The organism is Rhizobacter sp. P2_D12, from assembly GCF_056404395.1.
In genome coordinates this window covers 1-54232 of sequence record NZ_JBFUEB010000024.1, presented here as the reverse complement: position 1 = coordinate 54232, position 54232 = coordinate 1, and the positions used below count along the sequence as shown (strand labels likewise).

The window sequence follows — 54232 nt, the reverse complement described above, 5'->3', positions numbered from 1 at the left end:
AGCTTCTTCATGAACAGCACCCCCAAGCATGCCCAGGTTCTCATTCTTGGCTCCGGCCCGGCCGGCTACACCGCGGCGATCTACGCAGCCCGGGCCAACCTGAAGCCGATGCTGGTGACGGGCATCGCGCAAGGCGGCCAGCTGATGACGACGACCGAGGTCGACAACTGGCCGGCCGACGTGATGGGCGTGCAAGGACCGGACCTGATGCAGCGCTTCCTGCAGCATGCCGAGCGCTTCAACACCGAGATCGTGTTCGACCACATCAACCAGGTCGATTTCTCGAAGCGTCCGTTCACGCTGAAGGGCGACTCCGGCACCTACACCTGCGATGCGCTGATCATCTGCACCGGCGCGTCGGCCAAGTACATCGGCCTGCCGTCCGAAGAAGCCTTCATGGGCCGCGGCGTCAGCGGCTGCGCCACCTGCGACGGCTTCTTCTACCGCGACCAGGACGTCTGCGTGGTCGGTGGCGGCAACACCGCGGTCGAGGAGGCGCTGTACCTGTCGAACATCGCGCGCAAGGTGCACCTGATCCACCGCCGAGACAAGTTCCGCGCCGAAGCCATCCTGGTCGACAAGGTGGCGGAGAAGGTCAAGGCCGGCAAGATGGAGCTGCACCTGTGGCAGACGCTGGACGAGGTGCTGGGCGACAGCTCCGGCGTCACCGGCGTGCGCCTGCGCAGCACGCAGGGCGGCGGCACCACCGAGCTGACGCTGAAGGGTTGCTTCATCGCGATCGGCCACCAGCCCAACACCGACATCTTCAAGGGCCAGCTCGAGATGAAGGACGGCTACATCGTGACGCGCAGCGGCCTGGGCGGCTTCGCGACCATGACCACCGTGCCGGGCGTGTTCGCCGCCGGCGACGTGCAGGACCACGTCTACCGCCAGGCCATCACGAGCGCCGGCACCGGCTGCATGGCGGCGCTGGATGCCCAGCGCTTCCTGGAGCAGGGCGTCGCCTGAACTGGCGCCTGTCCAAAAAGCTGGCTATAATCGCGGTCTTTGCCGAAAGCGGCAGGCCATTGAATGGATGGCTTGCCAGAGAGCTTTCGAAGGGGCATCTACCCAAGCGAACGCACCCAAGCGAACGCCTGCTCTGGATGCCACTCCTGAAACGAGATTCAAGTGGAGAAGCGTCATGGCACGCGTCTGTCAAGTCACGGGTAAGGGCCCGATGGTGGGAAACAATGTTTCCCACGCCAACAACCGGACCAAGCGCCGTTTCCTGCCTAACCTGCAGTACCGTCGCTTCTGGCTGGAAACCGAAAACCGCTGGGTCCGCCTGCGCATCACGAACGCCGCGCTGCGTCTGATCGACAAGGTCGGCATCGAGCAAGTCGTTGCGGACCTGCGCGCCCGCGGCGAACTCTGATTTAGGAGCTGATCATGGCAAAAGGTGGACGCGAAAAGATCAAGCTGGAATCGTCAGCCGGCACCGGTCACTTCTACACGACCGACAAGAACAAGAAGACGACGCCCGAGAAGATCGAGATCATGAAGTTCGATCCGAAGGCTCGCAAGCACGTGATGTACAAGGAAACGAAGCTGAAGTAATTCGGCTCCCGGTTCACCAGAAACCCGCTCGGCGCAGGCCCGGCGGGTTTTTTGTTGCCGAAACGTTGGGCCCTGGATTGGCATCCGGGCCACGGACCTCCGGGGATCGCCGCCCACAAAAAAGCCCGCTCGAAGCGGGCTCTTCATCAGGCAGGGGACGCACTGTCAGGCGTGCGCGGCCCGCAGTTTGACCGCAAATTCCTGCAGCGCGGCGATGCCGCTCTCCTCGGCCTTCTTGCACCAGGCCTGCAGGTCGATCACCAGCTGCTCGGCAGACACATTGGTGCGGGTCCACAGCTGGCGCAGCTCTTCGCGCATCGTCACGAGCTTCGACAGCGCCGGGCTGTCGGCACACACGCTCGCGACCTGGGCCTTCACGTGGTGCGGGATCTTGTCCTCGTCGCGGTGCAGCCAGCGGCGAGCCAGGCGCATGTTGGCCAGCTTCGCGCTGCCCGCCACGCCCTCGGCCTTCAACCGCTTCACCTCGGCACGGCATGCATCGCGCAGGCCGCCGGCGTACTTGGCCATCACCTCGTAACGGTTGGCGATGATCGCCTCCAGCGTCTTCGAGTCGGCCACCGGGCGCACGTCGCCCAGCTTCAGCATCGGCGGCGTCTTGCGGACCTTGGCCAGGCCCAGCATCTCCAGGCCGCGGATGTAGGCCCAGCCGATGTCGAACTCGTACTTCTTGACCGACAGCTTGGCCGAGGTCGGGTAGGTGTGGTGGTTGTTGTGCAACTCCTCGCCACCGATGATCACGCCCCACGGCGAGATGTTGGTGCTGGCGTCGGCCGCCTCGAAATTGCGATAGCCCCACCAGTGGCCCAGGCCGTTGATGATGCCGGCCGCGGTGACCGGGATCCACGCCATCTGCACCGCCCACACCGTGGCACCGATCGCGCCGAACAGCATCAGGTCGATGATCAGCATCACGCCGACGCCTTGCCAGCTGTAGCGGGTGTAGAGGTTGCGCTCGATCCAGTCGTCCGGCGTGTTGTGGCCGTACTTGGCGAGCGTCTCCTGGTTCTTGGCTTCCGCGCGGTACAGCTCGCTGCCGGTGAACAGGACGGTCTTGATGCCATGGGCGACCGGGCTGTGCGGGTCTTCCTGCGTTTCACACTTCGCGTGGTGCTTGCGGTGGATCGCGACCCACTCCTTGGTCACCATGCCGGTGGTCAGCCACAGCCACAGCCGGAAGAAATGCGACGGCGCGGCATGCAGGTCGAGCGAGCGGTGCGCTTGCGAGCGGTGCAGGAAGATCGTGACAGATGCAATCGTGATGTGGGTCAGAACCAGCATGATGACAATGATTTGCCACCACGTCGTTTCGACCAGGCCGTTCGCCAGCCAGTTCACGAGACCATCCCAGACCGTCATCAATAGATTCATCAAAGCGCCTTTGCACCGTCACACAAGAAACGGGTCCCGCATTGTAGGGGACCCCCTCCAGGAACAACCCGCAGAAAGAACAGGGTTTGCACCCTGCAGTTCCTGAGTTGGCAGCGTTTTGACGGAATTCAAGCGCGAGCTTGTTTGCGCTCACTCACTCCGGAGATCTATTTGCGCTCCCAGACGGCGGCGAAAAATCCGTCGGTGGCATGCCGGTTCGGCCACAGGCGCACGAAACCATTGCTGACAAGCTCGCCCGGCGAGCCGGCGTGCGCCTTTTCGAGCGCGACCGCGGCGTCGAGCGGCGCGAACTCGCGCTGGTGCGCTTCGGTGAAGGCCTGGGCGATGCCCTCGTTCTCGGCCTCCAGCAGGCTGCAGGTGGCGTAGACCAGCCGGCCACCCGGCTTCAGCAGCCGCGCCGCGCTGTCGAGGATGGCGGTCTGCTTGGCCTTCAGCTCCTCCACCGACTCGGGCGACTGGCGCCATTTCAGGTCGGGATTGCGGCGCAGCGTGCCCAGCCCCGAACACGGCGCGTCGACCAGCACGCGGTCGATCTTGCCGGCCAGCCGCTTGATGCGCTCGTCGCGCTCGTGCGCGATCTGCACCGGGTAGACGTTCGACAGCCCGCTGCGCGCAAGCCGCGGCTTCAGCGCCGCCAGCCGGTGGCCGGAGGTGTCGAAGGCGTACAGCCGCCCGGTGTTGCGCATCGCCGCGCCCAGCGCCAGCGTCTTGCCGCCGGCCCCGGCGCAGAAATCGACCACCATCTCGCCGCGCTTCGCATCGGTGATCAGCGACAGCAGCTGGCTGCCCTCGTCCTGCACCTCCACGTCGCCGGCGGTGAACACCTCCAGCTTGTTCACGGCCGGCTTGCCCTGGATGCGCAGCCCCCAGGGCGAGTAAGGCGTCGGCTGGGCGTCGATGCCCTTGGCGGCCAGCGCCGCCTGCACGTCTTCGCGCTTGGCCTTGAAGGTGTTGACCCTCAGGTCCAACGCCGCGCTGTCGTTCAGGCTGTTCACCAGCGGCCAGAACTCGTCGCCCAGCGCGGCCTGCAGGCGCTCGGCCAGCCACTCGGGCAGGTTGTGGCGCAGCTTGTCGGGCAGCGCGGCCGTGTCGACCGCCTGCACCTTGGGCAGCCAGTGCTGCTCGAAGTCGTTCATCGCGGCGCGCAGGAAACCTTCGTTGCCCTGCCAGCCCAGCAGCGCAAGGCGCCGCTCCATCTCGCCCTTGCCCGACTGCGCGAGGTGCTGGAACAGCAGGCGCTTGCGCAGCACGGTGTAGGTGGTCTCGGCCAGCGTGTGGCGCTCGCGCGCACCGAGCACGCGGTGCTCCTTGAAGAAGGCCGACACGACGCTGTCGGCGGGGGTGTCGAATCGCAGCACGCGGTGCAACAGTTCAGTGGCGAGTTCGAGCAAGGCGTTCGGATGCATCCCGCGATTATCCTTGCCGGGATGGACGAACCCGATCTGCCGCCGCTTCCGACCCTGCCTTTCGGCCGCTACCGGCACTACAAGGGCGGCGACTACGAGGTGATCGGCGTCGCGCGCCACAGCGAGACGCTGGCCGCGATGGTGGTCTACCGCCCGCTCTACAACGACACCGGCTGGTGGGTGCGGCCGTTCGAGATGTTCGTCGAGACGGTGCAGGTCGACGGCGTCGTGCGCCCGCGCTTCGAGCGCCTCGCCGAACCATGAAAACGCTGCTGGCGCAGGTCCGCGCGCGCCCGCACCTGCTGATCTCGGTGGCCGCCGGGGCGGTGGTCGCAGCGCTCGCGCCGGCCGGGGATCGCGGCATGACCCACCTGCTGCTGGGCTGGAACACCGCCGTGTGGCTCTACCTTTTGCAGGTGTTCTGGATCATGGCGCGCGCCGACCACCAGCACCTGCACCGCACCGCGGTCGCGCAGGCCGAGGGCCACGCCGTCGTGCTGGGCATCGCGATCGTGGCCGTCATCGCGAGCGTCGCGGCGATCGGCTTCGAGCTGAGCGGCGCCAAAGGCGCGTCGCCGCGCGATGCCTGGGCCCACGTCGCGTTCGCGCTGGCGACGGTGACCGGCTGCTGGCTGCTGCTGCCGACGCTGTTCGCACTCAGCTACGCAAGCACGTATTTCACCCACGAGGCCAACGGCGGCCTCGGCTTCCCGGGCGATGCGAAGGCGCCGCGCCGCTACGGCGACTTCCTGTACTTCTCGTTCACGATCGCGGTGGCATCCCAGACCTCCGACATCGTGGTCACGACGACCTCGATGCGGCGCGTCGTGATCGTGCAATCGCTGCTGTCCTTCGGGTTCAACACCGCGATCCTCGCGATGGCGGTCAACACCGCGGCCAGCCTGTTCTGAGCGCCGCCCCCCGTCTACAGCAGCTGCGATTCGCCGCCGGTGTGCGTGACGACGTCGCCGTCGACCCGCAGCAGGTCCTGCACCAGCCAGCGCACGGCGCGCGGGTACATCAGGTGCTCGCGTTCGAGCACGCGCGCGGCGAGCGTGGCCTCGCTGTCGCCCGGCAGCACCGGCACGACGGCCTGCGCGATGATCGGCCCGTGGTCCAGCGCCGGGGTCACGAAATGCACGGTCGCACCGGCCGCCTTGCAGCCCGCCTCGATCGCGCGCCGGTGCGTGTGCAGGCCGGTGAAGGCCGGCAGCAGCGACGGATGCACGTTGACCATGCGCCCCGCGAAGCGCTGCACGAAGCCGTCGCCCAGGATGCGCATGAAGCCGGCCAGCACCAGCACGTCGGGGCGGAAGCCGTCGATCGCGGCGGCCAGCGCGGCGTCGAAGGCCTCGCGCTGCAGGAACAGCTTGTGATCGACCGCCACGGTCGCGATGCCGCGCTCGCGCGCGAAGGCCAGGCCGGCCGCATCGGGCCGGTTGCTGATCACCGCCGCCACGCGTGCCGGCCAGCCTTCGGCGGCGCAGGCCTGCACGATGGCCTCCATGTTGGTGCCGCGGCCGGAGATCAGGATCACGATGCGTTTCATCGGCCGGCAGTGTAGTGGCGGCGCGGCGACAGGGCCCGAGAGGCCCCACCTACAATGCACGCCACCATGACGCAACGCGTGCTCACCGGCATCACCACGACCGGCACCCCCCACCTCGGCAACTACGTCGGCGCGATCCGCCCGGCCATCGCGGCCAGCCGCGAACCCGGCGTCGAAAGCTTCCTCTTCCTGGCGGACTACCACGCGCTGATCAAGTGCGACGAGCCCGACCGCATCGAGCGCTCGCGCCTGGAGATCGCCGCCACCTGGCTGGCCGCCGGGCTCGACCCGCAGCGCGTCACGTTCTACCGCCAGAGCGACATCCCCGAGACGTCCGAGCTCACCTGGCTGCTGACCTGCGTGACGGCCAAGGGGCAGATGAACCGCGCCCACGCCTACAAGGCCGCGACCGATGCCAACGAAGCCCTGGGCGAAGACCTGGATGCCGGCATCACGATGGGGCTGTACAGCTACCCGATCCTGATGGCGGCCGACATCCTGCTGTTCAACGCGCACCGCGTGCCGGTCGGGCGCGACCAGGTCCAGCACCTGGAGATGACGCGCGACGTCGCGCAGCGCTTCAACCACCTGTTCGGCCAGGGCCGCGACCTGTTCGTGCTGCCGCAGGCCCAGGTCGACGAGGACGTCGCGATGCTGCCCGGGCTGGACGGCCGCAAGATGTCGAAGAGCTACGACAACACGATCCCGCTGTTCGAGGGCGGCGCCAAGGGCCTGAAGGAAGCGATCGCGCGCATCGTGACCGATTCGCGCCTGCCGGGCGAGCCCAAGGATCCGGACGGTGCACCGCTGGTGACGCTGTACGACGCGTTCGCGACCACGGAGCAGCGCAAGGCCTTCCGCGACGAGCTGCGCGCCGGCCTGGGCTGGGGCGATGCGAAGCAGCGGCTGGTCGAGCTGATCGAGGCGCACGTCGGCCCGATGCGCGCGCACTATGCCGATCTGATGGCACACCCCGAGCGCATCGAAGAGGCGCTGCTGGTCGGTGCCCGCAAGGCGCGCGCGGTGGCGACGCCGTTCCTGGCCGAGCTGCGCAAGGCGGTCGGCCTGCGTCCGATGACTGCACTGGCGACCCGGGCCGGCCACGCGGATTCACCGACCACCGGCAAGCCCGCCCTGCCCGTCTTCAAGCAGTACCGCGAAGCCGACGGCCTGTTCTATTTCAAGCTCAGCGCATCCGACAACAGCGTGCTGCTGCAAAGCCGCGGCATCGCCGAAGGTCGCGAGGCCGGCAGCTGGGTCAAGCGGCTGAAGACCGAAGGCGCGGCCGCGTTGGCCGGCGCGCCGGTGGACCTGACGGCCGAGCGCGCCGTCGTCGAAGCCGCGCTGGCGGCCCTGGCGGCAGCGCAGGACTAGCGAGCCGCGCTATGCTCTGCCCCCCGCAGAGCATGTCCATGGCCGCCATCCACATCACCGACATCGAGTCCGCCATCAACTGGTGGCGCGATCGAAGCCCGTCGCCCGACGGCATCACCGCCTGCCCGCAGGTGCTGGCGCTGGCCGAGGTGTACGCGCTGCTGGTGTATTACCACGAGAGCGAGTGCGACGAGGCCTCGATGCCGGCCAAGGCCCGCGACGCCTGGCTGGACTGGTATGCCAGCACGCCCGATGCACCGTGCATCGCGATCTGCTCGACCAGCCAGGGCGACGACGTCTGCAAGGGCTGCGGCCGCACCTTCGACGAGGTGCAGCTGTGGACCGAGATGACGCCGGCCGAGAAGCGCATCACCTGGCGACGCATCACGATGGAAGGCACGGCCTGGCGCTTCAACCGCTACGCCGAACGCGTGCTGCATCCACCGCAACCCACGCAGCCGGCCGGCGGCGAGACCCCCGCGTGAGCGGCCACGGCCTGTGGGGCAGCGCCGGCCGCATCGGGCGCCTGGCCTGGCCGGTGTTCGTCGGCCAGCTCGCGGTGCTGGCCTTCAGCACGGCCGACACCGTGATGGTGGCGCGCCACACCGCGCTCGACCTGGCGGCACTGGCCATCGGCGGCGCCACCTACATCACGATCTTCGTCGGCCTGATGGGCATCGTGCTGGCGATCGGGCCGGTGGCCGGCCAGCTGTTCGGCGCGCGCGACCTGCCCGGCGCCGGCCGGCAGTTCCAGCAGGCGGTGTGGCTGTCGCTGCTGCTGGCCATCCCCGGCTGTGCGCTGCTGCTGATGCCGCAGCCCTTCCTGGCGCTGGCGCATGCCTCGCCCGAGGTGGCCGAGCGCGTGCGCGGCTACCTGGGCGCGCTCGCGTTCGCGCTGCCGCCGGCCCTGATGTTCACCGCGTTCCGCGGCTTCAACACCGCGATCTCGCGCCCCGCCACCGTGATGCTGCTGCAGCTGGGCGCGCTGATGGCGAAGCTGCCGCTGAATGCGGCGCTGATCTTCGGCTTCACGCTCGGTCCGGTGGAGGTGCCGGCGCTGGGCGCGGCCGGCTGCGGCGTCGCGACGGCGATCGTGATGTGGCTGCAGCTCGCGGCCGGCTGGCAGGTGCTCAGGCGCGACCGCTTCTATGCCGACTTCGGCCTGCGCGGCCATCCGTTCCCGCCGCCCGACCGCGCGAGCCTGGCCGCGCTGCTGCGCCTGGGCATCCCGATGGGCGGCTCGATCCTGATCGAGGTGACCGGCTTCACCTTCATGGCCTTCTTCATCTCGCGCATCGGCAGCACCGCGGTGGCCGGCCACCAGCTGGCGGCCAACCTGATCTCGCTGATGTTCATGCTGCCGCTGGCACTGGCCAATGCCGCCGGCACGCTGGTGGCGCAACGCATCGGCGCGCACGACGCGGCGGACGCGCGCCGCATCGGCTGGCACAGCCTGCTGATCGGCATGGCGATCGCGGCGGTGYTGGGCTCGGCGGTGTACCTGGCGCGCGAGGCAGTGCTGGGGGCGTACACGCGCGATGCGACCATCATCGCCGCGGCGATGCCGCTGCTGGCCTGGGTGGCGGTGTTCCACGTCGCCGATGCGGCGCAGACGATCGCGTCCTTCGTGCTGCGGGCCTACCGGCTTGCGACCGTGCCGATGCTGATCTACGCGTTCGCGATCTGGGGCATCGGGCTCGGCGGCGGCTACGTCGTCGCGTTCAACACGCTGGGCACGACGCCGGTGGCACTGCAGGGCGCGGTCGGCTTCTGGTCGGCGTGTACCGCAGGGCTGGTGTCGGCCGCGGTCGGGCTGAGTGCCTTCCTGATCTGGCTGTGGCGCCAGAAATCGGTGTGAGGCAGGCCGCCTGATCAGGCCATCGGCAGGCTGAGCTCGAAGCAGCTGCCGCCGCCCTCGCGCGCTTCGCAGCGCACGCTGCCACCGTGCCGCTCGGCGATCTGCTTGACCAGGCTCAGCCCGAGGCCCACGCCACCGGCCTGCTCGGCATGGCCGGGCAGGCGGTAGAAGGATTCGAAGATGCGCTCGCGCGAGCCCTCGGGCACGCCGGGGCCGCGGTCGCACACCTTCACGACGGCGCGGCCGGATGCGCCATGCACCTCGATCGTGATGTCGTCACCGCCGTAGCGGCGGGCGTTTTCCAGCAGGTTGCGCAAGGCGCGGCGGATCAGCCGTTCATCGCCCGCCACGGTGACGGTGGCGCCGTCGGCGACGGCCCCGAAGCGCGAGCCTTCGACGGCGGCCAGCGCCAGCAGCTCGACCGGCTCGCGCTTGTCGAGCTGCTTCTGGGCATCGAGCCGGCTGGCGAGCAGCACCTCTTCGACCAGTGCGTCCAGCTCGCCGACGTTGGTGTCGATCTCGCGCCGCAGCCGTTGCCGTTGATCGGGCGTCGCGTCTTCCAGCATCGACACCGCCATGCGCAGCCGGGCCAGCGGCGAGCGCAGCTCGTGGCTCGCGTTGGCCAGCAGCGACTGGTGCGAGCGCACCAGCGCCTCGATGCGCTCGGCGGCGAGGTTGAAGCTGGTGGCCACCGCGGCCACCTCGTCGCGGCCGGAGACCTCGACGCGGTGGTGCAGCTCGCCGGCCCCGAACTGCTCGACGCCGCGCTTGAGCGCCTGCAGCCGGCGCGTCAGCCGCCGCACCACCGGCCAGGCGCCGGCGGCCACCGCGACGAACAGCAGCACCAGCACGACGATGGTGCCGACGCCGCGCTGCCAGCTCGGCGGCACGAACGGGAGGTTGGGCGGCAGCGGCGCGAAATCGGGCCGCCCGTCGGGCGGCGGGCGGCGCAGGCCGGGCCGCAGCACCCACAGCGTGCGGCCGTCCTCGAGGTGGATCTGAAAGCTGCGCGTCTGGCCTTCGCCCTGGCGCAGCACGAAGGAGTCGGAGGCCGAGATGCGGTCGCCGTGCGGATCGTCGAGCGCGAGCGGCAGGCGCAAGCGCTGCGACCATTCGCGCAAGGCCTGGGCCTGGTCCTCGGGCGGCGACTCGGCGCCCGGCAGCGAGCGCTGGATCAGGTCGCCCCAGGCGGCCATGCGTTCGGACAGCACGTTGTCGGCACGCACGCGCTCGTCCTCGATGTGACGCTGGAACAGCCAGGCCGAGCCGGAGGCGAACAGCAGCAGCACCGTGACCACGGTGAGGTAGATCCGCAGCGTCAGCGTGCGCATGGTCTCAGCCCTCCCGGCTCATCAGTCGGCGCCCTCCGCGTCCTGCTTCTTCGCGAACACGTAGCCGGCGCCGCGCACCGTCAGCACGCGGCGCGGGTTCTTCGGATCGTCCTCGATCACGGCGCGGATGCGCGAGATGTGCACGTCGATGGACCGGTCGAAGGCCTCCAGCGGGTGGCCTTTCAGCAAGTCCATGATCTGGTCGCGCGACAGCACGCGGCCCGAGCTTTGCGCGAGCACGACCAGCAGGTCGAACTGGTGGCTGGTGAGGTCGCAGGTGGCGCCACCCAGGCGGGCGACGCGTTCGCCGAGGTCGATCTCGAGCCGGCCGAAGCGCAGCACCTCGTCGGCCACCGCGGGCGGCGTGGCGCGCCGCAGCAGCGCCTTGACGCGCGCCAGCAGCTCGCGCGGTTCGAAGGGCTTGGGCAGGTAGTCGTCGGCGCCGAGCTCGAGGCCGACGATGCGGTCCATCGGTTCGCCGCGCGCGGTCAGCATCAGCAGCGGCAGCTGGCGGGTGCGCGGGTTGGCGCGCAGTTCGCGGCACAGGTCGAGGCCGTCGCCGTCGGGCAGCATCAGGTCGAGCACCAGCGCGTCGTAGGGGCTGCCGGCGAGGCGTTCGCGGCCGGCGGCCAGCGAGCCGGCGGTTTCGACCTCGAAGCCGGAGCCTCGCAGGTAGTCGCCCACCATGGCCGACAGGCGGGCATCGTCATCGATCAACAACACGCGGGACGTCATGGATGGCGCAGCCTCTGCAAAAGCCGAAGGGCCCGCGGCCTGGGGCCGCGAGCCGGAGAGATGGAAAGGTCTGAATGAGATCACAAGTTTCGCACCGGGATGGAACGGCCGTCACTTGCGCGGCGGATGCTCCTTCTGCATGCGCTGCATGCGGTCGCGGCGTTCGTCTTCGCGCAGCTTCATGCGCTGGGCCAGCTTGGCACGCTGCTCGGGCGTCAGCACCTTGGCGACGTCGATCAGGCCTTGCGTGACGCGGCGGCTGGCCTGGTCGTGCTGGGCTTCGGTCTGCTGGCGCAGCGATTCGACGGCGGCTGCATCGATGGTGGGGGCGGAGAGCAGCTGCAGGCCCTTTTCGTGCAGGCCGCGAGCGGCCTCGTGCTGGGTCTTCAGGTCGGCTGCGGCGGCCTGCACGATCTGCTTGATCTGCGTGCGCTGGGCCTCGCTGGTGCCCAGGCCGTCCAGCATGCGGTCGACCATGCGGTTCATCTGCTCGGGCCGGCCCATGAACATGCCGGGGCCGCCCATCGCGGCGTGGTGCATGCGGGCGCCGCCGCCGTAGCCGGGGTGCGGAGGTTCGTTCTGGGCCCAGGCCGACAAGGCCAGCGTGCCGGCCACGGCCAGCAGCATGCCGCCCAGCAGGCGCTTGATGCCGCGCGGCTTTTCACGGCTCAGCGCGTCGAGTGTGGTCACGTTGCTCATCGTCGTTCTCCAACAAGGTCCGGGGGTTCGGGCCGATGGAATGAATGATCGCGAGCAGGGGTGAAGCGGGATTGGCTGGGGGGTAAAGATCTGTGAATGGTCTGCATCAAGAGAACTGTTGTTTCATACAGTATGATGGCGAAGCAGTTGCCACTTTGATCCCGCCAGCGGCCCGGTGCCGCTGGCTTTTTTTTGCCCGCTCAAGTTGCCCGCTCAAGAGGCGAGCGCCTTGCCGACCAGCACCGGATCGGCACGCCAGGCTTCGGGGAACAGGCGCTTCAGGTCGTCGAGCTTGGGCAGGTCGTTGAAGACGATGTACGGATGGCGCGGGTTGCGGGCCAGGAAATCCTGGTGGTAGGCCTCGGCCGGGAAGAAGCGGCGACCGGGCTCGACGCGCGTGACCAGGGCCGACTTGAAGGTACGCGCCTGGTCGAGCTGGGCGATGTAGGCCTTCGCGACGCGCGCCTGGTCGTCGTTGAGCGGGAAGACGGCCGAGCGGTACTGCGTGCCGGTGTCCGGGCCCTGGCGGTTCAGCTGCGTCGGATCGTGCGCGACCGAGAAATAGATCTGCAGGATGCGGGCATAGCTGACCACCTTGGGGTCGTAGCTGACCTGCACCGCCTCGGCATGGCCGGTGGAACCGGTGCCGACGGCTTCGTAGACGGCCGTGTCGGCCTCGCCGCCGGCATAGCCGGAGACGGCGCCGGTGACGCCCTTGACGTGCTGGAAGACGGCCTGCACGCCCCAGAAGCAGCCGCCGGCGAGGACGGCGGTTTCGGTCGTCGCGGTGGAAGCGGGCTGGGCAGTGGACAGGGGCGGGACGATGCGAGCGGCGTTGTCGCCGCCGGCGAAGGCGGACAGCGCGACGACGGCGCCGGCACTGGCCAGCAAGGTGGCGGCGGCCAGCATGCGGCGGCGGGATGGGATGGAAACGGGCTTCACGGCAGCACTCCTGTGAACTTTCGGGTCGGCAGCGCGTAGGTCGGGTTGCCGCGATCGGACCTTACACGCGGAGGCCATACACCGCTTCGGCATGCTAATCTGGTCAGACAGACCAGATTCTCAAAATCGACACCATGAACAAGATCTCGAACTCGAAGGGACGGTCCTCAGCACTGCCGGGACATTGGGTGTTGCAGGACGCCAAGGCGCGGTTCAGCGAACTGGTGCGCCGTGTGCACAGCGAAGGCCCGCAGCACGTCACGATTCACGGACGCGACGAAGTGGTCGTCATTGCCGCCGATGACTTCCGACGCCTGCAGGGCGCTCGCACAGGGCGCGCCCTGATCGATGCGCTGCAGTCGTCTCCCTCTCCCGAGACCGACCTCGAATCGACCCGTCGTGCACCCATGCCGGTCAGGGATGTGAAGCTGTGAGCGGGTGGTTGCTCGACACGAACATCCTGTCGGAGCTGCGACGCCCAAAACCAAACCGCAAGGTGATCGCATTCATCGAAAAGCAACCGCTGGAAAGCCTGTTCGTCAGCGCCGTGTCGCTCGCAGAGATTCGTTTCGGCATTGAACTGGTCGCTGATGCGCACCGGCGCGCGGACCTGCACGACTGGTTGACCCACAAGTTGCGGCCCATGTTCGAAAACCGAGTCCTTCCGATCAGCGAAGACATCATGCTCAAGTGGCGGCTGCTCGTGGAGGAAGGGCGCAAAGTCGGGCACACCTTTTCGCAACCCGACTTGATCATCGCTGCATCAGCACTCCATCACGCGCTGACGGTGGTGACTCGCGACATCGACGACTACGAAAAGGCGCATGTAGCGCTGCGCAATCCTTGGCTGGACTGACCCGCGCTTCCGCTCTCGTCAACGCTGCGCGCCGCGCTGCCCATCAGCGCGAGCGATCGTAAAAATGAAAAACCTCCGACCACGACAGCCGGAGGCTTCTTCGGGAGGGCGTCATCCACACCCTCCAAAGGCCAAGGTTCAGGCTACTTCCATTCCCAGAGCTGTCCCTTGGTGTTGCCTTGCGCATCGACCTCGAACTCGAAGACCCCCACGATGCCGTTCAGCCGCGCCCACGCCGGTGCTGCACTCTGGTAGTAGCACGCGCCGCGGTAGCTGATCGCGCCGTCCTTCTTCAGCGTGCCGATGCCCTGGCCGGTCCAGGTGGCCGCTTCGCCGCCCTTGCCCATCAACACGCCCTGGCCTTCGCCGTACAGCGTGCCATCGGGCCGCATCGTGGCCACGTAGGTCCCCGTGTCGCTCGCCCCCACGCCGTAGATCGATCCGGCGGCGTGGAACGAGGTCTCCATCCTCGGCGCTCCGTTGGCGGCCGGGAGCACCCGTTGCGAGGTGACCTTGCCGGTATCTTCGCCTATGCGTTCGCCCAGCATTTGATACTCCTTTCCAACCGCGCAGGTTGTTTGCTGACCTCGATCGCGCGAGCACCGTGTCTCGATCCGAGCCGCGGCGCATTCGCGCCACTGCATGGCCCGGCAGCGCCGGCGCCATGTCGGACAAACATAGTTCCGGCGAACGCAAACCGCAATCGGCGAAACAAGAAAGAGACCCGGCACACCCGGATCGGCAGGCCACCCCATCAGGCAAAATCCCGCCGATGCAAGAGGCCCCGCTCACCCCCGACGCCGCCGACGTCGTCCAGTTCGAAGACCTCTTCCGCGACCCCGCCTACCCGCAAGAACATGCGCTGTCCTTCGTGCTCGGCCAGAAGCAGCCGGCCATCGACGCGTTGCGCGGCCTGTTCAGCGGCAGCCCGGCGCTCGTCAAGCTGCGCCTGTGGTGCTTTCTCGAACTGGCGGCGCAACCGCAGGGCCGGCTCTCGCGCGACGACGTGAACCAGCTGTTCCACGCCGTGCTGCCCGACCCGCTCGATGCCGCGCTGAAGCGCCTGCGCGATCTCGACCTGCTGGTGTGGGACGCCACGGCACAGGACTATCACCTCTCGCCGCTGGCCCACCAGACCCAGGCCCTGCTGGCACCGCTGGCCGCCGCGCCGCGCGACGACGAACTCTCCGGCCTGCTGGCCCAGGTGGCGGGCTCGCAGCAGCTGGGCGTGGTCGACGCCAGCCAGCTGCAGCACCTGCACGCGCAGCTGGCACGCCTGCACGACGACTTCGCCGAGGCCATCGCCAGCGGCTCCGAAGCCCGCCTGCGGCTGGCCCAGCCGCGCTTCGACCGCGCACTGAGCCTGGTCGACAAGGCCGGCCAGGCGCTGTCGGCCATCATCCAGGACCACAACGACAGCCCGCGCCTCGAACGGGCCGCCCGCGCGCTGGGCCAGGACCAGGCGCGCCTGCTGTCGATGGCCAGCCAGTTCACGCGCGCGCTGCAGCAGGCCGACCGCCAGCGCGTCACGCTCGGCAGCAACGGCCTCACGTCGTCCGACGTGCGCAGCTGGCTGCAGCACCACCACGACCTGCCGGGCCTGATCGGCGAGGCACTGTCCATCGGCGTGCGGCCGATCTTCGTCACGCAGCACGACCTGCTCGACGTGGCCGAAGGCGAGTTCGACCGCGACCGGCCCGATCCGCAACGCAGCAGCAGCCTGCCGCCGCCGACGATGGCCGACGCCGGCACGCTCGACATCCTGAGCCTGCCGCCGGAGCTGGGGCAACTGATCGGGCTGCTCGGCCGCTGGGCCACCCCCGAGGCCCCTGCCGACCACCCGTTGAGCGAAGCCATCCTCGGCGGCCGCTTCGCCCACGCCGCCTACCGCCTGCAACTGATGCCCTTGCTCGGTGACGCGCAGGCCCAGGCCCTCCAGAGCCCCACCGGCGAACTGGCCCGCGCCCCCTGGCGCATGGCGCTCACGCCGGCGCTGCTGGCTGCGCAGGATGCCGAGGTGTCGCTGATCAGCGATGGCAGCCTGACCCGCCTTGAACCCACCGGATCCGCAACCGAATGAAGACCCCTCTCGACGACGCGGCCCTGCTGGCGGCCGAGCTGCTGGCGCGCCGCTGGCTGCCGCGGCAGCACCCGACGGTCAAGCGCGCGCTGATCGACGCCGACCTGTGGCTGGCCGTGCAAGACCGCCTGGCCCAGGTCGGCCTGCGCCTGGTCGACAACATCTACGCCGACCACGTCACCGTGGCGCTGCTGCGCCCGGCCGAGAGCGCGGTGTTCGGCGAGGCCGGGCTGGACAGCCACAACAACATCGACCTGCCGCGCGACGCGGTCTCGCTGCTGATCGTGCTGTGGTCGCTGATCGTGCTGCCCAAGCGCGAGCGCCAGGCCGCGCGCGCCAGCAGCCCCGAGTCCGACGGGCAGAACGAGATGTTCAACACCGCGCGGCCGCTGCCCAGCGCCGCCAGCGTCAGCCCGGTGGTGTCGTACAAGTCGCTGCTGGCCGACTTCGGCGTGCAGCTGGGCAAGAAGACCCGGCTCGACGGCAACCTGAAGCGGCTGGCCAACCACGGCTTCATCGTGCACCGCGGCGACGAGATCGCCGAAGGACCGTTGCTCGACCTGCTGCTCGACTACGACGTGCTCGCCCCCCGCATCCTCGAAGGCACGTTGCATGACGTGCTCGGACGCACCCGCGATGCAGCCGCCCCCGGCCCCGAAGGCACCTGATCGATGTTTCACCTGCAAAGCCTCGAACTGCTGCACTGGGATTACTGCCAGCGCCTGACCCTGCCGCTGGACGGCGCCATCGTCACCGTCGCCGGCCCCAACGGCTCGGGCAAGACCACGCTGCTCGATGCGATGCGCACGCTGCTGGGCCTGGACTGCTCGGGCGGCCGCAACTACAAGACCTATGCCCGCCATGCCAACGCCGACAGCGCCTGGCTGCGCGCCACCGTAGACAACCGGCCGCGCACGCGGCAGGCCTCGAACCGCCCCTTCGCGCGCTGCCTGCTGTATGCCGACACCGTCACGCTGGCCTGCCGCATCGAGCGCAACGGCGGCGACTGGCAGCGCCGCTACATCATGGTCGACGGCGACGTCGCCATCGAGTCGCTGATCGAGCGCGCCGACAAGGAGTGGCTCGGCATCGAGCACTGGCGCCGCCGCCTCGAAGGTGCCGGCCTGAGCCGCGCCATCGCCCGCGTGCTGGCGCTGGAGCAGGGCCAGACCGACCGGCTCTGCGAGTACTCGCCCAAGGAGCTGCTGCGCCTGGTGTTCGACGTCTTCGGCGACCAGGATGTGCTCGATCGCTATGAAGACGCACGCAACCACCAGCACCAGCTGGCCCAGGAGGTCGAGGCCGCCGAGCGCGAACTGGCGCATGGCCGCGCGCAGCGTGCCGAGCTGGAAGCCCGCGTCAACCTCTACCAGCAATACCAGCTGAAGCTGCGCGAGCGCGAGCAGCTGAACACCGAGGTGATCCCGGTGCTGGCGTGGGCCGAGGAGCGCGAGCAGCTCGCCGGCAAGCTGCGCGAGCTGCACCGGCACCGGCTGCAGATGGCGCAGGACGGCCGCCAGCGCGCCGAGCTGAAGGCGCAGCTGCTGGCGCTGCTCGAAGCGCAGGCCGCGGACGCCGAGCGGGTGAATCGGCTCGAGCACGACCGCGACACCGCCAAGCTGGCCTTCGAGTCGGCCCGCGAGGCCGAGCGGCCGCTGGAAGCCATCGTCAAGCATGCCAAGGAGCTGGAAGGACTCGCCGCCATCGAGGGCGACGCCGCGCAGCTGGGCGAACGGGTGCAGCAACTCGAGACCCGCAAGCAGGCCCTCGCCACCGACTGGCAGCGCCTGGGCGACCAGCGCGAAGAAGCCGCGCGCGCGATGGCCGAACTGCAAGGCCAGCGCCAATCGCCGCGGCCGACGGACGTGGCGCGTTTCCAGAGAACGCTGAACGACGCCGGCATCGCGCATCACGTGCTCGCCGACGTCATCGAGATCACCGACGGGCACTGGCGCGACGCCGCCGAGGGCGTGCTGCGCGGTGCGCGCTGGGTGGTCGTGCTGCAGCGCGCGGCCGATGAAGCGCAGGCGCTCGCGCTGGCGGAGCGCGAGCGCTATCGGCACTACGTGGTCGCCGAGGCCGAGGCCGCACCGGACAAGCCGGCCGCCGGCAGCCTGCTCGGCGTGCTGAAGTTCAGCGCCGCGGCGCCCGGCTGGCTGTTGCGGCAGCTGGCGCACATCCAGCGTGTCGACAGCACGGCGCAGGGCGTCAAGCAAGGCGGCGAGTGGATCACGCCGCAGGCCTACCACCGCGACAGCCGCGGCGGCCGAAGCGTCTGGGTCGATCCGGGCGAGCACCAGTTCGGCGCTGCAGCGCTGGCCTCGCGCCGGCAGTCGATCGACCGGCGGCTGTCGCAGCTCGACGAGCAGCTCACGCGCATCGCGCAGGAGCAGCAGGCGGTGCAGCGACAGCTCAAGGATGCGCAGCACGCTGCCGAGGGCCACCAGGCCGTGCAGGAGCTGGCGCGGCGCAGCGAGGAATTCGCGCAGGCTCGCAACGCCCTGCCGGAGTTGACGCGCGTGCGGGCCGCGGCAAGCCAGCGCTGGCAAGACCTGGACCGCCAGCACACCGAGGCGGTCGGGGCGCAGCGCACCACCCTGCACCACTACGAGCAGGCGCAGAAGCGGCTGCAGGACAGCGAGTGGCGCAGCGCGCAGCAGCAGCGCGACTGGAGCGAGCGCCACGACGGCCTGCGCAGCCGCACCGCGGCATCGCGGCAGGACAGGGCGAGGTTCCCGGCACGCTGGATCGCCGCCGCACAGATCGCCGCGCTGCGCAAGCGCTACGGCAACGCCACGCAGGCGCGGCTGCGCAACGAATCGATCGAGGCCGAACTGGCGCAGGGCCATTGGGAGACCGATGCCAGCGTCGAGGAAAAGCTGACGCTGATGAGCGCCGCCGTCGCCCTGCAGGATGAGCAGCTCGGCCAGCGCAAGGCCAGCAACGAGGCCGCGCGCGTGGCCGTCGACAACGCCCGCGCGCGCTACATCGACGTGCTGCGCGCCACCGTGCGTCGCTACCGCAAGAACATCACCGAGCTGGGCGAACTGGCCGGGGTGGACGTGAGCGCCGAACTGCCGCACCTGGACAACGACGACGCGGTGCTGCGCCAGGCCGAGCTGAAGGTGCACTTCAACTTCGACGGCAAGGGCAGCATCGGGCTGAACGACGGCGAGGCCTCGGGCGGGCAGCAGGTGATCAAGTCGCTGATCCTGCTGGTCGGCCTGATGAAGGACGACGAGACGCCGGGTGGCTTCGTCTTCATCGACGAGCCGTTTGCCCACCTCGACGTGCGCAACATCCAGCTGGTCGGGCACTTCCTCAAGTCGACCCGGGCGCAGTACGTGCTGACCACGCCGATCACGCACAACGTCGAGGTCTTCGAGCCGGCGGACATCACGCTGGTGACGTCGAAGAAGGCCAAGGGCGCGCGCTGGGCGCCGCCGATCGGCGTGCTGCAGCGGCGCGCGCCGGCCGACGCCCGGCCATGAGCGAAGCGGCCGAGCCGGTCATCACCTACCTCGGCGCGAAGCTGCGCGAGCGCCGGGTGCCGGGATCGGTTGCGCCATCCGCCCTGCCCTTGATGACGCTGCCGCAGCGCGAGATGCTGACGCGCTGGGCGCGCTCCGACAGCCAGACGCGCCAATGGCTGCCGTTGTTGAAGTCGGAGGAATCGCGGGCCACGATCGAGGAGGTCGAGGACCTGGCTTCGCTGCTGTTGAAGCAGGGCTGGATCGCCATCACCGACCGGCTGGGCAAGCACAGCTGGCTGCGGCAATCGATCACCTGGCTGCACCTGGCCGAATTGAAGCGCCTGCTGGGGCTGGGTACGCTCGCGTCGCGTCGCGATGAGCGCGCCGAGATGCTGCAGACCCTGGCCGGCTGGGTGCTGCCCCATGACGCGCTGCACGCCGCCGCGGCGGGGCTGGCCGAGGCGGGCGCGGCATTGAACCTCGCCACGCTCGCCAAACGGATCGAGCTGCTGCAGGCGCTGGCGCGCTGGCAGGACGGGCAGCACACCGGCACGCGGCGCGACTTCGAGCTGCAGGCGCGTGGCAAGACCAAGTCGCTGGCGCTCGCCGAGTGGCAATGGCTCGACGCGCACGTCGACTTGCCGGCGCTGGGCATCGAGCGTTTCGCGCAGCAGGTGTGGCTGGCCGGTGCGATCAGCCTGAGCTGGGCATCGGAGCGCCGTTGCGATCTGCAGGCGCTGCATTGCGTCGGGCTGGCTGCGCGCGACCTGTTGAAGCTGACGCAAGCCAGCCCGCCTGCGCACTACTGGCTGATCGAGAACCGCGCGAGTTTCGAGCGCCAGGCGGCGCAGCGCGAGGGCGACGCCTGCCTGGTGTGGTTGCCCGGGCGTCCGCCGGGCGAGTGGCTGTCGGCGATGGAAGCGCTGCTGAAATTGGCGCCGGCCCCCGCGCGCATCAGTGCCGATCCGGACCCGGCGGGCGTCGAGATCGCATTGACGGCGGGCAGCCTGTGGGAGCAGCGCGGCCTGCCCTGGGAACCCTGGCTGATGGGGGTCGAGCAGCTCGAGGCGACCCGCCAGACCTTGCCGCTGGACGAGCACCACGACCCGGCCACGCTGGCACGGCTGCGAGCGCGGCCTGGGCTGCCCGACACGCTTCGACTGCTGTGCGAGCACATGGGGCGGGAGAAAGTCAAGGCGGAGCAGGAAGGCTGGCTTTGAACGCCTGCGATGGCGCAGACAATTGCAACGCAACTTAACATTGGGAAGTCCAAGCCATGCGTTTCAGGATCGAGTTCGAGGCGAGTCTGGCAGCGGCTTTCAAGCGCGGGTTCATTCGCGGCCTTGCTTCACCCTTCACGCTGTTCATGCACAACGAAGCGCCACCGCTGCCTCGCGTTCAACTCGTCGAGCCACCAGCAGCTGGGAGAGATATCGCACGAGCTCTGGCATCCGACTGGGTAGGCATCGGGCATTCGATGCGACGTGCGGTTCAGCTGCATGAGCAAGATCAGCAAGCCTCGTCAGACACACCTCGCGCAGGCCGCGGGTAAGGTTCTGGGGCCGGGTCTCGTCCAGTCCGAACAGAAGCTCGTCATTCAGCAGAGCGAGTACGCCGGGCACATCCCGCACCCGGACATCCTCAAGCAGTTCGACCAACTGATTCCAGGCCCGGTGCCAAGCTCATCCTCTGGGCAGAGCAAGAACAGGATCATCGTCGTTCAATGGAACGGAACGCGATGCAGGCAAACATCGCTGCGCAGCAGGCGCAGAGCGCGACGAACGCATACACCGCTCGGGCGATCTTCCGCAGCGACATGGTCGGCCAGGTTTGCGGATTCCTGGTCTGCCTCGTCTGCGTCGCAGGCGCCATCTGGATGGGCACGATAGGGCAACCGTGGGTGGCAGCAGCGCTCGCTGCGATCCCTACCGCCGCCGTCGTTCAAGCTCTCCGCGGCAGCATCTTCGAGCGCAAGCAGCAACCTGGAGATCTGAAGTCGTCCACGTAGCGTCTCCCGTCACTGCGCCAGCGTCTTGATCAGCCGATACATGAACTCGCGTCCGTCGTACAGCTGCTGCACGCCGATGTGCTCGTTCAAGCCGTGCACGCCGGTGTCGAGCGGGTCGGCGAACAGGCCGGACACGCCATACATCGGGATGCCCACTTCCCGGAAGTGACGGCTGTCGGTGGTGGACACGCCCATCGTCGGGATCACCGGAACACCGGGCCACAGCTCGGCGCTCACCGCTTCGATGGGGCCGATCACGTCGGGGCGCAGCGGCGAGGCCGGCGCCGTCTCGCCCTCGCGCATCAGCGTCACCTTGAGTTTCGGGCCGGCGATCTCGGCGAGCTTGCGGCTGACCCCGGCGTAGTCCTCGTCCGGCAGCAGCCGGCAGTTGACGCTGGCCTTGGCGCTCTGCGCCAGCGCGTTGGGCGCATGGCCGGCGTTGAGCATCGTGGCCACGCAGGTCGTGCGCATCAGCCCGACGATGCTCGACACCTTCGACAGGCGGTCGATGGCCGCCGGGTCGGGGCTGGCCTGGGCCATTTGCCGCATGTCGTCGGCGACCTGGCCGGACTGCAGCGGGGCGCTGCGCGCGAAGTAGACGCGCGCCGCGTCGTTGAGCCTCACCGGGAACTGGTACTGGCGCAGCCGTGTCAAGGCCTCCGCCAGGTCGTAGATGGTGTTGTCGACCGTCGGCCGCGCACTGTGTCCGCCGGGGCCGGTCGCCTCGAACTCGGCCTGCACATAGGTCTTCTCCGCGATCTGGACGATGTGCGAGAGCGGCTTGCCGTTTTTCAGCTCGCCGCGTCCGCCCTCGTTGATGCCGAACTCGGCCTCGACGAGCGCCCGCCGGTTCTTCAGCAGCCAGCTGGCCCCGTTCGCCGGGGAGTCGCCCTTCTCCTCGTCGGCCGTGAGCGCGAGGACGATGTCGCGGTTGGGCGTGAAACCCTCCTTCTTCAGCTGGCCCAGCACCGACACGAAGATCGATGCCATCGCCTTGTCGTCGATGCTGCCGCGGGCGGTGAAGGTGCCGTCCTTTTCCTGCAGCTTGAACGGGTCGGTCTTCCAGTCGCCGCGCTTGGCCTCGACCACGTCGATGTGGGCCAGCAGCAGCATGGGTTTCTTCGCACCGCTGCCCTTGTAGCGCGCCACCAGGTTGCCCTTGCGCGGGAAGGGCGAGATGACCTCGACCTCGGCGGCCTTGAACCCCGCGTCGAGCAGCCGCTTGTGCATCGCCTGTGCCGCCACGGTGGTGTCGCCTTCCGAGTCCGTGGTGTTGATCTCGACCAGCTCCTGGTAGATGGCGCGGAACAGCTGTTGCTGCGCCGTCGGTTCCGCCGCCGTCGCCCGAACGGCGAACAGCGCGAGTGCTGCGGCGAATGGCAGGGCGGCCCGCTTCATCCGGATGGCATGTCTGTGCATTCGATTGGCTCCTTTGCGGGCGCATTGTTCGGCACGAATGCGAAAAGATAAACTTCAAGTCACTTTAGGATCCATAAAGAATCTCTTCAGCATTCCGGATGAGCACCCTGCGCCTGCTCCAGACCTTCGTCGCGGCGGCCCGCGGCGGCTCGTTCACCGCGGCAGCCGACCGCATGGCGCTCACCCAGGCGGCCGTGGGCCAGCAGATGCGTGCGCTCGAGGCCGAGATGAAGCGCAAGCTGTTCGAGAAGACCGGCCGCAACATGGTGCTGAGCCCCGCCGGCCACCTGTTGCTGCCGCGCGCCGAGCAGTTGCTGGCGCAGTACGAATCGATGCGGCGCGACCTGCAGGACCAGCGGCAGGTGGCCGGCAGCATCAAGCTCGGCTCGGTGATCACGGCCGTGGGCCTGCTGTCCAGCACGCTGGCCGACCTGAAGCTTCTGCATCCCGGCCTCGAGATCGTGCTGCGGGTGCGCGAGCAAACCCAGCTCGTGCAGGACGTGAAGAGCGGAGAGCTCGATGCGGCGGTGGTCGTCGAGAACAAGTGGCCCCAGGCGCACGGCCTGACGTGGACGTTCTGCTACGAGGAGCCGCTCTCGGTCATCGCCCATTCGAGCATTGCCACCCCCGACACCAGCATCGCGAGCCTGTTCGCGAACCATCGGTTCATTCGATTCGATCGGCGCACGCAAACGGGCGCGCGCGTCGACCGCCTGCTGCGGCGGCTTCACCTGGTGCCCCGGGAACTGCTGGAACTGAATTCGCTGCTGGCCATTGCCGAGCTGGTGCGCAGGAACGTCGGCTTCACCGTCGCGCCGCTGCTGAAGAACTTCAACTGGGAGAACGACCCCGCGCTGCGCGTGCTGCAACTCCCCGGGCGCCCGATGGCCCGCCGGCTCGGCCTGTTGGAGAAGGGCCAGCGCAACCACATCACGGACGTCGTTCGCGACGAGATGCTGTCGCAGCTGGCTGACAAGGAGGCGAGGGGCCGGCACCGTCTCGGACGGGAGTCCATCCCATGACCGGCAGCCGTGTCGGTGCCATCGACTGACCGCATCGCATCGGGCTCACGCGTAAGGCGTGCCCGCCATGGCTGCTTTGACGCCCACGGTCCCCTGCTCGACGCTCGCCAGAAAGCTGGCCTTCGCCTGCTCGACTTCCTGGCTTTGCCGAAAGACCCGATGCGCCTGGATGAAGGCCACGGTCCACGTGGCCAGCAGCAGGTTCGCCGCGAGATGGGCGTCGGGATCGGCAGCGTCCCGCCCTGCGCATTCGGCCAGCGCCAGCGTCACGACATCGGCAAGCTCGTCGCGTATCGCCCGGGCCCGCGCCTTCAGGGTTTCGCTGCCCGCGATCGTGTCGAGGAAGCTCTGACCGGCCGGCGTGAAGCTCAGGTACGGGCTGCGTTGCGCCACCAGCCGATGCGCCAGCAGGCGCAAGGCCTCGACCGGCGAGACGCCGGGATCGCGCTGCCRCAAGGCCTCGCGCAAGGTCTCGCGGCCCTCTTCCTCGCGGTCGAAGAACAGGTCCTCCTTGCGGGGGAAATGGTTGAACACCGTCATCCGCCCCACGTCGGCGGCAGCGGCGATCTCGTCCACCGTCACCCGATCGAAGCCGCGTTCCCAGAACAGCCGCGTGGCGGCGTCCGAGATGCTTTGACGCGTGGCGAGGCGCTTGCGGGAGCGGCGGTCGGCAGGCATTGACATGCGCTCATTGTACCGAGTACAATTTATGTACTTGGTACAAGTTTTGATCGAATACACCCCATGAATCGCCCGCTCGTCGTCATCTTCACCACCATCGTCCTGGATGCCGTCGGCATCGGTCTCATCTTTCCGATCCTGCCTGCGCTGCTGCGCGACGTCACGCACGCCGACAACGTGGCGCCCTACCTGGGCCTGACGATGGCCCTGTACGCGGCGCTGCAGTTCGTCTTCGCGCCGGTGCTCGGCGCGCTGAGCGACCGGCTCGGCAGGCGCCCGGTGCTGCTTGTCTCGCTCGCCGGTGCGGCCGTCAACTACCTGTTCCTCGCGCTTGCGTCGGATCTGTGGATGCTGCTGCTCGGCCGCGCCATTGCCGGGCTGACGAGTGCCAACACCTCGGTGGCGGCCGCCTGCATCACCGACATGTCGCCCGAGGACAAGCGCGCCCGCCGCTTCGGCCTCTTGAACGCGATGTTCGGCATCGGCTTCATCGTCGGACCCGTCCTCGGCGGTGCGCTCGGCGACCACGGGCTGAGGCTGCCCTTTGCCGCGGCGGCCGTGTTGAACGGCTGCAACCTGCTGCTGGCGTTCTTCATGCTGCCGGAGTCACGCGAGCCGACCCGCGAGAAGATCGACCTGGCGGCGCTGAACCCCCTGCGGCCGCTGCGCTGGGTGTTCCGAGCGAAGAGCCTGCTGCCCATCACCCTCGTCTTCTTCATCTTCAGTGCCGCCGGCGAGGTCTATGGCACCTGCTGGGCGCTCTGGGGCAGCGACACCTTCCACTGGAACGGGCTGTGGATCGGCCTGTCGCTCGGCAGCTACGGTGTCTGCCAGGCGCTGGCCCAGGCCTTTCTTCCCGGGCCTGCCGTGAAGCTGCTCGGCGAGCGCGCGACCGTGCTGACCGGCATCGCCAGCGCCTGCATTGCGCTGCTCGCCATGGCCTTCGCCACCCAGGGCTGGATGATCTTCGCGATCATGCCGGTGTTCGCCCTCGGCGGCATCGGCGCGCCGGCCCTGCAGTCGCTGGCGACGCGGCAGGTCGACGCGAGCGAGCAGGGCCAGTTCCAGGGCGTGCTCGCATCGGCCGTGAGCCTGGCCTCGGTCATCTGCCCGCTGGCGTTCTCGAGCTTCTACTTCGCCGTCCGGGCGCACTGGCCCGGCGCGATCTGGCTGTCGGCCCTTGTCGCGTACGCGGCCATGGTGCCCCTCGTGCTCGCCCTGCGGTTCGCGAGGCCGGCAACGGTGCCCACGGCGTAGTAGCCTTGCCGACGACGACAGGCCACACCCATTTCAGGAGAGTTCATGTTTGACCACGTCAAGTTCGGAGTCAGCGACTATGCAGCGAGCAAGGCATTCTTCGTCAAGGCGCTCGAACCGCTCGGCGTAGCGGTTGCCTCCGAGGGCGTGCCGACCTACGGCGTCGAGCTGGTCAGCCCGAAGAGCATTGCTTCGCTGTGCCTGTTCCAGACCGACGAGAAGCCGGCGCATCTTCACGTGGCGTTCGCGGCCGAGAGCCGCCGGCAGGTCGATGCGTTCCATCGCGCGGCCCTGGAGGCCGGGGGCAAGGACAATGGTGCGCCGGGCCTGCGCCCGCACTACCACGCGAACTACTACGCCGCCTTCGTCATCGGTCCGGACGGACACAACATCGAAGCGGTTTGCCACGCACCMGAGGCCTGACCCATGAGCACCCGAACCGCTTCCTGCAGTTGCGGCCAGTTGCAGGCCGTCGTCACGTCGGATCCGATCCGGGTCTCCGTCTGTCACTGTCTCGCCTGCCAAAAGCGAACCGGCAGTGTCTTCGCCGCCCAGGCGCGCTTCCGTGCCGATTCGGTCAGCCTCTCCGGGCGCAGCACCGAATTCGTTCGCGTCGGCGATGAAGGAAGCGCGGCCAGGTTCCGCTTCTGCCCCGGGTGCGGCGCCACTGTCTACTACACGATGCAGGGCCAGGACGACCTCATCGCCATCCCGGTGGGAGCTTTCGCCGATCCGACGTTCCCAGGCCCGAGCTTCTCGGTCTACGAGGAGCGCATGCACTCCTGGGTCTCGATGCCGACGGACATCGAGCACATGGCGTAGGCCCCATGAAAAAAGCCCCAGACCGGATCGATCGGGGGCTTCTTCAACTTGGCGGAGAGGGTGGGATTCGAACCCACGGTACCTTGCGGTACGCCTGATTTCGAGTCAGGTACATTCGACCACTCTGCCACCTCTCCTGAAACTGGGGCTTCGGCGGGTCTTTTGGGCCGAGTCGAGCATTCTAGCCCAGGAAACCGTCCCGTTCGGACCCTCCCTCAGGCTTTCAGCACGGCCTGCCCGCCCAGGTAGGGCTGCAGCGCCTCGGGGATGCTCACCGAGCCGTCCGCGTTCTGGTGGTTCTCCAGCACCGCCACCAGCGTGCGGCCCACCGCCAGGCCCGAGCCGTTCAGCGTGTGCACCAGCTCGTTCTTGCCCTGCGCGTTCTTGAAGCGCGCCGGCATGCGCCGCGCCTGGAAGGCCTCGCAGTTCGAGCACGAGCTGATCTCGCGGTAGGTGTTCTGCGCCGGCAGCCACACCTCCAGGTCGTAGGTCTTGGTCGAGCCGAAGCCCAGATCGCCGCCGCACAGCGCCACCACGCGGTACGGCAGGTCCAGCTTCTTCAGCACCGCCTCGGCATGCCCCACCATCTCTTCCAGCGCCTGGTAGCTCTTCTCCGGGTGCGTGATCTGCACCATCTCGACCTTGTCGAACTGGTGCTGGCGGATCATGCCGCGCGTGTCGCGCCCGGCACTGCCGGCCTCCGAGCGGAAGCACGGGCTGTGCGCCGTCAGCTTGATCGGCAGCACGGCCTCGGCCAGCACCTGCTCGCGCACGCTGTTCGTCAGCGAGATCTCCGAGGTCGAGATCAGGTACTGCTCGGCCTGCGTCTCGTCGCCGCCGCGGCTCACCCAGAACATGTCGTCCTTGAACTTCGGCAGTTGCCCCGTGCCTTCGAGCACCTCGCGGTTGACGATGTACGGCGTGTAGCACTCGGTGTAGCCGTGCTCCTGCGTCTGCACGTCCAGCATGAACTGCGCCAGTGCCCGGTGCAGCCGCGCGATCGGCCCGCGCAGGAAGGTGAAGCGCGAACCCGACAGCTTGGCACCGGTGTCGAAATCCAGCCCCAGCGGCGCGCCGACGTCCACGTGGTCCTTCACGCTGAAGTCGAAGCTGCGCGGCGAGCCCCAGCGCCGCACCTCCAGGTTGGCCGATTCGTCGGCGCCCGGCGGCACGCTCTCGTGCGGCAGGTTGGGCACGCTCATCAGCATCGCCGACAGCTCGGCCTGGATCGCCTCCAGCCGCTCGCCCGAGGCCTTCAGCTCGTCGGCCAGGCCCGCCACCTCGGCCATCAGCGCCGACGTGTCCCCGCCCTTGCCCTTGAGCTGGCCGATCTGCTTCGACAGGCTGTTGCGCTGGGCCTGCAGGTCTTCGGTGCGGGTCTGCAGCGTCTTGCGCTCGCTCTCGAGCGACTGGAATTGCGCGACGTCCAGGTACGGTTGGGGCGACTTGCGCTTCTCGAGCAAGGCGACGACGCTGGCCAGGTCTTTGCGCAGCAGGGTGATGTCGAGCATGGGACTCTCTGGGTAAGGAAAAGGGATCAGGCCTCGGCCATGGACTTGTCGCCCAGGCCCTTGGGCAGCGGGAAGTGCGTGGTCTCGACCACGCCGGGCATCTTGCGCACCGACACCGCGCCCAGCATGCGCAGCCGCTCGATGACCTGCTGCACCAGGATGTCCGGCGCCGAAGCCCCCGCGGTCAGGCCGACGCGGCGCTTGCCCTCGAACCATTCGGCCTTCAGGTCTGCGGGCTGGTCGACCATGTACGCATCGGCGCCCAGGCGCTCGCCCAGTTCGCGCAGCCGGTTGCTGTTCGAGCTGGTCGGGCTGCCCACGACGATCAGCACGTCGACCTGCGGCGCCAGCACCTTGATCGCATCCTGCCGGTTCTGCGTCGCGTAGCAGATGTCCTGCTGCTTGGGCTCGCGCACCGCCGGGAAGCGCCGCTTCACCGCCGCCAGGATCTCGGCCGCGTCGTCCACCGACAGCGTGGTCTGCGTCACCACCGCCAGCCGCTCGGCCTGCGCCACCTGCACCCGCTCGACGTCGGCCACGTCCTCGACCAGGTAGATGCCTTCGTTCAGCTGCCCCATCGTGCCCTCGACCTCGGGGTGCCCCTTGTGGCCGATCATGATGAAGTCGTAGCCTTCCTTGTGCAGCTTGGCCACCTCGACGTGCACCTTGGTCACCAGCGGGCAGGTCGCGTCGAAGACGCTGAAGCCGCGCTGTGCCGCCTCCTTGCGCACCGCCTGCGACACGCCGTGCGCGCTGAACACCAGCGTCGCCCCGGGCGGCACGTCGGCCAGCTCCTCGATGAAGATCGCGCCCTTGGCCTTCAGGTCGTTGACGACGTAGGTGTTGTGCACGATCTCGTGGCGCACGTAGATCGGCGCGCCGAACTTCTTCAGCGCCCGCTCGACGATCTCGATCGCCCGGTCGACCCCGGCGCAGAAGCCGCGCGGCTCGGCCAGCAGCACCTCGTCCAGCGTGTGTTGTTCAGCCATCACAGCACCCCGATCAGTTGCACTTCGAACGTCACCGGCTGGCCCGCCAGCGGGTGGTTGAAGTCGAACAGCAGCCAGTCGCTGCCCACCTCGCGCACCACGCCCGCATACGAAGCCTGGCCGTCCGGCGTCGGGAACTGCACCACGTCGCCCGCGTGATATTCCTCGTCCGGATCGCCCAGCTCGTGCAGCAGCGCCAGCTTCACGCGCTGCAGCATCTCGGGGTTGCGTTCGCCGAAAGCCTCGCCCGCGGCCAGCTCGAACGAGGTGCGCGTGCCCTCGGCCAGCCCCATCAGCCGCGCCTCCATCGCCGGCGACAGCTCGCCGCTGCCGAGCGACAGCGTGGCCGGCTTGTCGGCGAAGGTGTTGATGATGTCGACCCCGTCGGGGCCGGCGAGGCGGTAGTGCAGGGTCAGGAACGATCCCTGTTGAACGTGGGTCAAGACAAATCCTGGTTCGATAGACTGGACGCAATTTTAGGTGCGGCGCCCCGCCCCGGTCGCCCGACATGCCCATGCTGCTCAAAGACCTGCCCGTCCACACCCGTCCGCGCGAAAAACTGCTGGCGCGCGGCCCGCAGGCATTGGCCGATGCCGAACTGGTCGCGCTGCTGCTGCGCACCGGCGTCAAGGGCGCCTCGGTGCTGAGCCTGGCGCAGCGCCTGCTCGACGATTTCGGCGGCCTCACCGGCCTGCTGCGCGCCGACCCGAACGAGCTGACGCGCATCAAGGGCCTGGGCCCGGCCAAGCGCGCGCAGGTGAGCGCCGTGCTCGAACTGGCCCGCCGCTCGCTCGGCCAGCAGATGGCCGAGCGGCCGCTGCTCGATTCGGTGACCACCGTGAAGGACTACCTGCGACTGCAGCTGGGCGGCCTCGGCCACGAGGTGTTCGCGGTGCTGTTCATCGACGCGCAGGGCCGGCTGGTGCGCATGGAAGAGATGTTCCGCGGCTCGCTGACGCAGGCGAGCGTCTACCCGCGCGAGATCGTCAAGCGCGCGCTCGAGCTGCACGCCGCCGGCGTGATCCTGGCGCACAACCACCCGTCGGGCTCGCCGCAGCCGTCGCGCTCCGACCAGGCGCTGACGCAGACGCTGAAGGCCGCGCTCGCGTTGGTCGACGTGCGCGTGCTCGACCACCTGGTGGTCGGCGACACCGACGTGGTGTCGTTCGCGGAGCGGGGCCTGCTGTGACACTGCGCAGCCTGCAGGACCTGGGCGACCTGCGCGCCGCGCTGCAGCGTGCGCAGCGCGAGGCCGCCGAGCGCGAAGCCCGGCAACGCGAGGAAGAAGCCCGCCGGCTGCGCGAACACAACCTGTTCTCCACGAGCGTCGGCCGCGTGCAGGCCGTGGCGCCCAGCGGCCGCCGCCACGCGGTGCCCACGCCGCCGCCGCCCGAACCGCTGCAGCGCCAGCTCGACGAACAGGCGGCACTGCGCTCCACCATCTCGGACGAGTTCGACGTCGAATCGCTGCTCGAGACCGACGACCAGCTGTCGTACCGCCGCCCCGAGATCGGCATCGACGTGCTGCGCAAGCTGCGCCGCGGCGGCTGGGCCATCCAGGGCGAGATCGACCTGCACGGCATGCGCCGCGACGAAGCGCGCGAGAAGCTCACCGCCTTCGTCCACGACGCGGTGCAGCACGGCCTGCGCTGCGTGCGCGTCGTGCATGGCAAGGGCAACGGCTCGCCCGGCCGCCAGCCGGTGCTCAAGGGCAAGGTGCGCAGCTGGCTGGTGCAGAAGGCCGACGTGCTGGCCTTCGTGCAGGCGCGCGGCGACGAAGGCGGCCACGGCGCCGTGATCGTGCTGTTGCGCGCCATTCGGTAACCAATCGAATACGTCGTCGCGCGTCAGGATCTATCGAAGCTTGTCGCTTGCGCGTCGGCTCGTAAGCAACGCAACAGTTGCCACCCCCCTAACCCATGGGCTGGCGGATCCGGACCCGGGTTGCTAGCCCGTTGCCATTCGTCCGCCGCGTACCGGGGAACAGCTTGAAAGCGCTGTCAAAACAGGCGTGTCAAGTCGGTTGAACCGATGGTTTCAAGTGGAGTTCGGTATGACTTTTGCACGGTTTCGGGGACAACACATTCCCAAGGAGAGGTAGACCATGTCCCGAAACCACAGACAACCCCGAGGTCTCGACGTGTCCGTGCGCCGCCTGATGGTGCCGCTCGCTTCGGTGACCGTGCTGCTTGCCGCCTGCGGCGGCGGCCAGCAGCAAGGCAGCGACGACACCGCCGGTGCCGATGCGCAGGCGGCCACGGCTGCCGCGGCCGCCACCGACGTCTGCTTCTACGAGCACATCAACTACCAGGGGCAGAGCTTCTGCGGCACGACCTCGTCGGCCTGGGTCGGCTCGTCCTGGAACGACCGCATCTCGTCGGTGAAGGTGAAGGCGGGCTACAAGGTCCAGCTGTTCGAGCACATCAACTACGGCGGCCGTTCGATCACGCTGACGGCCGACAACGCCAACCTCGTCGGCGCCGGCTTCAACGACGCCGCGTCGTCGCTGAAGGTCACTGCGCCCACGACCACCACGCCGCCGACCGACCCCGGCACGCCGTCGGCCGTCGCCGGCATCCAGGTCGCGCAATCGCTGCTGTTCAACAGCGACGACAGCGCGCTGGTGCTCGTCAACGGCAAGGCCGCGCTGGTCAAGGTCAACGTCACCAGCGCCGCAACCGGCGGCACCAAGCCGAACGGCACGCTGCGCGTCGAGAACACCAATGGCGGTGCCACCCGCGACATCCTGCTGACGGCGCCCACCGGCGCGCTGCCGGCCACCGTGTCCGCGGTGCCCAGCTTCGCCGATTCGTACACCGCCACCGTGCCGGCCGAGCTGGTCAAGCCCGGCCTGAAGCTGACCGCGCTGGTCGGCACCAGTGCCGGCAAGACGATCACGCCGCGCGTCGGCGGCGGCACGCCGATGAAGTTCATCCCGATCTCGGTGCAGATCGCCGGCGTGGCCGGCAAGCTGCCGGCCAGCCAGGGCGCGCACCTGCAGGCGCTGTTCCCGGTGTCGGCCGTGACGGTGCAATCGCACGCCACCTACGTGTCGAGCCGCGTGACCACGCTGCCGACCACCGATTCGGGCTGGAGCGACGCGTTCGGCAAGATCCTCGGCGAGCTGGCCGACCTGCATTCGATCGAAGGCGCGGCCAAGCACGACCACTATTTCGGCTTCATCCCGAAGCGCACCTGGGGCCTGGCCGGCCTCGCCTACCTGAGCGGCAACTCGGGCGTCGGCTTCGACATGCCCGACCAGCCGGTCACCGTGCGCGACGTGGTGGCGCACGAGATGGGCCACAACTTCTCGCTGCCGCACGCGGCCTGCGGCGGCGCCGGCAGCCCGGACCCGGCCTACCCCTACCCCGATGCCAACCTCGGCAAGCCGGGCCGCTACATCTGGCCGTTCCTCGCCGACAGCAACAGCTTCTACGACCCGCGCCCGACCGACCGCCACGACATCATGAGCTACTGCGGCGGCCAGGTCTTCTCCGACTACAACTACCGCAAGATGCAGGTCTACCTGACGCCGTCGGACAAGGCGATGGCGCTGGAGAACGCCCAGTCGGTGACGCCGGCCACGCAGGACCTGCTGCTGATCAGCGGCGAGATCGGCGCCACGGGCGCCGAGCTGAACCCGGTGAAGTCGCTGGTCGGCCGCGCCGCGCTGCCCGAGGCCGGTCCGTACACCTTGCGCATCGTCAGCGCGAGCGGCACCGTGGACTACCCGTTCACGCCGCGCCAGCTGGACCACAACAGCGCGCTGCAGCACTTCGGCTTCACGATCCCGAACCCGGGCACGATCCAGAGCATCACCATCCTGCAGGATGGCAAGACGCTGCTGAACACCCAGGCCAAGGCGGCAAGCACCAACGAGCGGGCCCAGTCGGCGACGCCGCAGGTGCAGGCACAGGAGTCGGGCGGCACGCTGAAGCTGACCTGGGATGCGGCACGCCACCCGTTCCTGACCGTCACCTGGGTCGGGACCGGCCAGCGCCGCAACCTGGCGCAAGACCTGCGCGGCGGCAATGCGACGCTGTCGACGGCTGAACTGCCGGCCGGCGGCAGCTACGAGCTGGTGCTGTCGGACGGCTTGAACTCGACGCGCCTGAACCAGGGCCGATAAGGCCGTAGCCCGGATGCCAATCCGGGTTCGCAGCAAGGGCACGGCCGCCCCGGATTGGCATCCGGGCTACGCGCCCTTGTTGCGCATCCAGTCCGCGGTCTGGAAGAAGGATTCGCGCAGCCGCTTGATCAGGGCCGGGTCCAGCTCGGTCTCCTGCATCGCCTGGTGCATGCAGGCGAGCCACTGGTCGCGCTCCAGGATGCCGATCGAGAACGGCAGGTGGCGCGCCCGCAGCATCGGGTGGCCGAAGCGGTCGGTGTAATACGCCGGCCCTCCGAGCCAGCCGCACAGGAACCAGAACAGCTTGTCGCGCGCGGATTCCAGGCTGCTGCCGTGCGCGGCCCGCAGCGCGGCATAGCCGGGCTCCAGGTCCATCAGGTCGTAGAAGCGGTCGACGAGCGCGCGCACGACGCCCTCGCCGCCGACCCATTCGAACGGCGTGGCAGGCTTGGATGCCGGTGCGGTGTCGCTCACGGCGCGGCCAGCTTGGAGGCGATCGCGACGATCGCTTTCGCGGCTTCGCTGCCCGGCAGCGATTCGAGCAGCAGCTGGCGCTTCTGCACCGCCTCGCGCACCGACGGATCCACCGGGATCTCGCCCAGCAGGTCGAGCTTCAGCGATGGATCCGGCCCGACCAGCTGCGGCGCGACGAACTTGTCCACCACCTGCTGCAACTGGCCGCGGATCACCCGGCCTTCGCCGGTCCGGTTGACCTGGTTGACCACCAGCGAGATCTTCGTGCGCTGCTGCTGCGTCGCGAGCACCTTGATGGTCGCGTAGGCATCGGTCAGCGAGGTCGGTTCGGGCGTCGCGACCACCAGCACGTCGTCGGCCAGCGACACAGCGAACAGCACCACGTCGGAGATGCCGGCGCCGGTGTCCAGCAGGATGCAGTCATAGCGCGGCGCGACGGTCTCGATGATCTTCAGCAGCTGCTCGCGGATCTCGGCCGTCAGGCGCGAATACTCCACCAACCCCGAACCGGCCAGCAGCACCGAGAAACCGCCGGGCGCCAGCAGGATTGCGTCCTCCAGCTTCGCCTTGCCGGTGAACACGTCGTGCAGCGTGATCTTCGGGAACAGGTTCAGCACCACGTCGAGGTTGGCCAGGCCGAGGTCGGCGTCCAGCACCAGCACCCGTTCGCCGCGGCGTGCCAGCGCCGCCGCCAGGTTGGCCGACACGAAGGTCTTGCCCACGCCGCCCTTGCCGCTGGTCACGGCCAGCGTGCGTGCCCGGTGCCCTGACGGCGCCGGCGCTGCAACGGGGGTGGATTCTGGAGTGCTCATCACTTATTCGATGTCCTGAAACTGCGACGTGCCGAAGAGCATGCCTTTTTCCTCGGCGCTGACCAGCGACACCGGGGGCTGCTCCAGGCTCGCGCGGTTGCGGCCGTCGTTCTTGGCGCGGTACAGCTGCTGGTCCGCGCGCTCGATCCACAAGGTGGCCGACGACCGCACCCACTGCGGCGCGAACGCACCGCCCAGGCTGATCGTGACCGACAAAGACTGGCCGCGCGCCACCGTCACCGGCGTCTGCTCGACCTTGCTGCGCACGCGCTCGGCCACGACATGGCCGAAGGCAGGCGGGCAGTTGGGCAGGATGATCGCAAATTCTTCGCCACCGAAACGGGCCACGGTGTCCATCGGCCGCACGCAGCTCATCAGCGAGGCGGCCACCGACTTCAGCACCAGGTCGCCGGCCGCATGGCCGTAGGTGTCGTTGACGAGCTTGAAGCGGTCGATGTCGACCATCAGCATCAACGCCGGCTCACCGGCGCGGGCGACACGGTCGATCTCGCGGGACAGGGCCAGCTCGAACTGGCGGCGGTTGGACAGGCCGGTCAGCGCGTCGCGGCTGGACATGTCGCACAGTGCGTCGATCAACGATTGCAGCCACACGGTGTGCCCCACCTCGGCCAGCACCGGCAGCGTGTGCCCCGACTGGCCCAGCAGCTGCAGCGCCGTCGCCAGGCGCAACTTGGGCGCTTGGCTCGGATCGGGCGTTGCTGGTACTGCTGGAGATGTGGACACGTCGAGCCCGCGGGCAATTTGATTTCAGTCTAGCAGCGGGCCTTCGTCCGACAGTAAGGAAATGCGAGGTCATTGCCGCCCATCTCCGGGATTGGCGAAGGCTCAAGCCCAGCAGACTGGCAGCCGATAAGCCGGGGAAGGTGGTCCGCATCGGAATCCGCTTGCCCCGACAACTTCCGAACAATTGCTGGAGACCCCCATGAGCGCTGCCGCGTCCCCCGCCGAACTCGCCGCCCTGCGCCAGGCCGACGGACGCATGGCCGAGCAGGAGTTCGCCTTCGGGGCCGCCGACTTCGAGCGCGTGCGCCAGCTGATCTACCAGCGCGCCGGCATCAGCCTGCACGCCGGCAAGCAGGCCATGGTCTACAGCCGCCTGTCGCGCCGGCTGCGCGAGACCGGCCAGCGCGGCTTCGCGAGCTACCTGCAGTGGCTCGAAGGCGCCAGCGGCCCGGCCGCCGACCGCGAATGGCAGGAGTTCGTCAACTGCCTGACCACCAACCTGACCTCGTTCTTCCGCGAGGAACACCATTTCCATGCCCTCGCCGCCGACCTGAAGGCGCGCGCCGGGCACCCGCTGCGCATCTGGTGCAACGCCGCATCGACCGGCGAGGAGCCGTACTCGATCGCGATGACCTGTGCCGAGACGCTCGGCCACGGCGCGGCGCGCATCGTCGCGAGCGACATCGACACCAACGTGCTGGCCACCGCCGGCCGCGGCGTCTATCCGGCCGACGCGCGCGGCCTCACGGCCACCCACCACCGCGCGCACTTCCTGCGCGGCAAGGGCGAGAACAGCGGCTTCATCCGCGTCAAGCCCGAGCTGGCGCGCATGATCGAGTTCCGCGTGCACAACCTGATGGACGCGCGCTGGTCGCTCGGCGAGCCGTTCGACATCGTGTTCTGCCGCAACGTGATGATCTATTTCGATGCGCCGACGCAGCGCCGGGTGCTCGAGCGCATCCACGGCGTGATGAAGCCCGGCAGCCTGCTGTTCGTCGGCCATTCCGAAAACTTCACGGATTCGAAGGACATCTTCCGCCTGCGCGGCAAGACGGTCTACGAACGGGTCTGAAGCGGCCGATAGGACAGCCATGGCCTTGATCACCTCCTCTACCCCCGTGGCCGGCTCGCGCCTGGAGCGCCTGAAAGGCCAGCCCCGCAAGCCGGGCGAGGCCTCGTTCTTCTTCTACGACGCCCACTTCAAGAACGACGCGGTCAAGATCCTGCCCGGCGAGTACTTCGTGCACGACGAAGACATGCTGATCATGACGACGCTCGGTTCCTGCATCGCCGCCTGCCTGTGGGACCGCAACGCCAAGGTCGGCGGCATGAACCACTTCATGCTGCCCGAGGGCGCCGGCGAGTCGGGCCGCTACGGCTCGTACGCGATGGAACTGCTGATCAACGAGATGATGAAGCGCGGCGCGAACCGGATGACGATGGAGGCCAAGGTCTTCGGCGGCGGCCAGGTCATCAGCGGCATGAACACGATGAACGTCGGCGAACGCAACACCAGCTTCGTGATCGACTACCTGAAGACCGAGCGCATCCCGATCGTGTCGAAGGACGTGCTGGACATCTACCCGCGCAAGGTCTGCTTCCTGCCGGGCAGCGGCAAGGCGATGGTCAAGCGGCTGGCGCCGGCCCACGTGGATGCGCTGGTGGCGCAGGACCGCGTGGCCGCGCAGAAGGCCGTGCCGGCAACGACCGGCGGCGGCTCGGTGGACCTGTTCTGACGCGGCGCGACGAGACAACAAGGCACGAACATGGCAAAGACACGCGTGGTGGTGGTGGACGATTCGGCGCTGGTGCGCAGCCTGCTGACCGAGATCATCAACCGGCAGCCGGACATGGAATGCATCGGCGCGGCCAGCGACCCGCTGGTGGCGCGCGAGATGATCCGCAACCTGAACCCGGACGTGATCACGCTGGACGTCGAGATGCCCCGCATGGACGGCATCGACTTCCTCAGCAAGCTGATGCGCCTGCGCCCGATGCCGGTGGTGATGGTGTCGACGCTGACCGAGCGCGGCGCCGACGTCACGCTGCGCGCGCTGGAGCTGGGCGCGGTCGACTTCGTCGCCAAGCCGAAGATCGGCGTGGCCGACGGGCTGAAGCTGCTGGCCGAGGACATCACCGACAAGGTGCGCGTCGCGTCCAAGGCCCACATCCGCAAGCTGCACGTGGCCGCACACCCGGTGGCCGATGGCGCCGCCGCGGCCGCGCCGGTGCGCCCGGCGATGACCTCGCTCGGCCGCCTGTCGACCGAGAAGATCATCTTCATCGGCGCCTCCACCGGCGGCACCGAGGCCACCAAGGAAGTGCTGGTCAATCTGCCGCCCGATTGCCCGGCGGTGATGATCACGCAGCACATGCCGCCCGGCTTCACGCGCAGCTACGCCGCGCGGCTGGACGGCCTGTGCCGCATCCGCGTGAAGGAAGCGCAGGACGGCGAACGCGTGCTGCCCGGCCATGCCTACATCGCGCCGGGCGGGCTGCACCTGAGCGTGGAGCGCAGCGGCGCCAACTACATCGCCCGCGTGCAGGACGGCGAGCCGGTGAACCGGCACAAGCCGTCGGTCGAGGTGCTGTTCAAGTCGGCCGCGCGCGTGGTCGGCCCGAACGCGCTGGGCATCATGCTGACCGGCATGGGCGCCGACGGGGCCAAGGCGATGCGCGAGCTGCGCGACGCCGGCAGCTACAACATGGTGCAGGACGAGGCCAGCTGCGTGGTGTTCGGCATGCCGCGCGAGGCCATCAACGCCGGCGCGGCCCACGAGGTGCTGCCGCTGACGCAGATCGCGCCGCACCTGATCGAGCGGCTGCGCAGCACATCCGGGCTGTCACTGAATCGCGTCTGACCCGGTCGGGCGCAGAATAGGCAGCGGCACGAGCGTGCCGGAGTCTGCGTTCCATGAAACAGGCGAAAGGGTGCTGGTCGCGCGGAGTGATGGCGCTGCTGGGCAGCGCGCTGCCGGCATGGGGCGCCGACGAGACCCGGCTCGATCCGGTGGTGGTCGTGGGGCCGCGCGCCAGCGCGGACGCCGCCCAGGTCCGCAAGCGCGACAACACCGGCATCCTCGATGCGGTGGTCGCCGCCGACATCCACAAGCTGCCCGACCTGAACGTCAGCGAAGCGGTCCAGCGCGTGACCGGCGTGCAGATCGTGCGCGACCGCGGCGAGGGCTCGGTGGTGTCGGTGCGCGGCCTGACGCAGGTCGAGACCACGCTGAACGGCCGCGAGGTGTTCACCGCCGGCAATGGCCGCACGCTGGATTTCGCCGACCTGGCGGCCGAGACGGTGGCCGGCATCGACGTCTACAAGTCGTCGTCGGCCGAGCGCATCGAAGGCGGCATTGGTGGCAGCATCGACCTGCGGACCCGCCATCCGTTCGACTTCGCCGGCAGCGCGAACGTGCTGTCGGCCCGGCTGATCCGCGGCAGCCTGGTCGACCGCGAGGCCGGCCAGTTCTCGGCGCTGGTCAGCCGGCGCGTCCCGCTGGAAGGCGGCGGCGAGTTCGGCGCACTCGTCAACCTGGCCTTGCAGAACCGTTCGTGGCGGGAAGACCAGAAGGGCACCGGCAACCTGCTCTCGCGCAGCGACATCGTGCCCGGCCAGCAGGTGACCGTGCCCAATGGCACCTCGGAGACGACCAGCGTCGGCCGGCGCCGCCGCAGTGCCGCCAGCCTGCTGCTGCAGTGGCGGCCCGGCGACGAGCTGGAGCTGTACGCCGAGGCCCACCATGCCCAGCTGCGCACGCGGCAGGACTCGCAGCAGATCAACGTCGCGGCCGGCACCGGCGTGCTGTCGGGCAGCGTGACGCTGTTTCCGGGCACCAGCGACGTGCGCACCATCACCTGGACCAACGCGCCGTTCTCGGTGCTGAGCTTCGCGCGCGACACCGTCGACCGCACGCGCCAGCTCGCCACCGGCGGGCGCTGGAGCGACGGGACGCTGGCCTTCAGCGGCGATGCGAGCTACACGAAGAGCATCAACGAGCTGTTCTTCTCGGGCCCGTTCTTCGCCGGCACCGCGGCGCAGTTCTCGCACGACCTGTCGGGCCGCGTGCCCGACACGCAGGTGCGCGGCACCGACCTGCTGGACCCGGCCAACCTGCGCTACACCGGCATCGCGTACCGCACGCTGCCGTTCTCCGGCGACCTGGGGGCCCTGCGGCTGGATGCCGAGCTGCTGCGGCCGGACCGCTGGATCGACCGCGTGACGGCGGGCTGGCGCTTCGCCCGGCGCCGCGCCGACAACGCGCCCGGCCTGGTGTTCGCCGATGCACCGCTCAGCGGCGTCACCGCGGCCGACACGCCGGGCCGCGTGCTGCCCAACCCCTACGGCAACTTCCTGGCCGGGCAGGCCCACAGCATCGGCAGCTACCTGGTCGGCGACCTGAGCGGCGCGCGCAATGCGGCCGACCTGCGCGATTCGTTCGGCATCACGCAGCCGATCCCGTCGACCGGCAACCCGCTGAGCATCTGGCACATCCGCGAGCAGACCCACGCGCTGTACGTGATGGCGGGCTTCCAGGGGCCGGGCCAGGCGCTGGACGGCAACGCCGGGTTGCGCCTGGTGCACACGCGGGAGGCCGTCGACGGCACGCAGTCGGTGCCGGGCGGCAGCAGCACGGCGCCGATTGCGCTGGACAGCGGCTACACCGACTGGCTGCCCAGCGTGAACCTGCGCCACCGCGTCGACGATGCGCTGACGCTGCGGGCCACGGCATCGCGCACGATCACGCGGCCCAATTTCGACCAGTTGTCGCCCTCCTTGACGCTGTTGCGCAACTCGGTCAACCCGGCGCTGAACCAGGGCAGCGCCGGCAACCCCGGGCTGCGGCCGGTGCGCGCCACCAACCTCGACATGGCGGTCGAGCACGTCGCGGGGCCGGCCCGGTCGGCCTCGCTGACCCTGTTCTGGAAACAGGTCAACGGCTTCGTCGCGACGCTGGCGCAGGACGAGGTGCACGACGGCGAGACCTACAGCGTGAGCCGCCCCTACAACAACGACTCGGGCCGCATCCGCGGCGTCGAGACCGCGTGGCAGCGCTTCTTCGACTTCCTGCCCGGCGCCTGGCGCGGCCTGGGCCTGCAGGTCAACTACACCTATGTCGACGGCAAGACCCCCGACCGCATCCTGGGCCCCGGGGCCGACCTGCAGAACCTGTCGCGCCACAGCGCCAACCTGATCGGCCTGTACGAACATGGTCCGGTCGTCGCGCGCATCGCGTACAACTGGCGCAGCCGCTTTCGCAGCGGCGCCACCAGCGTGGTCGGCCTCGGCGCGATGCCGATCTACACCTACGGCTACGGCTGGGTCGATGCGTCCTTCGGCTGGCGCATCGGCAACGGCGTGACGCTGACGCTGGAGGGCGGCAACCTGCTGAACACGCTGCGCCGCTCGTACTACGGCAGCGAAACCCGGCCGCAGGGCGCCTGGGTCAACGACCGCCAGCTCGCGGTCAACCTCAGCCTGCGGTTCTGAACCATGCGCCTGCGCAGCCCGGCATCGCTGTTCGCCACGCTGCTGCTCAGCGCGATGGCGGCCACCGCCGCACCGACGCTGGACGACTGGCGCCGCACGGCCGGCGAGCTGCGCCAGCTGGCCGACAACGACGCGCCCCGCGCCTACGCACAGGCCCAGCAGCTGCAGCGCGAGCTGCCCGCCGACGCCACGCCGGCCGACCGGGTGCGGGTGCTCAACCTGCTGTCGCGCATCGAGATCTACCTGGCGCAGACCGACGCCGCCGCCCGCGATGCCGAACAGGCCGGCGAGCTGGCACGCCGCAGCGGGGACCGGCTCGGCGAAGCCGAAGCCGCGCTCAACGTCGCGTTGAATGCCATCAACCAGGGCCGCGTCGATGCGGTGGTCGAGGCCTCGTCGCGCAGCCTGGCCTTGCTCGACGGCGTGAACCGGCCCGACCTGCTGGGCGAGGCACTGCTGCGCGCGTCGATGAACTTCCGCCGCGTCGGCCAGTTCGACGAATCGGTGACGATGGCCATGCAATCGATGGAGATCGCGCGGCGCAACGGCAACCCGCTGGCACTGGCCTATGCGCACCAGGGCCTGGCGATCTCGTACGACCAGAGCGACCGGCTGGACGAGACGGCCGAACACTACGAGGGCATGCGCCAGCAGGCCAGGGCGGCGCATTCGAAGCTGCTGGAGGCCTATGCGCTGGCCGGCCTCGGTTCGGTGGCCAGCAAGCGCAGCGAGTTCTCCAGCGCACAGCGGCTGCTGGAGCAGGCGATCGTGCTGTTCCGCGAGGTGGGCACGCCGTTCAACGTCAACTTCGGCCTGTTCGGCCTGGCCAACAACCTGCGCAACCAGGGCCGCTACGCCCAGACGCTGCCGCTGCTCGACGAGGTGGTGCGCGGCTACGAGGCGCGTCCGAACCGCATCGGCCTGTGGTACGCGCTGAATGCGCGCAGCGCCAACCAGGAGTCGCTGGGCAACGCCGCGGCCGCCCGGGCCGATGCCGAGCGGGCCTATGCGCTTGCGAAGGAGGTCGGCTTCCCGCTGTACATGAGCGACAGCGCGCAACGCATCGCGGCGCTCGTGGCCGCGGCCGGCGACCACCGCCGCGCCTACCAGCTGTCGCAGGAGGCGGTGGCGATGACCGCGAAGGCCGCGCGCGAACGCTCCAGCGCCCGCATGCTCGAGCTGACGCAGCGCTACGAGGCCGAGAGCCGGCAGCGCGAGGTCGCCGAGTTGACGCGCCGCAACGAGCAGCAGAACGCCGAGTTGCGCCAGCGCGAGCTGCAGCAGCGCTGGCTGGGGTCGGTGCTGGTCGGCAGCGTGGTCGCGCTGGGCGGCGCGGCCTTCCTGCTGCTGCGCCTGCGCCGCTCGCACCGGCTGCTGGCGGAAATCAACACCGAGCTGCAGCGCTCGCGCGACGCCTTGCAGCAGCAGACCGGCATCCTGCAGTCCATCCTGGACAGCATGGGCGACGGCGTGGCGGTGGCCGACGAGCGTGGCACGCTGACCCTGGTCAACCCGGCCGGCGAGCGCATCCTGGGCCTGGGCATCGCGACGCGCCGCGAGAGCGACAGCTGGGCGCAGGTGTACGGCCTGTTCCTGCCGGACCAGACCACGCCCTACCCGACGGCGCAGCTGCCGCTGGCGCGCGCGATCCGCGGCGAATCCTGCGACGACGTCGACCTGTTCGTGCGCAACCCGGCGCTGCCCGAGGGCCGCTGGCTCACCGTGACCGCGCGGCCGCTGGCTGACAAGGGCGGCGCCGTGCGCGGCGGCGTGGCGGTGTTCTCCGACATCACGCAGCGGCGCCGCGCCGAAGAGGAGATCCGCACGCTGGCCGCCGGCCTGGAGCAGCGCGTGCGCGAACGCACCGGGCAGCTCGAGCTGGCACAGCGCGCCGCCGAGGCGGCCACGCAGGCCAAGAGCGAGTTCCTGGCCAACATGAGCCACGAGATCCGCACGCCGATGAACGCGATCCTCGGCATGTCGTACCTGGCGCTGCAGAGCGGGCTGGACCCTCGGCAGCACAACTACGTGCAGAAGGTGCACCAGGCGGCCGACTCGCTGCTGGGGATCATCAACGACATCCTCGACTTCTCGAAGATCGAGGCCGGCCGGCTCGGCATGGAGCAGGTCGCGTTCAGCCTCAGCGACGTGATGGACAACCTGGCCAGCCTGCTGGGGCTGAAGGCCGACGAGAAGGGCCTGGAGCTGCTGTTCAGACTCGCGCCGGACCTGCCCACGCGGCTGGTCGGCGACCCGCTGCGCCTGGGCCAGGTGCTGCTGAACCTGGGCAACAACGCGGTCAAGTTCACACAGGCGGGCGAGGTGACGGTGACGGTCGAACTGCTGGAGCGCAGTGCCGGCTCGGCGCGTCTGGGCTTTTCGGTGCAGGACACCGGCATCGGCATCACGCCCGAGCAGCAGCAGTCGCTGTTCCAGCCCTTCTCGCAGGGCGACGCGTCGACCAGCCGGCACTTCGGCGGCACCGGCCTGGGCCTGGCGATCAGCCGCCACCTGGTGCAGCTGATGTCGGGCGAGATCGGCGTGGAGAGCACGCCGGGACGCGGCAGCCGCTTCCACTTCAGCGCGCGCTTCGACCTGCAGGACGACGACGCGGCGGCACCGCGGCAAGCGGTGCGCGACGGCCTGCGCGGCGCGCGCGTGCTGGCGGTCGACGACAACGCCGGTGCGCGGCAGCTGCTGGCCGAGATGATGGCGTCGCTCGGCCTGCACGGCGACACGGCCGACGGCGGCGACGCGGCGATCCGCCTGGTGGCGCAGGCCGATGCGCGCGATGCGCCGTACGAGCTGTTGCTGCTGGACTGGAAGATGCCGGGCATGGACGGCGTCGAATGCGCGCAGCGGCTGGCCCGCATGCCGCGCCGCCACCCGATGCCCACGGTGATGATGCTGACGGCATTCAGCCGCGACGAGGTGCTGCGGCGCCTCGAAGGCGAGCAACTGCCCGTGACCGCGACGCTGTCCAAGCCGGTCACGCCGTCGACGCTGCTCGATGCCTGTGCGATGGCGCTGGGCCTGGGCGGCAGCCCGGTCTCGCGCGGCGTGCTGCGCGAGGAGGCCTTGCAGGGCCAGCGGGTGAACCTGGCGGGCACGCGGCTGCTGCTGGTGGAGGACAACGCGATCAACCAGGAGCTGGCGGTCGACCTGCTGACCCGCGCCGGCATCGAGGTGCGCGTGGCCGGCGACGGGCGCGAAGCGCTGGAGCTGCTGGCGTCGGAACCCTTCGATGGCGTGCTGATGGACTGCCAGATGCCGGTGATGGACGGCTACGAGACCACGCGCCGGCTGCGCGAACAGCCGGCCTGGCGGGAGCTGCCGGTGATCGCGATGACCGCCAATGCGATGGTTGGCGACCGCGACAAGGCCTTGGCCAGCGGCATGAACGACCACGTCGCCAAGCCGATCAAGGTGGAAGAGCTGTTCGCGACGCTGGCGCGCTGGGTGCGGCGGCCCGCGCCGCCGTCAGCGCATGGCGGCAACGGCATCGCCCACCTGCCGGGGATCGACAGCGACAGCGCACTGGTGCGGCTGGGCGGCGATGCGCAACTCTACCGGCGCCTGCTGGGGATGTTCCGCGACCGCGAGAGCGGCTTCGGCGACAACTTCCACGGCGCGCAGGCCCGCGGCGACATGGCCGGCGCGATGCGGCTTGCGCACGACCTGAAGAGCGTGTCCGGCACGCTGGGCGCGCAGGCCGTCTGCGAGGCGGCCGAGGCGCTGGAGTCGGCTTGCAAGCAAGGGGCGGACAGCGATGAAGTCGAACTGCTGCTCACCCGCGTGCGCGCGCAACTGGATCCGGTGATCGCCGGCCTGCGCGCCAGCTGAGCCGCTCACCAGCGCGAGGGCAGCTCACGGCCACCGAGACGCATTTCATCCAGGCGGTGCGCATCGACTTCGCGGCGGCTCTCGGACGCCGACACCAGCCAGTCCGGCGCGCCGATGTCCTTCAAGGTGCTCGGGCTCAAGTCCATGACCGCGTCGAACTGATGCGCGCGGCGTCGCCGGGCCGTCCATCCGTCCCACCCGGCACGCGCCACCGCCAGCAGGCGGTCGACCACGCGCAAGGGCCCCGGGCGGGACAGCGAAAGACGCGGCTGGAACTGGTGGGTCGTCATGGTGGTGGCTTCCTTTGTCTTCGAGTGCTGGTAAGCATAGGAGGCCTCCCCCTGGGAAGGAATCGAATTGTTCAGGACTCGCTGGTCAGTTATGCTGAACAGCATGGCACGCCTTCCACTGAACACCCTGCCCGCTTTCCGCGCCGTCGGCCGCCTGGAAAACCTGCGCGCCGCGGCCGATGAACTGAGCCTGACGCACAGCGCCGTGAGCCAGCAGATCAAGCTGCTGGAGGAGCAGCTGGGCTTCGAGCTGTTCGACCGGCGCGGCCGGCGCATCGCGCTGAACGCCGCCGGCGCGGCGCTGCTGCGCGCGGTGGAGCCGGCGCTGGCGCAGCTGGACGACGGCATGCGAGCCGCCGCGGCGGCGGCCTCGGGCACCGCGCACCGCATCCGCGTCACGCTGCTGCCGTCGTTCGCGCAGCGCTGGCTGCTGCCGCGCATGGCGCGCTGGCGCGTGCGCAACCCGCACATCGCGATCGAGCTGTTCGCGTCGCAGCAGCTGGTGGACCTGAAGCGCGAGGGCTTCCATGCCGCGCTGCGCCAGGGCGGCGGCGAGTGGAAGGGCCTGGCCAGCGAGCGGCTGATCGATTCGCCGCTGATCGCGCTCGGCTCGCCGAATGCCGCGCACCGGCTCAAGGGGCGCGATGCGAAGGCATTGGCCGACGAGCCGCTGCTGGGCAGCGGCAGCCTGTGGTCGCGCTGGTTCGAACTGGCCGGGCTGCGGGTGCGCGTGAACCCGGTGGCCGCCTTCAACGACGCCGGGCTGATGTTGCAGGCCGCCGAGCAGGACCTGGGCCTGGCGCTGGCGCGCGAACTGCTGGCCGCCGATGCGATGTGCGAGGGCAAGCTGGTGCGCCTGTCGCCGCTGGCCTTGCCGGACGACGAGGCGTATGCCTACTGGCTGACCTACCCGCCGGACCTGAAGGACTGGCCGCCGCTGGTGGCCCTGCGCGAATGGTTGCGCGAGGAACTGGCCACGTCCCAGGACCTGGTCAAGCACCCGCCCCTGCCGGTGCGCATGTAGCCCGGATGCCAATCCGGGATGTGTCGGACAAACCCCGGATTGGCATCCGGGCTGCGGCCTTGTTGAACGCGCGGCCCGCATCCCCCGGGCGAGGGGTCGTCACGTCACCAGGAACAGCGACTGCAGGTCGCTGAGGAAATCCATGCCGCGCGCGGTCGGCCGCACCCAGCCGCCATCCTGCTCGACCAGGCCCTGCGCGGTGGCCTTGGCCAGCGGCTCGCGGATCGCGTTCAGCGGCATGCCGGTGCGTTCGGTGAAACGCACCAGCTCGAAGCCGTCGACCAGCCGCAGCGCGTTCAGCATGTACTCGAACGGCAGCTGCTTGCGCGCGACCTCCTCGTCCTGCGAGATCGCCGCGCCGGCCAGCGCCTGCGCCATGTACTTCGCCGGGTCGCGGAAGCGGACCTGCCGCACCACCCGGTGCGGGAAGCTCAGCTTGCTGTGCGCCCCGGCACCGATGCCGAGGTAGTCACCGAACTGCCAGTAGTTCTGGTTGTGCACGCAGCGGTGGCCGGGCTGCGCGAAGGCCGACACCTCGTAGCGCGCCAGGCCGCGCGCCGTGGTGCGCTCAACGATGCGGTCCAGCATGTCGAAGGCCAGGTCGTCGTCGGGGATGGCCGGCGGGTGCTTCGCGAAGAAGGTGTTGGGCTCGATCGTCAGGTGATAGATCGACAGGTGCGGCGGCTTGAAGTCGAGCGCCTGCTGCAGGTCGGCATCGAACTGCTCGAGCGTCTGGCCCGGCAGCGCGTACATCAGGTCGAGRTTGAAGGTGTCGAAGGCCTCGCGCGCCTCGGCGACGGCGGCGCGCGCCTGCGCCGCATCGTGCACGCGGCCCAGCGCGCGCAGCTTGTCGTCGTCGAAGCTCTGCACGCCGATCGACAGGCGCGTGATGCCGGCCGCGCGGTAGCCGCGGAAGCGGTCGCGCTCGAAGGTGCCGGGGTTGGCCTCGAGCGTGATCTCGCAGCCGGCCTCCAGCGGAAGGCGCGCGCGGATGTCGGTGACCAGCTGGTCGATGCTGGCCGGCGTGAACAGGCTGGGCGTGCCGCCGCCGATGAAGATGCTCTGCACGCGCCGGCCCCAGACGAAGGGCAGCGCGGCTTCCAGGTCGGCGCGCAACGCGTCGAGGTAGCGTGCCTCGGGCAGCGTGTCGGCCTTCTCGTGCGARTTGAAATCGCARTACGGRCAYTTGCGCASGCACCAKGGCMRGTGCACGTACAGCGACAGCGGCGGCARCGCCGGCAGCTGCAGCGTGCCCGGGCGCATGTAGCGAGCCACCATGTCGGCCGCCGGCTCGCCCGGGACGGAGCCGGGCGCGATCGGGATGGTGTCAGCCAAGGCGCCACACCTCGCGCATCAGCGCCAGCATCTGGCGCGACGCGATGGCGCGGTGGCTGTGCTGGTTCTTGCGCGCCGCGTCGAGCTGCGCCACCGAACAGCCGAGCGCCGGGATGAAGAGCAGCGGGTCGTAGCCGAAGCCGCCGTCGCCCAGCGTATCGCGCAGCAGCTCGCCGTCCCAGCGGCCGAAGGCGATCAGCGGCTCGGGGTCGTCGGCGCTGCGCAGCGCGACCAGCGCGCTGACGAAGCGGGCACGACGGTCGCCGTGGCCGGCCATCCGGTCGAGCAGCACGCGGTTGTTGTCGTCATCGCTCTTCGGCTGGCCGAACAGCGTCGCGTAGCGGGCCGACAGCACGCCCGGCGCACCGCCGAGCGCGTCCACGCACAGCCCGGAGTCGTCGGCGATGGCCGCGCCGCCGGCCGCCTGCGCCGCATGGCGGGCCTTGGCCAGCGCGTTCTCGACGAAGGTGACGTGCGGCTCCTCGGCTTCCGGGATGCCGAGCGAGCCCTGCGTGACCAGCTGCAGCGGCAGCGCCGAGAACAGCGCCTGCAGCTCGACCAGCTTCTTCGCGTTGTTCGACGCGAGGACCAGCCTCATCGCGCTCAGCCCGCCAGCGCGGCCTGCTGCGCCGCCACCAGTTCGCGGATGCCCTTGTCGGCCAGGCCGAGCAGCGCGTTCATCTCGTCGCGCGAGAAGGCGACGCCTTCGGCCGTGCCCTGCACCTCGACGAAGCCGCCGGCGGCGGTCATCACGACGTTCATGTCGGTGTCGCAGGCGGCATCCTCGACGTATTCCAGGTCGAGCAGCGGCACGCCGTCGACGATTCCCACCGAGATCGCCGCCACCGCGTCGCGGATCGGCGATGCGGTGAGCAGGCCCTGGCGCTGCAGCCAGCTGACGGCGTCGTGCGCCGCCACGTAGGCGCCGGTGATCGCCGCGGTGCGCGTGCCGCCGTCGGCCTGGATCACGTCGCAGTCGAGGTGGATGCTGCGCTCGCCGAGCTTCTTCAGGTCGAACACGCAGCGCAGCGAGCGGCCGATCAGGCGCTGGATCTCCTGCGTGCGGCCGCTCTGCTTGCCGCGCGCGGCCTCGCGGTCGCCGCGGGTGTGGGTGGCGCGCGGCAGCATGCCGTACTCGGCCGTCACCCAGCCCTCGCCGCTGCCGCGCTTGTGCGGCGGCACCTTCTCTTCGACGGAGGCCGTGCACAGCACCTGGGTGTCGCCGAACGAGACCAGCACCGAGCCCTCGGCGTGCTTCGTGAAATGGCGGCGGATGCTGACCGGGCGCAGGGCATCGGCGGCGCGGCCTTGGGTGCGGGTGAAGCTCATGGGCGGGATCGATCGGTTCGGTGAAAGACAAAGTCCGCATCGCGGCGGGCGCGAGCGGACTCGGGGGGTCGGAGACGAAGCTTACGCCCGGAGCAGCCGGGCGGCCCGTCAGGGCTTTTTCTGCGACGAGCGGCGGATCGCCTCGTTGATTTCCTTGATCGAGCGCTCGATCTCGGCATCGTCGAGTTCATCGGGCGCTTCCTGGCCCAGCACGCTGGCCTGGATCGTCGACGCGAAGACCTCTTCGCCCAGCGTGTCGGTGGAGATGCCGCCGTTGCTGTCGTTGTCTTCGGCCGATTCCCATTCGACGGCGAGCACCGTGACGTTGTCGCTCTTGGCACCGCCGTTGCGCAAGGCCTGCTCGACCAGCTCGGGCACCGCATCGGCCAGCGTGCGCTGCGCCAGCTGCTCGGTGATGACCGCATCGCTGACGGTGCCCCACAGGCCGTCGGAGCACAGCAGCAGCCGGTCGCCGCTTTGCAGCACCAGCGGACCGACGGTGTCGACCACCGGCTTGCCGGGGCTGCCCAGGCAGGTGAACAGCACGTTGCGGTTGAAGCGCTCGCCCATCGGCACGACGTGGCTCAGCGTCTCTTGCAGCTCGGAGTAGGAATGATCGCGGGTGCGCGCCACCAGCTTGTCGCCGCGGACCAGGTACAGGCGCGAATCGCCGCAGTGCGCCCAGTAGGCGTTGTTGCCCTGCAGCACGCAGGCCACGACCGTGGTGCGCGGCGTGTCGATCAGCGCCTTCTGCGTGGCGTAGCGCAGCAATTGGTGGTGGCCGGCGATGATGGCTTCGTGCAGGAAGCGCATCGGCTCCTTCAGCGTCGGCTTGGCATCGCGCTGGTACATCGCGGCCAGCGTCTGCAACGCGAGCTGCGAGGCGACCTCGCCTTCGGGGTGGCCGCCCATGCCGTCGGCGAGCGCGAACAGGCCCGAATCCCGCGTGTAGCAATAGCCCATGCGGTCTTCGTTCTTCTCGCGTCCGCCCTTGCGGCTGACCTGGTACACAGTGAATCGCATGACCTCAGCCCTTCGCGCCGGTCGTGAGGTTTTCAAGCTGCAGCTTCAGGCGTTCGCTGAAGCTGAGCTTGGTATAGCGCCGTTCGGTCTCGCGCGCCAGTTCCTTCTGCAGCGCGAAAACACTCTGGGGACGGGACAGCGGATCCAGAGACATGCACCACTCGGTCACTTCGATCAGGTTGTCGGAATAGACGTTGCGCAGGCGCGAGAGCGACAGCGCGAGGCGGTCTTTCTCGATGCGTTGCGGGGAGTCGTTGGGGGGATAGCCCTGCATGCACGCGTAGATGCAGGCGCCGATCGCGTAGATGTCGGTCCAGGGGCCGAGCGTGCCGTCGCGGCGGTACATCTCGGGCGCGGCGAAGCCGGGGGTGTACATCGGGCGGATGAAGTTGCCTTCCTTGCTCAGCACCTCGCGCGCCGCGCCGAAATCGAGCAGCACCGCCTTGTTCTCGTTGGTGATGAAGATGTTGGCCGGCTTGATGTCCAGGTGCAGCATCTTGTGCTGGTGCACGATGCGCAGGCCGCGCAGGATCTCGTCGAACAGGCTGCGGATGGTGGACTCGCGAAACACCTTGTCGCGCTTCAGGTCGCGGGCGGTGACGATGAAATCCTGCAGCGTGTCGCCCTGCAGGTAGTTCATCACCATGTAGACGGTTTCGTTCTCGCGGAAGAAGTTCAGCACGCTGACCACGCTCGGGTGGCTGATCTGCGCGAGTGAACGGCCTTCTTCGAAGAAGCTCTTCAGGCCCAGGCGGTACAGCGGCTGCTTCTCGGGCTTGACGCGCGGCGTCAGTTCACCCGGGGCACGTTCGGCCAGCGAGGACGGCAGGTATTCCTTGACGGCCACCAGGTGCCGGTCGGAGTCTTCGGCGAGGTACACGACGCCAAAGCCACCCGCCGCCAGCTTCTTGATCACCTGGTAGCCGCCGACCACGGTGCCGGATGGCAACGGAGCAGGTTTGGGCTTTGACATAATCGAATTTTGCAATGCGATAAATTGAATGCCAGTCTACAGCATGACCGGGTACGCAAGCGCCACCTCCGGGGCGCAATCCGCCACAGATAGCACGGTGTCGGCGGATGGTTCCACCCCCCGGCCGGCGGTGGGGGGGCAGGCGAGCGTGATGGTCGAGCTGCGCTCCGTCAACAACCGCTTCCTGGATCTGGGGATGCGGCTGCCGGATGAGTTCCGGTCGCTGGAGCCGGTGCTGCGCGAGCTGATCACCAAGCGTTTCCGGCGCGGCAAGATCGAACTGCGGCTGAACACCCACCGCGAGACCGAATCGGCGTGGCCGCAGCCGCAGCCGGACCAGTTGAACAAGCTGAGCCGCATCGAGAACACCGTGCAGAGCTGGCTGCCGAAGGCGCAGCCGCTGTCGGTGCACGAAGTGCTGCAGTGGTGCAAGACCGGCTCGGCCGCCGAGCAGCTGGACGAGGTGGCGCTGGACGCCGCGCGCCGCTGCATCGACGGGCTGGCCGAGGCGCGCGAGCGCGAGGGCGCCAGGCTGGTGGACGTGCTGATGGAGCGGGTGAAGCGCCTGCGCGAACTGGCCGCCCAGGCCGAACCGCTGGTGCCGGCCGCGGTGCAGCGCCAGCAGCAGAAGTTCGTCGAGCGTTGGCAGGAGGCGCTGGACGTGACCGGCGCCGGCCAGAGCATCGCGCGCGAGGCGCTGCAGGACCGGGCGCTGAACGAGGCGGCCGCGTATGCAATCCGCATCGACGTGGCCGAGGAACTGGCCCGGCTGCGTGCCCACCTGGAGGAGATCGCCCGCCTGCTGAAGGCCGGCGGCGAGGTCGGCAAGCGGCTCGACTTCCTGATCCAGGAGCTGCTGCGCGAGGCCAACACGCTGGGGTCGAAGGCCTCGACGCTGGAGCTGACCAACATCTCGGTGGAGATGAAGGTGGCGATCGAGCAGCTGCGCGAGCAGGTGCAGAACCTCGAATGACCCGCCGGCTCAACTCACCACGCCGAACCCGGCGAAGTACTTCTTGAAGGTGCCGATCTCCACGGTGGAGTCCAGCGCGCCGACGGTGGCCTCGGTGCTGCCCCACGGGTTGCGCAGCAGGATGTAGCGGCGGCAGTTGCGGTAGGCGCAGCGCAACACCGTAGCAACGCGACCCGGTCGAGGAACTGCGCATGCGCCGCGCCGGTGGCGGAGAGCGGGCGGATCGAACGCCCGCGGCGACGCAGTCGCCGGCCTTGGCTTAGCAAGCCAGCCCCTTCCCACTCGGGCAGCTCTCCTGGTTGACACCAGCGCCGATCGCTCAGCGCTGGTAGTGATCGCGGTTGGCGCCGTCAAAAGCAGCCGCTGCGCATGCAGCAGTGCTTGAAACGACCTCGCGGAGCCGCACGGGCACGGGTCGTTGCGGCCGAGTTTCTCGACCAGTTCCTTCCTGCCGTGCACCACGCGGTCACCGCGCTTGACGCCCGTCTCGGACGGGAAGCCCTTGCGCCGTTTGCTCGTGACCTCGAAAGCACACGTCGTCTTCATCGATCGGTTTCATGTCACACCTCCTTGCCGGTTGATGATTGGTCCCCTCGGTCCGAGTCGAACGGACACGCCCTGCGGGCGCCGGCTTCTGAAACCGGTGCGTCTGCCTATTCCGCCACGAGGGGGTTGCCTGGTCTCGGAGGCAGGACTCGAACCTGCGGCCTCGTGATCCCAAATCACGCGCGCTGCCATCTGCGCCACACCGAGCTGAAAACTGACTGGATCTGGACTCGACGATCCGATTCGAACGGATGCGGGCTTTCGCCGTCTGGGTTGCAACCAGATGCCTTCGGCCACTTGGCTACGTCGAGAGAATTGGTACCTCGTGCACGATTCGAACGTGCGACCTCCGGCTTCGTAGGCTGGCGCTCTTGGTCCAACTGAGCTAACGAGGTTCTGCGATAGAAAATCTCCCGTGATGGCGCCCCGTGCGGGATTCGAACCCGCGGCTTCCGACTAGACAGGCCGGCACTCTGGCCACTGAGTTAACGGAGCAGTTGCGAAACGATCTGCAAAATGAAAGAGGCCCGGCTCCTTTCGGAATCCGGGCCTCTGCGAACAGAGTTTGAAGGGTGCTTCGACTAGGTCGTTGCGCTGCCCTTTCCCGGATGCATGTGGTCCTCGTTCCGATCAAGCCAATAGCTCGTCGGCAGGCTCAGGACAATCGCACAACCACGGCACGTCTGCGCCGTGGCCATCACCAGCACGAGTGCCATCAACCCGTTCAGGGATCGGTTGGCTGTCTTGATGTGCGGGGAGATCACGTTGAAGCGTCCTGGAAAGTGGTGGTCGATGAGCAGAGGAGGCGGACTGTAAAGAGTCTTTACGACATCGTCAACCCCTCACGCTGCGACCGCTTCGAAGTAGCGATCGAACGACGCCAGCACTGCCGCCTTGCCACCGCCGATGATGTTGCGCCCCCAGGTGTAGCCGAACACATCCTCGAAGTCGAAGCGCGACACCAGCGAGCGCATGCGCTGCACCTCGGCCGGCTTCATCGGGATCAGGTTCGGATAGCTGTACATGAAGGACACGTGGCGGCGATCCTGCACGACCTGCAGCGCGTCGCCGGGGAAGAGCGCACCGCCTGCGCGCGGGCCGTCCTTCCAGTGCAGCGCGGTGCTGCCGGGGAAGTGCCCACCGCAGCGCAGCAGCGTGACGCCGGCGGACAACGGATGCTTGTCGCCCTGCCAGAAGCGCACGCGCGGCGAAGGCCTGAAGACCCACTCTCGGTCGGCCTCGTGCAGCAGGATGGGCACGCCGCCCAGCGCATCGCTCCATTGCACCATCGAGGCGTAGAAGTGCGGGTGCGAGATCGCGATCAGGTCGACGCCGCCGCGCGCCTCCAAGGCGGCCAACGCCTCGTCCGTGACCACGCTCAGGCATTCCCACAACACGTTGCCGGCATCGGTGGGCAGCAGCATCGCGCGCTGGTTGATCGCGAAGTCGGGCGACAGCCCGATCCCCAGCACCCCGCCGTCGTCCTCGAGGCGCAGGGTGTGCGCGGCCGCAAGCGCCTCGTGCGAGGTCCAGCGCTGGCCCTTCCAGCCGACGTACTGGCGTTCGTCCTCGCAGACCGGGCAGTGGTCGGGCGGCGTCGTGGCGAGCGCGAACTGGGTTCCACAGGTGGCGCAGATGGGGTGGTGCATGGCGATCTCCGCAGGAATGGCTTGTCAGTGCCTGCAGGATCTCTTTCAATGTGGTCTCTTCCAAGATCCACTTTCCTGCATTTTGAACAAGCCACTTTTCGACCTCGCCCTGGATCTTCCGGCACGTGGCACGGGCGACGTGCTGCGCGCCCTGCACCACCAGCTGCGCGCCGCGATTCTCGATGGCCGCCTTGCACCCGGCCTGCGGCTGCCGGCCACCCGCGCGCTGGCACTGCTCACGGGTGTCTCGCGCAGCACCGCCTCGGGGGCCTACGACCTCCTGCTGGCCGAGGGCTACGTCGTGGGCCGCCACGGCTCGGGCACCTACGTCGCGGCACGCCAGCGCGCCGCCCCGGCCGCATCGAACGAGACGCTGGTGCGCAAGCTCGCCGCGCCGTGGCACGGGCTCGCCACCCGGCCCGCCGCCGCAGCGCCGATGCGCTACGACTTTCGCGCCGGCTACCCGGACCAGCGCCGCTTCCCGTTCGACGTGTGGCGCCGCCTCGCGTCGCGCGAATGGCGCCAGGCCGCCCGCACGAACGGCGCCGGCAGCGATCCGCAAGGCGACCCGCGGCTGCGCGAGGCGATCGCTCACCATGTGTCGCACACCCGGGC

At 69.0% G+C, this 54232-nt stretch carries 54 protein-coding genes, 7 tRNA genes and 1 pseudogene; 30 read left to right on the top strand and 32 right to left on the bottom strand.

From position 1 onward, the window contains the following. Window positions 1–9: 9 nt before the first annotated feature. From trxB to rpmG, 3 genes are all read left to right on the top strand, one after another. Window positions 10–969: a thioredoxin-disulfide reductase gene (trxB, locus tag AC1DYN_RS10810; RefSeq protein ID WP_477959196.1), complete on the top strand. Its 960-nt coding sequence runs from the start codon at window positions 10–12 to the stop codon at window positions 967–969. Between the two features lie 175 nt (window positions 970–1144). Further along, window positions 1145–1378, top strand: a complete 234-nt coding sequence (gene rpmB / locus AC1DYN_RS10805) for a 50S ribosomal protein L28 (protein ID WP_169668669.1) — start codon at window positions 1145–1147, stop codon at window positions 1376–1378. A gap of 14 nt (window positions 1379–1392) precedes the next feature. Continuing rightward, entirely contained in the window at window positions 1393–1560 is a 168-nt protein-coding gene (gene rpmG / locus AC1DYN_RS10800; protein ID WP_047498832.1) for a 50S ribosomal protein L33, read from the top strand. 165 nt (window positions 1561–1725) lie between these two features. On the opposite strand, the gene AC1DYN_RS10795 is transcribed toward rpmG, so the two are convergent. Together AC1DYN_RS10795 and AC1DYN_RS10790 are read right to left on the bottom strand one after the other, a co-directional pair. Continuing rightward, window positions 1726–2937 carry a DesA family fatty acid desaturase gene (locus AC1DYN_RS10795; RefSeq protein WP_477959194.1) on the bottom strand — a complete coding sequence of 404 codons (1212 nt, stop codon included), beginning with the start codon at window positions 2935–2937 and terminating at the stop codon, window positions 1726–1728. A gap of 179 nt (window positions 2938–3116) precedes the next feature. Continuing rightward, the gene (locus AC1DYN_RS10790; RefSeq protein ID WP_477959192.1) at window positions 3117–4376 is read right to left on the bottom strand and encodes an RsmB/NOP family class I SAM-dependent RNA methyltransferase; all 1260 of its coding nucleotides are present in this window, start codon (window positions 4374–4376) and stop codon (window positions 3117–3119) included. A gap of 21 nt (window positions 4377–4397) precedes the next feature. Between AC1DYN_RS10790 and AC1DYN_RS10785 the strand changes: the two genes are divergently transcribed. Together AC1DYN_RS10785 and AC1DYN_RS10780 are read left to right on the top strand one after the other, a co-directional pair. Then, window positions 4398–4640 (top strand): DUF1653 domain-containing protein, encoded by a 243-nt coding sequence (locus tag AC1DYN_RS10785; RefSeq protein ID WP_477959190.1) that lies wholly within the window; start codon window positions 4398–4400, stop codon window positions 4638–4640. Next, on the top strand, window positions 4637–5287 hold the full coding sequence (locus AC1DYN_RS10780) for a DUF1345 domain-containing protein (protein WP_477959188.1): 651 nt from the start codon (window positions 4637–4639) through the stop codon (window positions 5285–5287). The genes AC1DYN_RS10785 and AC1DYN_RS10780 overlap by 4 nt, the downstream gene beginning before the upstream one ends. A 14-nt stretch (window positions 5288–5301) precedes the next feature. Here the strand turns inward: AC1DYN_RS10780 and purN are convergent, their stop codons facing one another. After that, window positions 5302–5925 (bottom strand): phosphoribosylglycinamide formyltransferase, encoded by a 624-nt coding sequence (purN, locus tag AC1DYN_RS10775; protein ID WP_477959186.1) that lies wholly within the window; start codon window positions 5923–5925, stop codon window positions 5302–5304. Between the two features lie 66 nt (window positions 5926–5991). On the opposite strand from purN, the gene AC1DYN_RS10770 reads away from it, so the two are divergent. From AC1DYN_RS10770 to AC1DYN_RS10760, 3 genes are read left to right on the top strand one after another with little or no spacing between them, the layout of a single operon-like run. After that, window positions 5992–7299, top strand: a complete 1308-nt coding sequence (locus tag AC1DYN_RS10770; RefSeq protein WP_477959184.1) for a tryptophan--tRNA ligase — start codon at window positions 5992–5994, stop codon at window positions 7297–7299. Window positions 7300–7337: 38 nt separating this feature from the next. Beyond that, a complete protein-coding gene (locus tag AC1DYN_RS10765) occupies window positions 7338–7784 on the top strand; it encodes a DUF3717 domain-containing protein (protein WP_477959182.1) in 447 nt (148 codons plus the stop codon). After that, complete coding sequence (locus AC1DYN_RS10760) at window positions 7781–9157, top strand: MATE family efflux transporter (RefSeq protein WP_477959180.1); 1377 nt, start codon at window positions 7781–7783, stop codon at window positions 9155–9157. The genes AC1DYN_RS10765 and AC1DYN_RS10760 overlap by 4 nt, the downstream gene beginning before the upstream one ends. 14 nt (window positions 9158–9171) lie before the next feature. Here AC1DYN_RS10760 and AC1DYN_RS10755 read toward each other — a convergent pair whose 3' ends face one another. The 4 genes from AC1DYN_RS10755 to msrA form a co-directional block, all read right to left on the bottom strand. After that, complete coding sequence (locus AC1DYN_RS10755; RefSeq protein ID WP_477959178.1) at window positions 9172–10488, bottom strand: sensor histidine kinase; 1317 nt, start codon at window positions 10486–10488, stop codon at window positions 9172–9174. A 21-nt stretch (window positions 10489–10509) separates the two neighbouring features. Then, window positions 10510–11223 (bottom strand): response regulator, encoded by a 714-nt coding sequence (locus AC1DYN_RS10750; protein ID WP_477959176.1) that lies wholly within the window; start codon window positions 11221–11223, stop codon window positions 10510–10512. Between the two features lie 111 nt (window positions 11224–11334). Then, window positions 11335–11922, bottom strand: a complete 588-nt coding sequence (locus tag AC1DYN_RS10745) for a Spy/CpxP family protein refolding chaperone (RefSeq protein WP_477959174.1) — start codon at window positions 11920–11922, stop codon at window positions 11335–11337. Window positions 11923–12135: 213 nt separating this feature from the next. Continuing rightward, complete coding sequence (msrA, locus tag AC1DYN_RS10740; protein ID WP_477959224.1) at window positions 12136–12831, bottom strand: peptide-methionine (S)-S-oxide reductase MsrA; 696 nt, start codon at window positions 12829–12831, stop codon at window positions 12136–12138. A gap of 167 nt (window positions 12832–12998) precedes the next feature. On the opposite strand from msrA, the gene AC1DYN_RS10735 reads away from it, so the two are divergent. Together AC1DYN_RS10735 and AC1DYN_RS10730 are read left to right on the top strand one after the other, a co-directional pair. Further along, on the top strand, window positions 12999–13298 hold the full coding sequence (locus AC1DYN_RS10735; protein WP_477959172.1) for a type II toxin-antitoxin system Phd/YefM family antitoxin: 300 nt from the start codon (window positions 12999–13001) through the stop codon (window positions 13296–13298). A gap of 8 nt (window positions 13299–13306) precedes the next feature. Further along, window positions 13307–13720, top strand: coding sequence for a type II toxin-antitoxin system VapC family toxin (locus AC1DYN_RS10730; protein ID WP_477959170.1), 414 nt, complete (start codon window positions 13307–13309; stop codon window positions 13718–13720). A gap of 143 nt (window positions 13721–13863) precedes the next feature. Here the strand turns inward: AC1DYN_RS10730 and AC1DYN_RS10725 are convergent, their stop codons facing one another. Beyond that, complete coding sequence (locus tag AC1DYN_RS10725) at window positions 13864–14187, bottom strand: hypothetical protein (RefSeq protein ID WP_477959168.1); 324 nt, start codon at window positions 14185–14187, stop codon at window positions 13864–13866. Between the two features lie 305 nt (window positions 14188–14492). Here AC1DYN_RS10725 and AC1DYN_RS10720 point away from each other — a divergent pair, with 305 nt between their 5' ends. The 5 genes from AC1DYN_RS10720 (at window position 14493) to AC1DYN_RS10700 (ending at window position 21281) form a co-directional block, all read left to right on the top strand. Next, on the top strand, window positions 14493–15800 hold the full coding sequence (locus AC1DYN_RS10720) for a hypothetical protein (RefSeq protein WP_477959166.1): 1308 nt from the start codon (window positions 14493–14495) through the stop codon (window positions 15798–15800). Then, window positions 15797–16468, top strand: coding sequence for a hypothetical protein (locus AC1DYN_RS10715; protein WP_477959164.1), 672 nt, complete (start codon window positions 15797–15799; stop codon window positions 16466–16468). The genes AC1DYN_RS10720 and AC1DYN_RS10715 overlap by 4 nt, the downstream gene beginning before the upstream one ends. Before the next feature lie 3 nt (window positions 16469–16471). Further along, window positions 16472–19291: an ATP-binding protein gene (locus AC1DYN_RS10710; RefSeq protein WP_477959162.1), complete on the top strand. Its 2820-nt coding sequence runs from the start codon at window positions 16472–16474 to the stop codon at window positions 19289–19291. Then, window positions 19288–20493 carry a toprim domain-containing protein gene (locus AC1DYN_RS10705; protein WP_477959160.1) on the top strand — a complete coding sequence of 402 codons (1206 nt, stop codon included), beginning with the start codon at window positions 19288–19290 and terminating at the stop codon, window positions 20491–20493. Before AC1DYN_RS10710 ends, AC1DYN_RS10705 begins: the two co-directional genes overlap by 4 nt. Before the next feature lie 518 nt (window positions 20494–21011). Then, window positions 21012–21281: a hypothetical protein gene (locus AC1DYN_RS10700; RefSeq protein WP_477959158.1), complete on the top strand. Its 270-nt coding sequence runs from the start codon at window positions 21012–21014 to the stop codon at window positions 21279–21281. A 9-nt stretch (window positions 21282–21290) separates the two neighbouring features. On the opposite strand, the gene AC1DYN_RS10695 is transcribed toward AC1DYN_RS10700, so the two are convergent. Next, entirely contained in the window at window positions 21291–22700 is a 1410-nt protein-coding gene (locus tag AC1DYN_RS10695; RefSeq protein WP_477959157.1) for a M20/M25/M40 family metallo-hydrolase, read from the bottom strand. Window positions 22701–22798: 98 nt separating this feature from the next. On the opposite strand from AC1DYN_RS10695, the gene AC1DYN_RS10690 reads away from it, so the two are divergent. Beyond that, window positions 22799–23722 carry a LysR family transcriptional regulator gene (locus tag AC1DYN_RS10690; RefSeq protein WP_477959155.1) on the top strand — a complete coding sequence of 308 codons (924 nt, stop codon included), beginning with the start codon at window positions 22799–22801 and terminating at the stop codon, window positions 23720–23722. Window positions 23723–23767: 45 nt separating this feature from the next. Here the strand turns inward: AC1DYN_RS10690 and AC1DYN_RS10685 are convergent, their stop codons facing one another. Next, window positions 23768–24400, bottom strand: a complete 633-nt coding sequence (locus tag AC1DYN_RS10685; protein WP_477959153.1) for a TetR/AcrR family transcriptional regulator — start codon at window positions 24398–24400, stop codon at window positions 23768–23770. A gap of 66 nt (window positions 24401–24466) precedes the next feature. Here AC1DYN_RS10685 and AC1DYN_RS10680 point away from each other — a divergent pair, with 66 nt between their 5' ends. The 3 genes from AC1DYN_RS10680 to AC1DYN_RS10670 are packed head-to-tail and all read left to right on the top strand — an operon-like array spanning window position 24467 to window position 26482. Further along, window positions 24467–25660, top strand: a complete 1194-nt coding sequence (locus AC1DYN_RS10680; RefSeq protein WP_477959151.1) for a TCR/Tet family MFS transporter — start codon at window positions 24467–24469, stop codon at window positions 25658–25660. A 45-nt stretch (window positions 25661–25705) separates the two neighbouring features. Then, window positions 25706–26083: a VOC family protein gene (locus AC1DYN_RS10675; protein WP_477959149.1), complete on the top strand. Its 378-nt coding sequence runs from the start codon at window positions 25706–25708 to the stop codon at window positions 26081–26083. 3 nt (window positions 26084–26086) lie between these two features. Further along, window positions 26087–26482 (top strand): GFA family protein, encoded by a 396-nt coding sequence (locus AC1DYN_RS10670; RefSeq protein WP_477959146.1) that lies wholly within the window; start codon window positions 26087–26089, stop codon window positions 26480–26482. A gap of 49 nt (window positions 26483–26531) precedes the next feature. On the opposite strand, the gene AC1DYN_RS10665 is transcribed toward AC1DYN_RS10670, so the two are convergent. The 4 genes from AC1DYN_RS10665 to AC1DYN_RS10650 form a co-directional block, all read right to left on the bottom strand. Next, a tRNA-Ser gene (locus tag AC1DYN_RS10665) sits at window positions 26532–26619 on the bottom strand. A gap of 78 nt (window positions 26620–26697) precedes the next feature. Next, entirely contained in the window at window positions 26698–27993 is a 1296-nt protein-coding gene (serS, locus tag AC1DYN_RS10660; protein ID WP_477959145.1) for a serine--tRNA ligase, read from the bottom strand. Between the two features lie 26 nt (window positions 27994–28019). After that, entirely contained in the window at window positions 28020–28982 is a 963-nt protein-coding gene (ispH, locus tag AC1DYN_RS10655) for a 4-hydroxy-3-methylbut-2-enyl diphosphate reductase (protein WP_477959142.1), read from the bottom strand. Then, window positions 28982–29425 carry an FKBP-type peptidyl-prolyl cis-trans isomerase gene (locus tag AC1DYN_RS10650; protein ID WP_477959141.1) on the bottom strand — a complete coding sequence of 148 codons (444 nt, stop codon included), beginning with the start codon at window positions 29423–29425 and terminating at the stop codon, window positions 28982–28984. The genes ispH and AC1DYN_RS10650 overlap by 1 nt, the downstream gene beginning before the upstream one ends. Before the next feature lie 71 nt (window positions 29426–29496). Here AC1DYN_RS10650 and radC point away from each other — a divergent pair, with 71 nt between their 5' ends. The 3 genes from radC to AC1DYN_RS10635 all read left to right on the top strand — a co-directional run bounded on the left by radC (window position 29497) and on the right by AC1DYN_RS10635 (window position 33111). Further along, the gene (gene radC / locus AC1DYN_RS10645) at window positions 29497–30171 is read left to right on the top strand and encodes a RadC family protein (RefSeq protein WP_477959222.1); all 675 of its coding nucleotides are present in this window, start codon (window positions 29497–29499) and stop codon (window positions 30169–30171) included. Then, window positions 30168–30806, top strand: a complete 639-nt coding sequence (locus AC1DYN_RS10640; protein ID WP_477959139.1) for a Smr/MutS family protein — start codon at window positions 30168–30170, stop codon at window positions 30804–30806. The genes radC and AC1DYN_RS10640 overlap by 4 nt, the downstream gene beginning before the upstream one ends. A gap of 316 nt (window positions 30807–31122) precedes the next feature. Then, window positions 31123–33111 carry a peptidase inhibitor family I36 protein gene (locus AC1DYN_RS10635; protein ID WP_477959137.1) on the top strand — a complete coding sequence of 663 codons (1989 nt, stop codon included), beginning with the start codon at window positions 31123–31125 and terminating at the stop codon, window positions 33109–33111. Window positions 33112–33177: 66 nt separating this feature from the next. Here the strand turns inward: AC1DYN_RS10635 and AC1DYN_RS10630 are convergent, their stop codons facing one another. The 3 genes from AC1DYN_RS10630 to AC1DYN_RS10620 are packed head-to-tail and all read right to left on the bottom strand — an operon-like array spanning window position 33178 to window position 35087. Continuing rightward, window positions 33178–33585 (bottom strand): group II truncated hemoglobin, encoded by a 408-nt coding sequence (locus AC1DYN_RS10630; RefSeq protein WP_477959136.1) that lies wholly within the window; start codon window positions 33583–33585, stop codon window positions 33178–33180. Beyond that, window positions 33582–34397 (bottom strand): MinD/ParA family protein, encoded by an 816-nt coding sequence (locus AC1DYN_RS10625; protein WP_477959134.1) that lies wholly within the window; start codon window positions 34395–34397, stop codon window positions 33582–33584. Before AC1DYN_RS10625 ends, AC1DYN_RS10630 begins: the two co-directional genes overlap by 4 nt. Before the next feature lie 3 nt (window positions 34398–34400). Next, the gene (locus tag AC1DYN_RS10620; RefSeq protein ID WP_477959132.1) at window positions 34401–35087 is read right to left on the bottom strand and encodes a GGDEF domain-containing protein; all 687 of its coding nucleotides are present in this window, start codon (window positions 35085–35087) and stop codon (window positions 34401–34403) included. 253 nt (window positions 35088–35340) lie between these two features. Between AC1DYN_RS10620 and AC1DYN_RS10615 the strand changes: the two genes are divergently transcribed. From AC1DYN_RS10615 to AC1DYN_RS10595, 5 genes are read left to right on the top strand one after another with little or no spacing between them, the layout of a single operon-like run. Beyond that, window positions 35341–36213 (top strand): CheR family methyltransferase, encoded by an 873-nt coding sequence (locus AC1DYN_RS10615; protein ID WP_477959130.1) that lies wholly within the window; start codon window positions 35341–35343, stop codon window positions 36211–36213. Between the two features lie 19 nt (window positions 36214–36232). After that, window positions 36233–36877, top strand: a complete 645-nt coding sequence (cheD, locus tag AC1DYN_RS10610; RefSeq protein WP_477959128.1) for a chemoreceptor glutamine deamidase CheD — start codon at window positions 36233–36235, stop codon at window positions 36875–36877. 30 nt (window positions 36878–36907) lie between these two features. Beyond that, window positions 36908–38002 carry a protein-glutamate methylesterase/protein-glutamine glutaminase gene (locus tag AC1DYN_RS10605; RefSeq protein ID WP_477959126.1) on the top strand — a complete coding sequence of 365 codons (1095 nt, stop codon included), beginning with the start codon at window positions 36908–36910 and terminating at the stop codon, window positions 38000–38002. A gap of 53 nt (window positions 38003–38055) precedes the next feature. After that, on the top strand, window positions 38056–40632 hold the full coding sequence (locus tag AC1DYN_RS10600) for a TonB-dependent receptor (RefSeq protein WP_477959124.1): 2577 nt from the start codon (window positions 38056–38058) through the stop codon (window positions 40630–40632). Window positions 40633–40635: 3 nt separating this feature from the next. Further along, window positions 40636–44475: a hybrid sensor histidine kinase/response regulator gene (locus AC1DYN_RS10595; RefSeq protein WP_477959122.1), complete on the top strand. Its 3840-nt coding sequence runs from the start codon at window positions 40636–40638 to the stop codon at window positions 44473–44475. A 5-nt stretch (window positions 44476–44480) separates the two neighbouring features. Here the strand turns inward: AC1DYN_RS10595 and AC1DYN_RS10590 are convergent, their stop codons facing one another. Then, window positions 44481–44765, bottom strand: a complete 285-nt coding sequence (locus AC1DYN_RS10590) for a hypothetical protein (RefSeq protein WP_477959120.1) — start codon at window positions 44763–44765, stop codon at window positions 44481–44483. Window positions 44766–44856: 91 nt separating this feature from the next. On the opposite strand from AC1DYN_RS10590, the gene AC1DYN_RS10585 reads away from it, so the two are divergent. Beyond that, window positions 44857–45789 (top strand): LysR substrate-binding domain-containing protein, encoded by a 933-nt coding sequence (locus AC1DYN_RS10585; protein WP_477959118.1) that lies wholly within the window; start codon window positions 44857–44859, stop codon window positions 45787–45789. A gap of 99 nt (window positions 45790–45888) precedes the next feature. On the opposite strand, the gene hemW is transcribed toward AC1DYN_RS10585, so the two are convergent. The 5 genes from hemW to AC1DYN_RS10560 form a co-directional block, all read right to left on the bottom strand. Next, window positions 45889–47067, bottom strand: coding sequence for a radical SAM family heme chaperone HemW (gene hemW / locus AC1DYN_RS10580; protein ID WP_477959220.1), 1179 nt, complete (start codon window positions 47065–47067; stop codon window positions 45889–45891). Window positions 47068–47116: 49 nt separating this feature from the next. After that, window positions 47117–47722: a non-canonical purine NTP pyrophosphatase gene (locus AC1DYN_RS10575; protein ID WP_477959116.1), complete on the bottom strand. Its 606-nt coding sequence runs from the start codon at window positions 47720–47722 to the stop codon at window positions 47117–47119. 5 nt (window positions 47723–47727) lie between these two features. Then, window positions 47728–48453 (bottom strand): ribonuclease PH, encoded by a 726-nt coding sequence (rph, locus tag AC1DYN_RS10570; protein ID WP_477959115.1) that lies wholly within the window; start codon window positions 48451–48453, stop codon window positions 47728–47730. A 108-nt stretch (window positions 48454–48561) separates the two neighbouring features. Continuing rightward, window positions 48562–49476 carry a PP2C family protein-serine/threonine phosphatase gene (locus tag AC1DYN_RS10565; protein WP_477959113.1) on the bottom strand — a complete coding sequence of 305 codons (915 nt, stop codon included), beginning with the start codon at window positions 49474–49476 and terminating at the stop codon, window positions 48562–48564. A 4-nt stretch (window positions 49477–49480) separates the two neighbouring features. Beyond that, complete coding sequence (locus AC1DYN_RS10560; RefSeq protein ID WP_047507438.1) at window positions 49481–50449, bottom strand: serine/threonine protein kinase; 969 nt, start codon at window positions 50447–50449, stop codon at window positions 49481–49483. Window positions 50450–50477: 28 nt separating this feature from the next. On the opposite strand from AC1DYN_RS10560, the gene AC1DYN_RS10555 reads away from it, so the two are divergent. After that, window positions 50478–51422, top strand: coding sequence for a YicC/YloC family endoribonuclease (locus AC1DYN_RS10555; protein ID WP_477959111.1), 945 nt, complete (start codon window positions 50478–50480; stop codon window positions 51420–51422). A 9-nt stretch (window positions 51423–51431) separates the two neighbouring features. Here the strand turns inward: AC1DYN_RS10555 and AC1DYN_RS10550 are convergent, their stop codons facing one another. The 9 genes and pseudogenes from AC1DYN_RS10550 to AC1DYN_RS10510 form a co-directional block, all read right to left on the bottom strand. Next, entirely contained in the window at window positions 51432–51581 is a 150-nt protein-coding gene (locus AC1DYN_RS10550; RefSeq protein ID WP_477959227.1) for a hypothetical protein, read from the bottom strand. Window positions 51582–51627: 46 nt separating this feature from the next. Continuing rightward, window positions 51628–51718, bottom strand: a tRNA-Ser gene (locus AC1DYN_RS10545). 85 nt (window positions 51719–51803) lie between these two features. Beyond that, window positions 51804–51968, bottom strand: a pseudogene (locus tag AC1DYN_RS10540) (SEC-C metal-binding domain-containing protein); the annotation flags it as partial. A gap of 39 nt (window positions 51969–52007) precedes the next feature. Next, window positions 52008–52093, bottom strand: a tRNA-Leu gene (locus tag AC1DYN_RS10535). 6 nt (window positions 52094–52099) lie between these two features. Beyond that, window positions 52100–52175 (bottom strand) — tRNA-Pro (locus AC1DYN_RS10530). Window positions 52176–52193: 18 nt separating this feature from the next. Further along, window positions 52194–52279, bottom strand: a tRNA-Cys gene (locus AC1DYN_RS10525). 5 nt (window positions 52280–52284) lie between these two features. After that, window positions 52285–52363 (bottom strand) — tRNA-Arg (locus tag AC1DYN_RS10520). A gap of 24 nt (window positions 52364–52387) precedes the next feature. Next, a tRNA-Asp gene (locus AC1DYN_RS10515) sits at window positions 52388–52463 on the bottom strand. Between the two features lie 347 nt (window positions 52464–52810). Beyond that, entirely contained in the window at window positions 52811–53617 is an 807-nt protein-coding gene (locus AC1DYN_RS10510; protein ID WP_477959109.1) for an MBL fold metallo-hydrolase, read from the bottom strand. An 82-nt stretch (window positions 53618–53699) separates the two neighbouring features. Here AC1DYN_RS10510 and AC1DYN_RS10505 point away from each other — a divergent pair. Beyond that, the coding region (locus AC1DYN_RS10505; protein WP_477959107.1) for a GntR family transcriptional regulator at window positions 53700–54232 on the top strand (533 nt) is incomplete at its 3' end.

What these genes read in the sequence shown, in the direction of transcription:
- trxB (WP_477959196.1), top strand. Translation starts at nt 10, where the DNA reads ATGAACAGCACCCCCAAGCATGCCCAGGTTCTCATTCTTGGCTCCGGC.
- rpmB (WP_169668669.1), top strand. Translation starts at nt 1,145, where the DNA reads ATGGCACGCGTCTGTCAAGTCACGGGTAAGGGCCCGATGGTGGGAAAC.
- rpmG (WP_047498832.1), top strand. Translation starts at nt 1,393, where the DNA reads ATGGCAAAAGGTGGACGCGAAAAGATCAAGCTGGAATCGTCAGCCGGC.
- AC1DYN_RS10795 (WP_477959194.1), bottom strand. Translation starts at nt 2,937, where the DNA reads ATGACGGTCTGGGATGGTCTCGTGAACTGGCTGGCGAACGGCCTGGTC.
- AC1DYN_RS10790 (WP_477959192.1), bottom strand. Translation starts at nt 4,376, where the DNA reads ATGCATCCGAACGCCTTGCTCGAACTCGCCACTGAACTGTTGCACCGC.
- AC1DYN_RS10785 (WP_477959190.1), top strand. Translation starts at nt 4,398, where the DNA reads ATGGACGAACCCGATCTGCCGCCGCTTCCGACCCTGCCTTTCGGCCGC.
- AC1DYN_RS10780 (WP_477959188.1), top strand. Translation starts at nt 4,637, where the DNA reads ATGAAAACGCTGCTGGCGCAGGTCCGCGCGCGCCCGCACCTGCTGATC.
- purN (WP_477959186.1), bottom strand. Translation starts at nt 5,925, where the DNA reads ATGAAACGCATCGTGATCCTGATCTCCGGCCGCGGCACCAACATGGAG.
- AC1DYN_RS10770 (WP_477959184.1), top strand. Translation starts at nt 5,992, where the DNA reads ATGACGCAACGCGTGCTCACCGGCATCACCACGACCGGCACCCCCCAC.
- AC1DYN_RS10765 (WP_477959182.1), top strand. Translation starts at nt 7,338, where the DNA reads ATGGCCGCCATCCACATCACCGACATCGAGTCCGCCATCAACTGGTGG.
- AC1DYN_RS10755 (WP_477959178.1), bottom strand. Translation starts at nt 10,488, where the DNA reads ATGCGCACGCTGACGCTGCGGATCTACCTCACCGTGGTCACGGTGCTG.
- AC1DYN_RS10750 (WP_477959176.1), bottom strand. Translation starts at nt 11,223, where the DNA reads ATGACGTCCCGCGTGTTGTTGATCGATGACGATGCCCGCCTGTCGGCC.
- AC1DYN_RS10745 (WP_477959174.1), bottom strand. Translation starts at nt 11,922, where the DNA reads ATGAGCAACGTGACCACACTCGACGCGCTGAGCCGTGAAAAGCCGCGC.
- msrA (WP_477959224.1), bottom strand. Translation starts at nt 12,831, where the DNA reads ATGCTGGCCGCCGCCACCTTGCTGGCCAGTGCCGGCGCCGTCGTCGCG.
- AC1DYN_RS10735 (WP_477959172.1), top strand. Translation starts at nt 12,999, where the DNA reads ATGAACAAGATCTCGAACTCGAAGGGACGGTCCTCAGCACTGCCGGGA.
- AC1DYN_RS10725 (WP_477959168.1), bottom strand. Translation starts at nt 14,187, where the DNA reads ATGGAGACCTCGTTCCACGCCGCCGGATCGATCTACGGCGTGGGGGCG.
- AC1DYN_RS10720 (WP_477959166.1), top strand. Translation starts at nt 14,493, where the DNA reads ATGCAAGAGGCCCCGCTCACCCCCGACGCCGCCGACGTCGTCCAGTTC.
- AC1DYN_RS10715 (WP_477959164.1), top strand. Translation starts at nt 15,797, where the DNA reads ATGAAGACCCCTCTCGACGACGCGGCCCTGCTGGCGGCCGAGCTGCTG.
- AC1DYN_RS10710 (WP_477959162.1), top strand. Translation starts at nt 16,472, where the DNA reads ATGTTTCACCTGCAAAGCCTCGAACTGCTGCACTGGGATTACTGCCAG.
- AC1DYN_RS10705 (WP_477959160.1), top strand. Translation starts at nt 19,288, where the DNA reads ATGAGCGAAGCGGCCGAGCCGGTCATCACCTACCTCGGCGCGAAGCTG.
- AC1DYN_RS10700 (WP_477959158.1), top strand. Translation starts at nt 21,012, where the DNA reads ATGCAGGCAAACATCGCTGCGCAGCAGGCGCAGAGCGCGACGAACGCA.
- AC1DYN_RS10695 (WP_477959157.1), bottom strand. Translation starts at nt 22,700, where the DNA reads ATGCACAGACATGCCATCCGGATGAAGCGGGCCGCCCTGCCATTCGCC.
- AC1DYN_RS10690 (WP_477959155.1), top strand. Translation starts at nt 22,799, where the DNA reads ATGAGCACCCTGCGCCTGCTCCAGACCTTCGTCGCGGCGGCCCGCGGC.
- AC1DYN_RS10680 (WP_477959151.1), top strand. Translation starts at nt 24,467, where the DNA reads ATGAATCGCCCGCTCGTCGTCATCTTCACCACCATCGTCCTGGATGCC.
- AC1DYN_RS10670 (WP_477959146.1), top strand. Translation starts at nt 26,087, where the DNA reads ATGAGCACCCGAACCGCTTCCTGCAGTTGCGGCCAGTTGCAGGCCGTC.
- serS (WP_477959145.1), bottom strand. Translation starts at nt 27,993, where the DNA reads ATGCTCGACATCACCCTGCTGCGCAAAGACCTGGCCAGCGTCGTCGCC.
- ispH (WP_477959142.1), bottom strand. Translation starts at nt 28,982, where the DNA reads ATGGCTGAACAACACACGCTGGACGAGGTGCTGCTGGCCGAGCCGCGC.
- radC (WP_477959222.1), top strand. Translation starts at nt 29,497, where the DNA reads ATGCTGCTCAAAGACCTGCCCGTCCACACCCGTCCGCGCGAAAAACTG.
- AC1DYN_RS10625 (WP_477959134.1), bottom strand. Translation starts at nt 34,397, where the DNA reads ATGAGCACTCCAGAATCCACCCCCGTTGCAGCGCCGGCGCCGTCAGGG.
- AC1DYN_RS10615 (WP_477959130.1), top strand. Translation starts at nt 35,341, where the DNA reads ATGAGCGCTGCCGCGTCCCCCGCCGAACTCGCCGCCCTGCGCCAGGCC.
- cheD (WP_477959128.1), top strand. Translation starts at nt 36,233, where the DNA reads ATGGCCTTGATCACCTCCTCTACCCCCGTGGCCGGCTCGCGCCTGGAG.
- AC1DYN_RS10605 (WP_477959126.1), top strand. Translation starts at nt 36,908, where the DNA reads ATGGCAAAGACACGCGTGGTGGTGGTGGACGATTCGGCGCTGGTGCGC.
- AC1DYN_RS10600 (WP_477959124.1), top strand. Translation starts at nt 38,056, where the DNA reads ATGAAACAGGCGAAAGGGTGCTGGTCGCGCGGAGTGATGGCGCTGCTG.
- AC1DYN_RS10595 (WP_477959122.1), top strand. Translation starts at nt 40,636, where the DNA reads ATGCGCCTGCGCAGCCCGGCATCGCTGTTCGCCACGCTGCTGCTCAGC.
- AC1DYN_RS10590 (WP_477959120.1), bottom strand. Translation starts at nt 44,765, where the DNA reads ATGACGACCCACCAGTTCCAGCCGCGTCTTTCGCTGTCCCGCCCGGGG.
- AC1DYN_RS10585 (WP_477959118.1), top strand. Translation starts at nt 44,857, where the DNA reads ATGCTGAACAGCATGGCACGCCTTCCACTGAACACCCTGCCCGCTTTC.
- AC1DYN_RS10575 (WP_477959116.1), bottom strand. Translation starts at nt 47,722, where the DNA reads ATGAGGCTGGTCCTCGCGTCGAACAACGCGAAGAAGCTGGTCGAGCTG.
- rph (WP_477959115.1), bottom strand. Translation starts at nt 48,453, where the DNA reads ATGAGCTTCACCCGCACCCAAGGCCGCGCCGCCGATGCCCTGCGCCCG.
- AC1DYN_RS10565 (WP_477959113.1), bottom strand. Translation starts at nt 49,476, where the DNA reads ATGCGATTCACTGTGTACCAGGTCAGCCGCAAGGGCGGACGCGAGAAG.
- AC1DYN_RS10560 (WP_047507438.1), bottom strand. Translation starts at nt 50,449, where the DNA reads ATGTCAAAGCCCAAACCTGCTCCGTTGCCATCCGGCACCGTGGTCGGC.
- AC1DYN_RS10555 (WP_477959111.1), top strand. Translation starts at nt 50,478, where the DNA reads ATGCCAGTCTACAGCATGACCGGGTACGCAAGCGCCACCTCCGGGGCG.
- AC1DYN_RS10510 (WP_477959109.1), bottom strand. Translation starts at nt 53,617, where the DNA reads ATGCACCACCCCATCTGCGCCACCTGTGGAACCCAGTTCGCGCTCGCC.